The following is a 54,452-nucleotide window of genomic DNA, read 5'->3' as shown; positions in this document are numbered from 1 at the left end:
CGCAAGCTGCCAGGCGTCTTGCGAACTCGGGTGGGCTATACCGGAGGCGATGTGCCCAACGCCACCTATCGCAACCACGGCACCCACGCCGAAGGGATCGAAATCTGGTTTGACCCATCGCTAATCAGTTACCGCGACCTGCTGGAATTTTTCTTCCAGATTCACGACCCGACCACGGTGAATCGACAAGGCAACGACCGAGGCATGAGCTATCGTTCCGCGATTTACCACGTCGATGAAGCCCAAAGAGCAACCGCCCTGGATACAATCGCAGACGTGAATGCCAGCGGCTTGTGGCCGGGAAAAGTCGTAACCGAAGTCGAACCCGTCGGCGATTTCTGGGAGGCCGAACCCGAGCATCAGGATTATCTTGAGCGTATCCCGAACGGATATACCTGCCACTTCCCGCGCCAGGACTGGGTTCTTCCCAAACGTGCCAGCGCCGCAGAATAATGCACCACCTGCCCGGCCCCTCTGAACGAGTCAGAGGGGCTAGCCCGCCGCAACCCGCGGTCGCCCGCTCGCCTCGACCGTGATCATTGCTTCGACAAACACATCATTGGCCTCGACCCGCGCGGTTTTGATGTCGCGATCCACGATCACCCGGATATCTTCTGCACCGGCTTCGCGCACCGCGCCTTCAGCTTCCGACCTCAGAACATTTTCCAGCAAAGCCAGCGCATCTTCTGATGCGGAAAAATCCTTGGGCCCGCCCTCGAGATGTACACGATACCGCCCTTCGGCAGGACTTGTCACCGTGCCCGTTCGCCGTAAGGTCAACCGCCCCACGACAGCGCCAATCGCATTGGCTACGCCCGCATGTTCCGGCAGTATCATCCGGCAGTGAAGCCGTTCACCAACCGCCGGGTAATAGCTGGGGGCAGATGCCCCAAGTCCCACAACATCAACGTTCAGGGCTGCGGTCAGCGACAACAAACCGCGATGCTGCGCCAATCCGCGCTGTGTCAGGATATGCCGCGCCAGCTCCTGCGGCGAATGCCCGAAACTGTCTGGCTCCTCATCAAAAGCAGCCTCTAACAAGGTCAAACTGGTCTGTTCTGTCAACTGGTCCACGATCATCTGCGCCAGCGCTTCGGCGGAATTTGCCAACATATCTCCGGACCCGACCCGTTTGCGCGCGACCAGTTCAAGTGCCTTACGGGCGGCGTCCGCATCCCAGGCATCCACCCGCCCCAGTACATGGCTGGCATCCGACGGCGTCACGCCCGAGATCTGAATGATCCCGCGGTCCACCAACCGGGTCAATGCGCCGCTCTCCATTCGGGACCGAAGCAAGGAACCGATCGGCAGAACCTGATCTCCCAACCGCTCCAACAGGGCTTCTTCTCGCACATCTATACCGTCGTCACGTATTCCCGGCACGCGACGGGCAAAGCGCGTATCGTGCTCACCCACCGTCGTGGCCCGCAATTGCTCGTCCAGAACGGCATGGACGATCTCGGGCGCTTCCGAGGCGATCAGGGACACCGGAAGAACGCGGCGCGGCCCCAGAAAAACACCGCCCTGCAACCCCTCGGTCACGACATGCACCTGACTGTCACCTCCAAGGCCATGGGTGCGCATCGCAACTGCCTCGACCATTGTGCGGAACCCGCCCACCTGTGCCCCGGCCGAGTCTATCGCGGGCTTACCGTCACGGATCAACGCCACGTCAGTTGTCGTGCCGCCAATATCCGACACCAACGCATTCTCTGCGCCGGTCAACCAGCGCGCGCCTACAATTGACGCGGCTGGTCCGCTCAGGATCGTTTCAATGGGGCGTTCACGCGCCTGTTCAGCACTCATCAACGCCCCATCACCGCGCACGACCATCATCGGGGCCATTATCCCCAACTCGCGCAGCTGGTCCTGCGCACGCCCGATCAAACGATCGATCATCCCGATCAGCCGCGCATTCAACACGGCCGTCACGGCGCGTTTCGGCCCATTCAGCTTTGCCGACAAGTGATGCGAACATGTTACCGGAGCCCCGGTTCTTTCCGTAACGATCCGTGCGGCTTCCAGTTCATGCGCGGGATTACGGGTGGCAAACTGAGCGGCTATGGCAAAGCCAGAAATCCCTTTATGAGAGTCTAAAAACTGCTCCAGCGCGGCAACGTCCAATGGCGCAGCTTCGCTGCCAGAATGAGAATGCCCACCAGACATAACCAGGGACGGGTCCCCTTTTAACGCGTCCTTCAAACCGTGCTTTTCAAGGTCGCTGTCTTTGAATCCGATATAGATCAACGCAACGCGCCCGCCCTGCCCTTCGACCAAGGCATTAGTCGCCAATGTTGTGGACAAAGACGCCATTGAAATCTGATCCGGCGCAACTTTCGCCTGCTCCAGAACGGCAGAAATCGCCTTGCCCACACCAATTGCCAAATCCGCGCGTGTGGTCAGGGACTTGGCCGAGGCTATGACCTCTTTTTCATCCCGGATCAGTACCGCATCGGTATAGGTTCCACCCGTATCCACCCCCAAAGCCAGCGCCATCGGGTTCTCCTTACTGTTCGCTGCAGATTGGTGTAGCGATTGGGGCCGACACGTCCAGCCTGTTTGCGGCAATTATGAAAGTTGTTCCACCGCCCAGCGCGCTGCGTCTGCCACGGTTTCATCCGGGTCATCTGTCAAACTCTGGGCCGCAGCCCTCAGTTTCGACTGCCCCGAGTTTCCAATGGCATAAAGCACGTTGCGCACAAACCGGTCGCGCCCAATCCGTTTGATGGGTGAGCCAGAGAACTTCGCTCGGAACGAGGTATCATCAAGTGCCACCAGCTCTTCCAACGCAGGCGCTGCCAGATCTTCACGCGCGGCATAGCGTATGTCACTTGCGGCAACCGCAAACTTGTTCCACGGGCAAGCTGCCAGGCAATCATCACAGCCGTAGATTCGATTGCCCAGCTTTCCGCGAAGTTCAGGCTCTACAGGGCCTTTATGTTCGATGGTCAGATAGGAGATGCACCGCCGTGCATCCAATTGATACGGGCCTGGAAAGGCGTCCGTGGGGCAGCTGTCCAAACAGGCCCGACAAGACCCGCAGCGATCAATCTCAGCAGAATCAGCGGGTATATCCAATGTTGAAAAAACAGACCCTATAAAGGCCCAATTACCCCATTCCCGACTGACAAGATTTGTGTGTTTCCCCTGCCAGCCCAACCCGGCGGCCTGCCCCAAGGCTTTCTCTGGCACGGGTGCAGTGTCAACAAACACCTTAACCTCGCCGCCCGCCTCGGCAATCAGCCACCGCGCCAGACGCTTCAGTCGCTTTTTGACCAGATCATGATAGTCTTTGTTCTGCGCATAGACAGAAATCGCCCCGTGGCCGCGTTGCTTCAAGACGTCTGTCGGGTCATGTTCCGGCGTGTAACTCTCGGCCAGCATGATCACTGATCGCGCCTCGGGCCAAAGGGCTGCAGGATCACCGCGCCAATGCGTTCGTTCGGCCATCCATCCCATCTGCCCATGATACCCGGCACCCAGGTACGCGGCCAAACGCTCGGGAACTTCTGGAACATCCCACGGGCGGCAGACACGGCACGCAACAAACCCTTCTTCAAGGGCCTGTTGTACCAGCTTTTCCTTCAAATCAGATCCGCTCTTCATCTGGCCAAAAATATCCTCGGGGGGAATCGCGCATCTGCGCGATGGGGGGCAGACAGCCCCCCTAGCGCACCCTATCAGAAATCCAGATCAGCGTAATGGGGCGGCGGCCGGAAACCCGGCACCTGATCCGCCAGAATAGAGCGAAACGCAGGGCGTGATTTGATTTTCGCATACCAATCCTTGACCACCTGACTGCGGTTCCAATCCACGTCCGAGATATAGTCCAGCGAAGACAGATGCGCCGCTGCTGCGAAATCAGCCAATGTCATCTGGTCACCGGCCAACCACCGGCGGTGATCCAGCAGCCATGCCATATAATCCAGGTGGTACTTGATGGCCTTGGCACCCTGTTTGACGTTCTTGCTGTCCGGATAGCCCTGACCCGTCACTTTTTTGTTTACCCGTTCGTACAGCAGCTTCGACGTCACCTCATGGTGGAATTTGTCGTCAAACCAACCAACAAGGCGCCGCACTTCGTATCGGGCTTCGGGGCTTTTTGGCATCAATGGCGGTTCGGGACGGGTTTCTTCGATGTATTCGCAGATCGCTGCGCTTTCCGACATCATTTGTCCGTCCAGACGCAATACTGGTACTTTACCCGCGGGGTTACGGCGCAAAAAGTCGGGGTCCTGTTCCCAGTATCGCTCTTCGACAAGCTCAACCTCGATCTTCTTTTCCGCCAGAGACAGCCGAACCTTGCGGCAATATGGAGAGAGGGGAACATGAAACAGACGCGCCATGGGCTTCCAATCGAACCAGTGAGTACCCGACAGATTTAGCCTTGGCAGGCGACGGGTTTCAATCCTCGAAACAATCTGCGCGACCATCTGCGCGGATGGTGGCCGCCCCATCCAGAATAGATGCCGCCCGCCTGCGCGTTTGCGCCGTCGGGTCAGTGACCGATCTGTTGCGCGGTGACGGCAGAATGGCGGCAATCCGCGCCGCCTGAACTGGGGTCAGTTTTGAGGCGCTGGTGTTGAAATACCGTTGCGCGGCAGCCTCGACCCCAAAAACACCATTCCCGGTTTCGGCAACGTTCAGATAGACCTCGAGAATTCGCTGCTTGCTCCAGAAAATCTCGACCACAGGTGTGATCGAAGTTTCCAACGCCTTGCGTATCCAACTGCGCCCTTGCCAAAGAAATACGTTCTTCACAACTTGCTGTGTAATCGTCGAGGCGCCGCGATTCCCGCCATCCTCAAGCGCATCGCGAATGGCCTCTACGTCAAATCCCCAGTGCAGGCAGAAATTTGCATCCTCTGCTGCCACGACCGAACGCGCCATGATCGGAGCCATGTCCTCGATCGGCACCCATTCGCGCTCAACCTTTCCCAAACGGCGCCATTCCGACCAGATCGTATGGGTTACGGGTGGGTTCACAACCGAATACAACAGGATTATCGCAAGCAAAGCTCCGGCAATTGCCGCAACCGCACGAGTCAGCCAACGGCGAATCTGACGCACCGTAGGTGTTTTTCTGCTGGATGCCTTGTTTTTCTTACCGCTTGATTTGCGGGCTGCTTTCTTCGCCATGCCTCAGCTATACGACGCGCGGTCCGGGTTTGAAACGGCCTAAATCGCGAAAGCGCGCGCTTCGCGCGGGTGAACAACCGGTCGTGCGGTTTCTACCGACATCGGATCATGACCTGCCAGTTCAGGGAACAAGTGCAGGACCTCGCTCTGCGTTTCGCGGTCCGAGGCCGACAACGCGTGCCCCGGATAATAGCTTTCGCTTTTGGCGCCATTGGCGATGACGATCTCGTGCTGCTTGAACAAAAGGTGGAAATACTCCACCTCGCCGCCTTCCACCCGGGTCACCGTTTTTCCATTGACCAGAGCATGTGCCGGAATCAGCGCTTCAGCGTGCCCAGACAAGTACGAGGCCCGCCAGTCTTCAACCAGCATCCGATGCTGAGGCGAAACAAGCAGCGGACGATCCAGGTCGAACACTCCGGCCTCAAACCGGATCGGGGCCAGCTTTCCTTCGGCCGCCACCACTGTACGCCCAACCCAGATCAAAGGCTGGGGGCCATGATCCACGGTCGTGACCAGATCGCCGACTTCAAGATCTTCAACCGCACGTTCGCCTTCCGGGGTCGCTATCATGGTGCCCGGCGTGAAACAGGGCGGACCCAGATTGCCGACATTCAGCGGCCCCTGTGTGTTGACGAAGGTGGCTGAAACAAATGTTCCCGGCTGCAGGACCTGGCCGTCTGTCGGTGTGAAAACCCGAGATCCGTCAGCCAGATAAAACGTGGTGCCGGTATAGGTTACGTTCCCGACGCCCGCCACGTTGATGGTAACAGTGTCCCCTGGCCAGGAATTCGTGACGTCCTGACCGTTGACGGTGTCGCCGCTCGGTGCATCGATTTCGTTGTCATCGTCTGCATCGATCAAAGTGAAGCTGCTAACAGTGACTGCCGTTCCCGCAGGTGGCGGGTTTGCTGGATCGAAAGTATAAAACTGATCCTGATACGGTGTTGGCATCCGGTTGCCCCTGTTTGCTTATCATCTGGCGCCTAGATCGGCCCATGATTGTCGCCTGAGTGTGAAGAAAGATTGGCGATTTTCGGATAAACGGGCAAGACCTGCACTGAAACGTCGTTAACATACGAACCCCGCGTGGTGCAAATGACACGCGGGGCTTTTAGAGACAATAGGTTTCGGCTTATTCCGCCGGAACTGCTTTGGCTTCAACACTCAGCGGGTGGCTGAGCTTGTTCAGCATCTCCTTCGGGCAAACCTGCAGGAAGTTGCCTTTTTCCACTTCCCAGTGCTGAAGAATGTCAGTGGCCTTGCGGCTTTGCGATTCAGCAGCATGGCGCATGATGAGCGATTTCAACTGCTCTTCCCAGTGATCCACAGTGACCGGGCAAGTGACCAGCGTTTCCCTATTCATCAGCGCCTCAGCCTTGCCTTCGGGATCATACAGATAGGCCATGCCGCCTGTCATGCCCGCGCCAAAGTTGGCTCCGATCGTTCCAAGGATAACGGCGACACCGCCGGTCATGTATTCACACCCGTTGGAACCGCACCCCTCGACAACAACCTTGGCACCAGAGTTCCGGACCGCGAACCGTTCACCGGCGCGACCGGCCGCGAACAGATACCCGTCGGTGGCGCCATAGAGCACAGTATTGCCAATGATCGTGTTGTCATCTGCTTTCAGCGGGCTGACCTGCGGTGGACGCACGACGATCATACCGCCGGACAGGCCCTTACCGACATAGTCATTGGCATCGCCCGACACTTCCAGCTTCAGACCGGGGGCCGCAAAAGCTCCCAGCGATTGCCCGGCCGAGCCCTGCAGTTTCACATGCAGATGGTCGTCCTGAAAGGTGTTCCGCATCCCGAAATTCTGCACAATATGGCTGGACACTCGGGTTCCAACGGTCCGGTGTGTGTTCTGCACTGCATAAGACAGCTGCATCTTTTCACCATCCTTCAGGAACCGGGCCGCATCACGAACAATTTCGGCGTCCAGCGTATCCGGCACCGCGTTGCGCTCTTTGTCGCGGTTGTAGATGATGTTATGTGCCCCATCGACAGTGATCAGCAGCGGGTTCAGATCGAGATCATCCAGATGAGCGGACCCACGGCTGACCTGAGCCAGCAGATCGGCCCGACCGATGATTTCATCAATCGAACGCGCGCCGAGGCTGGCCAGCAGCTCGCGCACTTCCTGCGCGTAGAAGGTGATCAGATTGACGACCTTATCCGCATTGCCGGTGAATTTGGCGCGCAGGGATTCATCCTGCGTACACACGCCCACCGGACAGGTGTTCGACTGACACTGACGCACCATGATACAGCCCATGGCGATCAGCGCAGCGGTACCGATGCCGAATTCCTCGGCCCCCATCATCGCGGCCATGACAATGTCGCGCCCCGTGCGCAGGCCACCGTCGGTCCGCAGGGTGACGCGGTCGCGCAGGTTGTTCATCGCCAGAACCTGATGCGCCTCGGTCAGGCCCATCTCCCACGGCAGACCAGCGTATTTGATCGAGGTCGCAGGCGACGCGCCTGTACCGCCATTGTGACCCGAAATAAGGATAATATCCGCTTTCGCTTTGGCTACACCGGCAGCAATCGTGCCAACGCCCGAGGACGCTACCAGCTTGACCGTCACCTTGCAGCGCGGGTTGATCTGCTTCAGATCGTAGATCAGCTGCGCCAGATCCTCGATCGAATAGATATCGTGGTGCGGCGGCGGCGAGATCAGCGTCACGCCCTTGGTCGAATGGCGCAGGCGCGCGATCAGGTCGGTGACCTTCATACCTGGCAACTGACCACCTTCGCCGGGTTTTGCACCCTGAGCGACCTTGATCTCAAGCTCCTCACACTGGTTGAGGTATTCCGCAGTCACACCAAACCGACCTGAAGCCACCTGTTTGATCTTGGCCGAAGGGTTGTCGCCATTGGGTTCAGGCACGAAATGTGCCGGATCTTCGCCACCTTCGCCACTGTCGGATTTCGCACCGATCCGGTTCATCGCCACATTCAGTGTTTTATGCGCTTCTGGCGACAATGCACCCAGCGACATACCTGGCGTGACAAAGCGTTTGCGGATCGAGGTGATCGATTCCACCTCTTCGATCGGCACCGGCTTGCCCAGCGGTTTGAAATCCATCAGATCGCGCAGATGAATTGGCGGGTTCGACTGCATCTTGGCTGAATACTGTTTCCACAGCTCATACGAAGCCTTGTTGCAGGCCATCTGCATCATGTGCATCGAGGTCGCTTCCCACGCGTGGGTCTCACCTGACTTACGCGCCTTGTAGAAACCACCGATGGGCAGCACATCCAGACCGCTGTTCCAACCCTTGGCATGGATTTCTTCGGCCTTGGCCTGAATACCTTTGATACCTATGCCCGAGATACGGCTGGTCATTCCAGGGAAATACTCGGCCACCATGGCACGGCTGAGGCCAACGGCCTCAAAGTTCAGACCACCGCGATAAGACGAAATGACCGAGATGCCCATCTTGGCCATGATCTTCAGCAAGCCCTGATCGATCGCCTCGCGATAGCGCGCGACGTTTTCGGTCAGGCTTCCGTCCAGCAAACCGCGATCGATACGGTCAGCCAAAGAATCCTCGGCCAGATAGGCGTTCACCACAGTCGCGCCACAGCCGATCAGAACGGCAAAGTAATGCGGGTCTACACATTCAGCCGAACGGACGTTCAACGAACAGAAGGTCCGCAAACCCTGACGCGTCAAATGGGAATGCACAGCGCTGGTCGCGAGGATCATTGGCATCGCAATCCGATCCTCGCCCGACCGCATATCAGACAAGACGATATGCCCGGCACCAGATCGCACAGCTTCTTCGGATTCGGCTCTGATACGGGCCAAAGCCGCGCTCAATGCGCCTTGACCAGCCTCGAAGCTACAGTCGATTTCCGCCAGCGGCGCATCAAAGTTCTCAACCAGCTTGTCCCATTGCGCGTTGCCGACAAAGGGGCTTTCCAGAACCACGATCTCGGTCTGGCTGCTGTCTTCGTCCAGCACGTTCTTGAGGTTGGCAAACCGGGTTTTCAGCGACATCACGCGGTATTCACGCAGGCTGTCGATCGGCGGGTTGGTCACCTGGCTGAAGTTCTGACGGAAAAAATGGCTGAGTGGGCGGTATTGCTTTGACAGAACAGCCGAGGGCGTATCATCCCCCATGGATGCCAGGGCTTCCTTGCCGTCTTCCGCCATCGGAGCAAGGATTTGTTCCAGCTCTTCCACCGAGTATCCCGCAGCAATCTGGCGCTTGCGCAACTCGCCACCCGCAAAGATCGGAACTTCGCTCACACCCGCAAGCGTTTCGTCCAGATCGTTTATCTTGCCAACCCATTCGCCAAATGGCAGCGCGCGGGCCAGCTTGTTCTTGATCTGGGTATCGCGGTACAGCTTGCCCTTTTTCATGTCGACCGCCAGCATCTGACCCGGCCCCAACGCGCCTTTTTCGGTCACGGTAGCTTCGTTGATCGGCACCATTCCGGCCTCGGATCCTGCGATGACAAGGCCATCGCCAGTCACAACGTACCGCATGGGGCGCAACCCGTTCCGGTCCAGACCGGCGCAGACCCAGCGTCCATCGGTCATCGCCAGCGCGGCCGGGCCATCCCATGGCTCCATCACCGAGTTGCAGTAGGAATACATGTCGCGCCACGCTTGCGGCAGCTCGACCGCCTGCTTGGACCAGCTTTCCGGAACCAGCATGGTTTTTGCCATCGGGGCCGACCGCCCCGCGCGCACCAGAACCTCGAAAACCGAGTCTAATGCGGCAGAATCTGACGAACCACCTGCGATGATTGGCTTGATATCTTCAGCATAGTCACCAAAGGTTCCGCTGGCCATCCGGATCTCATGGCTTTTCATCCAGTTGACGTTGCCCTTGAGGGTGTTGATCTCGCCGTTGTGGGCCAGCATGCGGAATGGCTGCGCCAGCCACCATTGCGGAAACGTGTTGGTCGAATAACGCTGGTGGTAAATCGCGAATGCCGATTCAAAGCGTTCGTCCATGAGATCGGGATAGAATACAGCGACCTGTTCGGCCAGCATCATACCCTTGTAGATGATCGACCGGCAGGACAGCGACGCAAGATAAAGACCAGAGATACCCGACACCAAAGCCGCTTTTTCGATGCGGCGACGGATGACATAGAGCTCGCGCTCGAAAGTTTCTTCGTCCACACCCTTGGAGTTCGAGATCAGGATCTGCTCAATCTCGGGGCGGGTTGCGTTGGCCTTTTCCCCAAGGCAAGTCACATCGACCGGCACGTGTCGCCAGCCATAGATGTAGTAACCCATACGCAGAACTTCGCTTTCGACGATGGTCCGGCACCGCTCCTGCGCGCCGAAATCGGTGCGGGGCAGGAAAACCTGACCAACAGCAATCAGTTCATTCAGCTTGGGTTCATGACCCGTGCGGCGAACCTGATCATAGAAGAAGGGAACCGGAATCTGCACATGGATGCCTGCGCCATCGCCGGTCTTGCCATCCGCGTCCACGGCTCCACGATGCCAGATCGCTTTCAGGGCATCGATCCCGGCATCCACCACCTTGCGCGACCGTTTGCCATCCACGGACACAACGAGGCCTACACCGCACGAAGAATGCTCTTCTGCTTCGGAATAGAGACCATTTTCGGCCATCCACTTGCGTTTTGCTTCTTCTGCCCGCACCCAATCGGCATCATATTTGGTCATTGGCTGTCTCCTTCGTCAGAGGGGGAATACATGGCTTCGACCTCGGCTTTGGTCATTTGCCGACGTTCACCTGCGAACGCGTATCCCTCGGGCTTTTTGTCGATATAAAGTTCAAGTTTCAGCGGGTTACCTGCTGCATTTTCAAACAGGCCAGCCGCCATTTGTGTCTGTCCGTGCATCTCACCTGGCAGCGTGATCCGATACCAGAGCGAGGATCCGCAATCGCCGCAAAAAGCACGTTCTGCCCAGTCGGACGAGGTAAATGTCTTGACCGGGCCCAACGCGGCATAGCCTTCTTTCGCCTGAAAGGTCACCAGCATCGAACTGGTCCACCGACGGCATTGATCACAGTGACACGCGCCCAGAGCATCCCGCACAGGGGTGGCGGTGACTGTGACCGCACCACACATGCATTGGCCTTGAAGTTCCGACATTTCGAACCCTCCTGAAAACTGGGGTTATTCCGCCGCCACGGCAGTTTTGGCGTTGAACCGGTCGATGATCGCGTCAGCGCAGTCGCGCCCGTCACGGATCGCCCATACGACCAGTGAGGCACCGCGCACGATGTCCCCGATCGCGTACACACCATCCATTTCGGTTTCCCCGGTCTGGAATGCTGCCCTGACCGTTCCCCATCGGGTGACGGGCAAGTCAGGCTGCCCGAATAAGGCGGGCAGGTCTTCAGGCTCAAAACCCAATGCCTTGATCACCAGATCAGCGTCCTCGACATAATCCGCGCCTTCGATCACTTCGGGGGCCTGGCGACCAGATGCATCGGGCTGACCCAGACGCATCTTCTGCACCATCACGCCGGAAACCTTGTCGTCGCCCGTGAATCCCTTCGGTGCACTGAGCCATTCGAATACCACGCCTTCTTCCTCGGCGTTCTGTGTCTCGCGCTGCGAACCCGGCATGTTTGCCCGGTCACGACGGTACAGGCATTTGACCGATGTCGCGCCCTGACGGATCGACGTACGCACACAATCCATCGCGGTGTCACCACCACCGATCACGACAACCTTCTTGCCCTCGGCATTCAGCCGTCCGTTGTCGAAATCCTCAACAGTGTCACCAAAGCTTTTACGGTTTGATGCCGTCAGGAAATCGATTGCCTTCTCGATCCCGGCAAGACCACTGCCCGGCATGGACAGATCCCTCGACGTGTAAACGCCCGTTGCGATGATGATGGCGTCATGCTTTGCGTGAATTTCAGCGAATTTTGCGGCGTCCACGTCGCAGTTCAATACGAACTCGACACCGCCGTCCGCCAACAGGTCGTTGCGCCGCTGGACGATTTCTTTTTCCAGCTTGAAGCCCGGAATGCCATACATCAGCAGACCACCCGCACGGTCGTAGCGGTCATAGACCGTGACCTGAACACCGGCCCGACGCAGCATGTCCGCCGCGGCAAGACCACCCGGCCCGCCACCGATAATGCCGACGCTTTCACGGCGCTCTGTCGCAGGGACCACTGGCTTGACCCAGCCTTTGTCCCACGCCGTGTCGGTAATGTACTTTTCGATCGTGCCGATGGTGACCGTTCCGTGGCCTGATTGTTCGATCACGCAATTTCCTTCACACAAACGGTCCTGCGGGCAGATGCGGCCGCAAATCTCGGGGAAGGTGTTTGTCGCCTGGCTGGTTTCGTAAGCCTCTTCCAGCCGTCCCGTTGCAGTCAGCCGCAACCAGTCGGGAATGTTGTTATGCAGCGGGCAGTGCGATTGACAGTAGGGCACACCGCATTGACTGCAACGGCTGGCCTGTTCTGCTGCTTTCTCGGCGGCGAACTCGGCATAAATTTCGTTAAAGTCTTCTCTGCGGTCATTGGCGGCACGCTTTTCCGGCATGACGCGGTCGATCTGCACAAATTTCAGCATCGGTTGCTTGGCCACGGGTCAGACTCCATGAATTGGCTTGGTTGGATTTCTTTATGCGATGCGCAAACGGATGAAAAGTCATATATGCTGACCTATTGTGAGAATTTTCCACCCACTCACTCGAAATCTGTGAATTCTTAAAGGAATTTTAGGTACGATTCGGACCTATATGAAGACTTTCCTTTTCCCCACCACCCTTATAGCCATACACCACATAAAAAACGTGGCGGCAGCACGGCAGGGCAGATGAGTCTTTTCCACCTGATTCTCGTGGCAATCATTCAGGGAATAACTGAGTTTTTGCCCATTTCGTCTTCGGGTCACCTGATCCTGCTGCCGAACTTGTCGGGCCTTCAGGATCAGGGTCAGGCCATAGACATCGCGGTGCACGTGGGAACTCTTGGTGCGGTCGTTCTGTATTTCTGGGCGGATGTGAAGCAGGCTCTTGCCGGGGTGCCGCGCGCCCTGACCGGCCGGACAGATACACCGCAGGCCCGTTTGGCTCTGGGCCTCATCATTGCGACACTTCCAACCGTGATTGCAGGTCTAATTTTGCATCTGACCGGGTTAAGCGAGGCCATGCGTTCGATCGCTGTAATCGGGTGGACGATGCTGGGCTTTGGCCTGCTGCTCTATTGGATTGACCAGAAAGGCCCCCAAAAGAAAGAGGCGTCTGATTGGGATATTCGCGATGCTTTCGTCATGGGGCTGTGGCAGGTTCTTGCGCTGATCCCCGGAACATCGCGGTCCGGGATCACCATTACAGGGGCACGTCAACTGGGCTATACCAGAGAAGACGGCGCGCGGATTGCCATGCTGATGTCAATCCCAACCATTCTGGCCTCTGGCACACTGCTTGCACTGGATGTGATACGCGACGCTGATGCGCAACTGGCCCGGGATGGGGCCATTGCCGCGGCATTTGCTTTTGTCTCAGCACTATTGGCGCTTAGCCTTATGATGCGACTGCTGCGCAGTGTCAGCTTTACGCCCTATGTGATCTACCGCGTCATTCTGGGCGCGGCATTGTTGTTCATGGCCTACAGCTGATCAGATACGCAGGTTTTTCGCCGAGTTCTGAATGTCATCATACTGCCCCGATGGGCGAAACTTCCACAGATATTCCGGCAGCACCGATTCCAGAGTGGTCGGTGCAATGCCTAGGTCCGCAAAGGACTTGGCCCCGTCAGTTACCACGTTGTCATGACGCAGATTCCTGACCTGATCGCGGGTCAGAATGTTGTTCGAGAACAGCTGGAAGCTGACGAATTTCGCAATATCCAGCACGCCCGCCATAATCCGGGCAGCAAAGAACGGCAGACCGACAATGATGCGCCGCCGGTGGATCACTTCAAGCATCTGCTGCATCAGGGCGCGGAAGGTTTTCACTTCCGGTCCGCCAAGCTCGTACACGCCCGGCTCTGCCTGCCCCAGAATACCTTTGACCGCTGCCTGGGCCACGTCATCCACGTAAACGGGCTGGAATTTGGTCTCTGCACCAACCACCGGCAGAAACGGACCCATGCGGGTCATCCCGGCGAAACGGTTGAAGAACTGATCCTCGGTTCCGAAGATAACCGAGGGGCGCAGGATCATGGCATTGGGCATATGCTTCAAAACACCTGCTTCGCCTTGCGCTTTGGTTTGAGAGTACTCGCTGGCTGAACCTGCATCTACACCAATCGCCGAGATGTGAACCATCCGTTCGATACCCTGCTGTGCGGCCAGGCGCGCAATACGCTCGGCCCCTTCGGCCTGAACGGCATCAAACGCGTTCTTGCCCAGTTCATTCAGCACACCTACGCAGTTCACGACGACATCGGCGCTCTGCATCGCCAGCGCGACCGAGGCGTCATCGCGGATATTGCACAGCACAGGCTCAACCTGTCCCACGACGCCGTAGGGTTTCACGAACATGGCTTCGTTCGGGCGTCGTACAGCCACCCGCACACGCCACCCCTCACTCGCCATACGTCGCGCGATGTAGCGACCGACAAATCCCGATCCGCCATAAATCGTCACCAGTTTCGACATGAGAGGGCTCCTGCTGAGAAATTGCGCTCTAGAACTAACGCTCGCAGGCCAGCCAAACAAGGCACTAATTCGCCGCGCCGGTCATGAAATACTCAGGCCAAAATCTCAGTTCGAAAACCGAATTCAAAAAACTTTCAAAATTCATTCAGAATCCGGTTGACGCCCCCCGCCAGTCAGCTTAAACGCCGCTCCACGACACCTGCCCAGGTGGCGGAATTGGTAGACGCGCTAGCTTCAGGTGCTAGTGTCCGTATGGACGTGGAGGTTCGAGTCCTCTCCTGGGCACCATTACTTCCCCAAAAATATATAAATTCCAAGAACTTAGCGGAAATTTCAGACCTGTAAAGGTGACACAAGAGGTGACGCAATGCCTCTAATCATCTTTGAAGCAGAAGCGATTCTGATCATGGCTAGATACACTGAACAAAAGAACTCCAATGGTGTTTGGTAATTTCGTAGGCGTGTTCCCCAAGACGTTCGAAAGCACTACCCCAAGCTAAGCAAGCGAAACAAACTCAATTTTGCTCTCCAAACGAAAGACCCCAAGGAAGCGACTGTTCTGGCTCAGAGAAAAGCCACCGAACAAGATGGGTTCTGGAAAAGTGTCAGAAGGGCCGAAAGAGTATTTCAGGTTGATGGGAAAAGACCCAGAAAGCAGGCAGGAAATGGTCGCGCTCGAATAGTCTGCCTGACGTCAGACAGAGGTTGAAAATGCCCAGTCCGAGAACAAAAGGAGGCACCATCATGGCGATGGCGGCGGGATTATCGATAAGGGCGGATATTTCTTTGGTGGCAAATAGCGGCAACTTTCTTCTCCGTTGTTTTGCGACGGAAAAGTGTGCTCCTCAGCAACAGGTACTTTTGAGCACTGTCGTTGGAATGAATGCATACCCGGCAACATTGCTGATCGTTCAGACCTGAGTGGGTAACGCAGAGGTTCGAAATCTGGCAGGCGGTTGCCCGATCTCTTTCTTGAATGCGCGACTGAACGCTGCTTCCGAGGAATACCCACTCAGATCCGCGGCCTCGGCAACACTGACACCTTTCTCTACCAACGCGCTGCGGGCAATCTGCATACGCCATGCAGTCACATATTGCATCGGTGTGATCCCAAGCTTCTCGGAAAACCGCATTGCGAAACTTGTCCGAGACAATGCCGCCCTGTTGGCCAAAGAATCGACACTCCACTGCGCTGTCGGGTCATTGTGGAACGCCGTCAACGCGCGGGTAAGATGAACATCGGCGAAACCTGAGAGTTTTCCCCCTGTTCTGGCGGTATCTTCGATATGGCACCGGATAGCCTGCGCAAAAATCGCCTCTGACATCTTCAGCGCTATCAAATCACCTCCAAAACGGCCGAACCCTGCCTCGGACCCTATCACGCGCAACGTCGCTTCCAGCCAATCGCTGGCCTCGGCGCCATAATCCCGGATGACAATGCTTGGCGGCAATCGGTCAAGCAACAGATGTCTTGATCCTTCGGCTAGTGAAAAATGACCACAAATCAGTTGGTTCTCCATGTTGGGGTCGTTACCGCCATACACCAGAACACCCTTACCATCATAGCCGGACCTTTCCAGCACGTCATCCAGCGGCAAGGCGTCTTCCGGGCCCGAAACACGACAATTCAACGTATGCGCCGCCCCGTGTGGAACCAGGACAAGATCGCCTTTGGTAAGGCGTAGCGCCCGATCTTCTCCTGCGACGCGCACCACGCACTCACCGCGATGTACATAGTGGAACCGGGCCACGTTCTGAAACGCCGGCACCTGGATCCCCCAGGGCTGTTCGCTAAGGCTGGTGCGGAAATACAGTGTCCCCTTGAGCGACAGGCGGGTCAGAATATCACTTAGCAGATCAAGCATGATTGCCGATATTACCAAGAGTTCGATATCTGTCTACATGTTCGAACGATAGGGCATGTCTTCTGGACGGCAGGTAATTCAAAGACAAGGCAAACTGTACGCATATCAGGGCTTCAATCAACTTTGGAGATTCCAGATGAAAACCGCTTTCCTTTCTGCTGCTCTTGTCGTCGTCGGCTATGCTGCTGTTGCAGATGAGAACAAGATGAACGATCTTGAGATCGCGCATACAGCGTACACTGCCGGTGAAATCGACATCCGCTATGCGCATCTTGCTCTTGCTGTGTCCGACAATAACGACGTTCGGGATTTTGCAAACACAATGATCCGTGATCATGCGGCCGTGAACCAAGCTGCTGGGGCGTTGATCCAACAACTGAATGTAACGCCCCAGGACAACGCCCTTAGCCAGGCCCTGGTTAAAGGTTCGGTCGAGAAACGCGATGAGCTGAGCGGGCTGCGCGGCAAAGCCTTTGATTGCGCCTACGCTCAGAATGAGCTCGCCTATCATCAGATCGTGAACAAAACGGTTGAGGACGAGTTCATCCCCAACACCACCGTTGAGCCGCTCACCAACCTGCTGCAGGATGCTCTTGCCACATTCAAACAGCATGAAGGCCACGCCGAACAGATGGTGTCTGGGCTGGATTGCGGCTGATGGCTGTACTGTCACGCAGAAAGTTTGGTGCCGTACTGGGTGCGGCACCGCTTACTCTTCTGGCTGGCGCACAGGTTGCGTCCGCCGGGGCAACCAGCCATCAGGTTTCCATTCGCAAATTCAAGTTCGCGCCTGAGAAACTCGAAGTTTCGGTCGGTGATGAGGTGATCTGGACCAATCTGGACATCGCGCCTCACACCGCAACGGAACAAAAGATGCAAGACTGGGACACCGGACCGCTAGAGCGGAACGAAAAGGCAGCCGTGGTATTCGACAAACCCGGGGTTTATACCTATTTCTGCGTGTTTCACCCGCATATGAAGGGGACTATCATAGTGAAAGATTAATCAGCGGCTAAACGCGGGGAATTGAGCGTCGCCGTGTTTTGATTTCTTCATCAGAGTCACCTCATTCACCCGTAAAAAACCTACGTCCAAACGCCCCAATTATTCGGTGAGATTTCCACCCGGCGCGTTTGGTAATACGATTACAGCAACATCAGACCACACTCATCACTCAGCAATCAGACACCCGCAGACGCGTGCCAGGCAAATGAGTATTCCAATGGCTTTACACCCGGCGTGCCTGTTCAACCCGCGGCCGAAGAATACGAAAAGCACACCTGCAAGAACGAGGGAGTGTCAGAGGCAGAGTATACGCGCGAAGTTGTCGTGATATTCGGTGGCGGACCAATTCCATTCCTATGATCCTGCTGTTTTGTCACGTTTTCCTTTTGGATTGAAATAACGCGTCGCACCCGAAGAAATCGCACGCCATTATGCGCGGCGCCTTCAGATGCACTGGTTGGTCACCGCAGGGTTATTGTGTTGAATTCGGGCCTTCAGGATGCTTTCTGCTTTGGCCTTCTTAAGAGGATTACGGGTCTATTTCCCCACGATCAGCTGGTGGGTGCGGTCTCTCAAATCACAGATTTGAATCGATGTTTCTGGATGCGATTTTGGGAAAAACGACTAAAAGTTCACGGTTGTTTACTCCACCAGCTTGGAATGCGTTGCCGACTTTGGCCCCAAGATTGTGGCCGGAATTGGAGTAAATTTGGTTTATATCTGCGTTTATGCCTCAATTTTGGCGACGGAGAGCGGCCGCTATTCAACTTGTTGTTATATTGAAGAGAAATGTCGATCACAAAGGCGTTATTTTTCCGATTTCCGTTGCGGCACCCTTGGTACCTTACGCCCTGTTCAGTGATGTGAATTGTGGCACGGCTTTGAAATCCAAACCGTCCAAGGCATTTGCCAAGCGAATCCCTACGCCGCCCGCATTCCGAGGCGTGATTGTGTTCGCAATAGGGCCATTACGGTTCAGTCGCCGCTGTTACGACAGATGGGCCATGAATGCCTCGACCACACGCTCATACACATCGCGCTTGAAGGGCACGATTTCCGCGATCAGCTGGTCGGGCTCTTGCCATTTCCAACGGGTAAATTCCGGGTGATCAGTTTCAATGTTGATCTGATCGTCGGCGCCGGTGAAGCGCAGCAGGAACCATTTCTGTTCCTGCCCGCGATAGCGACCTTTCCAAATGTGGGGCACGATGTCATGGGGCAGGTCATAGGGCAGCCAGCCCTCGGTTTCGGCGATGATTTCGACCAGATCAGCCGTGACCCCGGTTTCCTCCCACAGCTCTCGCAGGGCTGCGTCGCGGGGATCTTCGCCCTTGTCCACACCGCCCTGCGGCATTTGCCAGGCGTCTTGTGGGCCGTCGTTTCGCATACCCACAAAAACCCTCCCCTCGGCATTCATCAGCATCAGCCCGACGCAGGGGCGATAGGGCAGTTTGGCGATTTCTTCGGGGGTCATGCGCGGCCTCATCGGGTTGTTCCGCCCACCTCTAGCAATCACCGGCGCCACAGCAAAGAGGGTGACGTGGGGTTTCGCGTGACAAAGTTGACGCGAACGTCAATCTAGCGGGCAAATTCTGGAGGGAGAGTTCCGCCATGACTGCGTACCCGAATATGCTGGCCCCGCTGGATCTGGGCTTTACTACGTTGAAGAACCGCGTGCTGATGGGCTCGATGCATACGGGGCTTGAGGAAACCGGCGACTGGAACCGGGTGGCCGAGTTCTATGCCGACCGGGCGCGGGGCGGCGTGGCACTGATGGTGACGGGTGGGATAGGTCCGAACCTTGAAGGCTCGGTCCTGCCGGGGGCCTCGATGATGGTGAGTGAAAAGGACGTGGCGCACCATTCCATCGTGACGCAGCGCGTACATGACGCAGGCGGCAAGATCGCGATGCAGATCCTGCACGCAGGTCGTTATGCCTATGGGCCGAAATGCGTGGCACCCAGCCCGGTGAAATCACCCATCTCTCCGTTCCCGCCCACTGAGCTGGATGAAGAGGGCATCGAGAAGCAGATCAGCGATATCGTCAACGCCGCCGTACTGGCGCAAAAGGCAGGTTATGACGGGGTCGAGGTCATGGGGTCGGAAGGGTACTTCCTGAACCAGTTCCTTGTGACCCATACCAACAAGCGCACCGACCGCTGGGGCGGGTCTTATGAGAACCGGATGCGTCTGCCGATCGAGGTGGTGCGCCGCACGCGCGAGGCGGTGGGCACCGATTTCATCATCATCTACCGGCTGTCGATGATCGATCTGGTACCCAACGGATCGACCCATGACGAGGTGGTGCAACTGGCGCAGGAGATCGAAAAAGCCGGGGCCACGATCATCAACACCGGCATTGGCTGGCACGAGGCGCGGATCCCTACCATCGCCACCAGCGTGCCGCGCGCGGCCTTTGCCTGGGTGACCAAGAAGCTGATGGGCAAGGTGGGGATACCGGTGATCACATCGAACCGGATCAACACCCCCGAGGTGGCCGAAGAGGTTCTTTCGACCGGCTGCGCCGACATGGTCTCGCTGGCCCGCCCGATGCTGGCGGATGCAGATTTCGTGGCCAAGGCGATTGAGGGTGAGGCCGCAAAGATCGCGCCTTGCATTGCCTGCAATCAGGCCTGTCTGGATCACACGTTCAGCGGCAAGCTGACCTCGTGCCTCGTGAACCCGCGCGCCTGTCATGAGACGGAGCTGGTGATTGAACCGGCCAAAACGCGGAAATCCATCGCCATTGTGGGGGCAGGTCCTGCCGGTCTGTCGACCGCAATGATCGCGGCCCAGCGCGGCCACGATGTTACCCTGTTCGACCGCGCTGATGAGGTCGGCGGGCAGCTGAACATGGCCAAGCAGGTGCCGGGGAAAGAAGAATTCTGGGGTCTTGTCGACTGGTACCGCACCATGATGGATGAACTGGGCGTGAAAGTGGAACTGAACCGCGAGGTAGGCGCAGATGACCTGACCGGCTTTGACGAGGTGGTCATCGCCACCGGTGTCAGCCCGCGTGATCCGCAGATACCGGGGCAGGATCGGGACAACGTGCTGAGTTACATCGACGTGCTGCGCGGCAAGGCCGAGGTTGGCAAGTCTGCTGCCGTGATCGGGGCCGGTGGCATCGGCTTTGATGTGTCCGAGTTCCTGCTGGAAGAGGGCCACAGCGCCACGACCGACCTGCCGCTGTGGATGAAGGAATGGGGCGTGACGGACCCGGCTGAGCACCGTGCAGGGTTGGCGCCCGAGGGGCCGCAACCCAGCGCGCCCGCACGTCAGGTCACCCTGTTGCAGCGCAAGAAACAGGCGCATGGCAAGGGTTTGGGCAAAACCACTGGCTGGATTCACCGGGCAACGCTGAAGATGAAGAACGTCAATTTCGTGGGTGGCGTGAATTATGAACGCATCGACGATGACGGCCTGCATGTCAGCTTTGGCGAAGAGCGCGCAGACCCGACGGTGATCGCGGCCGATACCATTGTGTTATGTGCCGGTCAGGTGTCCGAACGGTCACTGGCGGACGCGCTGATCGAGCGGGGCATCACCCCCCATGTGATCGGGGGTGCGGATGTCGCCGCCGAGCTGGACGCCAAGCGCGCGATCAATCAGGGCACGCGGCTGGCGGCGAAGTTCTGATCGCCCCGGTTTAGCGTTTCCTAGTCGGACAGCGCGAGTTTTGCACCCAGTGCGCCAAAGGCCGTTGCAAAACTCCGCCTGATCCACTTCATCACCGTTGGACGGCGGATCACATAGTCACGGGCCAGTGCTGCGCAGCCCCCGTATCCGACGAAGACAACAAAGGTCATGGCCATAAAGGCCAGGGCCAGCTGGATCAGCGCACCCCCTGCGTTCGCCGTGTCGGCTGGCAGGAACTGCGGCAGAAACGCCAGAAAGAACAGCGACAGCTTAGGGTTCAGCACGTTGATGAGCGTTCCCGTGATGGCAATCTTGAAACTGCTTTTCGCGGTCTTGTCGGCGGTGACATCCAAGGCGCCGCCACTCCTGAGGATGCCCCACGCCATGTAGAAAAGGTAAATGACACCAAGGTATTTCACGAGCTGAAACGCCACGGCACTGGTGTGCAGCAATGCGGCAAGCCCGACGATACTGGCCACGGCAGCGGGAACGATTCCCACTGTGCATCCGACCGCGGCGGCAACGCTGGCCCGGAAACCGCGGCCAAGGCCAACGGCCAGTGTGTAGATGACACCGGTGCCTGGCAGCAGCACGACGATCATGGATGTGATGAAGAATTCCAGTGACATTCAAACCCCCTGCAAATGCGCGCAGGGTCGCGAACATCCGCGAAGATGTAAATAGCGATCGGTCCGGGAACAGGGGTTGCGGCCCGGTGTCGCCGCTGGGCGGGGTGGTGAAACTTCGCTTTGAAAAGGGTTTTCGGGGTACCGTGTCCCCGGCCAAAACACCGGGACAGGGCAACGACGATGAAACCGGATTTCCTGACCCCCTCTGTCGTCACAAAAATGCCATTCTAAGATGAACAGAAACGTATGATTGCGTGGAAAACGCAGTATCGCAGGCGTCGGGGCCGGTTTGGAAACCACTGTTTCTGCGTTTCTCATACGCAAACGATCCGATTCAAATCCCTGATATTATCCCATGTATGCCCCGATTCCGCCCAGATTCAGAGCGATAGTCGGGTTGGAAATCAAGATCTGGGGAACGAGAATGGACCGACTGACCGAAATGGAAGCCTTCGCCAACGTGGTGGACCAGGGTGGCTTCACCGATGCGGCCAAGAAGATGGGCATCTCCAAATCGGCCGTGTCCAAACACGTCTCGAGCCTCGAAGCGCGTCTGGGAGCCCGGCTGCTGAACCGCACCACGCGCCGGGTGTCGCCGACAGAAATCGGCCTGGCCTATTATGACCGCGCGCGTCGCGTTCTGAATGATGCGGGTGAAGCGGATTCGCTGGTCACATCGATGCAATCGGCCCCGTCCGGACTGCTGCGCATCAGCGTAGCCACGGATTTCGGTGTCAATCACCTGTCGCCTGTCCTGTCCGATTTCCTGGCCGTCTACCCCGACATCACCGTGAACATGGTGCTGAACAACCGCTATGTCGAACTGATTTCCGAAGGATTTGATGTGGCCGTGCGCATCGGTGAGCTGGAAGACAGCACGTTGCGCGCCCGCAAGCTGACCGAAACGGTCAAACGCATGGTCGCCGCGCCCAGCTATATCGAACGGTTCGGGCGCCCGCAGAAGATCGACGATCTGAACGAACACAAGTTGCTGCACTATTCCAGCCAGTCGTCAGGCAATGTCTGGAAACTGACCGCACCGTCTGGCGAGAAGCGTCAGGTGCGCACCGCGGGTTGGCTGAGCGTGAATGACGGCCAGTCGCTGCTGAACGCGGCCATCTCGGGGCTGGGGATCGCGTATCTGCCCAGCTATCTTTATGCCGAAGCGTTGAAATCGGGGCGGGTTGTCGATGCCATGCCGTCCCTGCCGGACGAGGTACAGGGCATTTACGCCGTTTATCCGCCCGGCCGCTTCACACAACCCAAAGTACGGGCCTTCATCGATTTTCTGGTCGACGCATTCGAAGACAAAAGCCCGATGGATTGGTAGTTTCTCCCTGAAGACCAACCTTTGGCCCGCATGTCAAAGTGCGGGCCTTTTTTTATGAACCGATCACCGTCAGGCCGATGGATCGCGCGGAAGAGCGTAGGCTTTCCATCAATACGTTCTGGCCCGGCGGCGGCGTTTCGGCATTGCGCGCCAGCAATGCGATATCGCGATTGGCATTGGGAATGGACAGCGGGCGCAGCCGTACTTCGTCGCGGTAAATGCCCTGTCTGCGGGCAAACAGATCCGGCAGTACCGCAACCCCAACCCCCGAGGCCGCCATCAAGACAATGGAATCAAGCGTTGTGCCTTCATATTCATCCGAAACCACGCCACCGCATTCGGCTGCCAGCGCATAGACGATGCGCGACAGGCGGTGGCTTTGGTCAAGGGTCAGGAACAGCCGGTTCTGCAAGTCGGCCGCTCTGACGCCCTGTGGGTCCTGCGCCAGAACGTCGTCAACGGCCACCGCAACCCAGAGGGGTTCGTTGAACAAGCGGTGCTGAACGGTATTGGGGTGATCCTCGGGCGTTGACAGGATCAGATCAAACCGACCGGATTTCAGACCCTGTTCCAGATCGCGGGTGTTTTCCTCGCGCACGACAATGCGCAACCCCGGGCGCAGGCGGTGCACCTCTTTGATGGCTTGCGGCAGCAGGTACGGCCCGATCGAAGGCAAAACGCCCAGTCGCAACCTTCCTCCGACAGGCATATCGTTGGTCATGGCGTGGCGCAGGTCCTTGACCTCGGCAAGGATCTTTTGCGCGCGCGAGATGAACTCTTCCCCCTTTGTCGTCACCTGAATTCCGCCGCGGTTGCGGTCAAAGATCCGAACGCCAAGCTCTTGTTCTACGGTCGCAATTTGCGCTGACAGGCTGGGTTGGCTGACATTCAGCACCTCGGCGGCCAAACTGAACCGCCCGAGGCGGCTGACCGTGACGATGTATTCCAATTGGCGCAAGGTTGGACGCATTTCATAGCCTGAAACTATGTTAAACTTAAAAAGATAGTATTTGGCGAAATCAATTTTGCAAGGCACCTAGCCCTGAAACGAGGGATCAGGAGACAAGTATGCCCGGAGTGATCGAGACGCTGTCCAGCAATCTGCTGGTGCCCACCATTTTGTTTTTTGCCCTAGGGCTTCTGGCGGCTTTTGTGCGCAGTGATTTGTCTATCCCGGCGGGCGCGGCCAAGTTCATGTCGCTTTACCTGCTGCTGGCCATCGGGTTCAAAGGCGGTGCCAGCCTGGCCGCGCATGGCATCCACCTGCAACTGTTCCTGACCCTGCTGGGCGGCGTGGCCCTGTCCTTTACCATCCCCTTCGTGGCCTTTGCCCTGCTGAGGGTTATGACACGGCTGGATGCGTTGAATGCAGCGGCGGTCGCAGGGCATTACGGCTCGATTTCGATTGTCACCTTTGTCACCGCCACCAGCCTGTTGGATCTGGTAGGTCTTGCCCATGACGGGTTCATGGTGGCGGTTGCGGCAGCGATGGAGGTGCCGGCCATTCTGTCGGCGCTGTGGCTGGCGCACAAGACCAGCGGCAATGGCGTCAAGGATGACAAGCTGTGGCGTGATCTGCTGGCCAATGGATCGATTGTGCTGCTGACCGGGGCGTTCCTGATCGGAGCCATAACCGGGGGTGAAGGCATGCAGATGATCGCGCCTTTCATCGTAACGCCTTTCACTGGCATCCTGTGCCTGTTCCTGCTGGATATGGGGCTTTCGGCTGGGCGCAGCCTGATCAGCAATCGCGACAAACTGTCGGTTGGCCTGTTCGCCTTTGGCGTATTGATGCCCCTGATCGGCGCGCTGATGGCCTGGGCCGTCGGTGCGGTGATCGGATTGCCGCAAGGCAGCCTGTTCCTATTCATGGTGCTGTCGGCCTCGGCGTCTTATATCGCGGTTCCGGCCGCCATGAAAATCGCACTGCCAAAGGCCGAGGCCGGGATTTATCTGACCCTGTCGCTGGGGGTGTCCTTTCCGTTCAACATCACGGTCGGACTGCCGCTCTACCTGTGGTGGGTCAGTTGACGAGCAAGACCGCCTCGACCCGGCGGTTCAGCTCGCGCCCTTCGGGGGTTGCGTTCGAGGTGAGCGGGGACAGATAGCCGACGCCCTGCGCCTCGATCCGGTCGGCGGCCACACCATGCGCATCAATCAGACGGGTGCGGACCGACTCGGCCCGGCTTTTGCTGACCGCGATATTGGCCTGCAACGCGCCGGTGTCATCGGTGTGCCCCACCAGCGCTAGGCGCATCTTGGGGTTTTCGGCCAGATACCCGGCCAGCAGGGTCAGAGAGGCGTATGTCCCTTCGCCCAACGCAACCTCACCGGTTGGGAAATGCAGATCGTCCAGTATCACGTGACCCGATGTTGCCAGCGCCTCAATCAGCCCGCCCGACCCCTCGACTGCCTGTTCGATCACGACCGGAACAGGGTCCGGTGCATTCTGGGGTGTGACGCGGATCATCTGGACATACCCGTCCGGGGGGTTGCGGCTGACCAACAGGCTGAGGGCAACAGGCCCCTTGGTGGCCGACAGGAAACGGTAATCCTGAATGGCGACATACATGTCCGGGGTCGGAACGACCTCGGTGCCAAAGCGGAAATCGAAGCCGCCACAGGCGCGGGCATCACATTCGAACAGAATCTTGTAGCCCTGCGCCTCGATCTGGTCGCGCAGCGGGGTCAGAAGCTGAAGGGTTGTGCTTGAGCCCGCCTGAAGCCGCCACGTGTAGCGTTCAACCCGGCCTTCGAGGGTGTCAGCAGGCACCGCGCCATTCGCATAAGGCCCCGTTGGCAGGTCATAGCTGTCCAGCGGCGAGGTACGGTCGCTGATCTGGCGGGCGCTGGCTGGCAGGGTCAGGTCCTGCGCCAGAACCGGCCCCGCCAGCAGCGTGGCGATAAGGGCGGCTGATCGGATCATCGAAACTGCGCGTGATACTCGGGGTTGGGTACCATTGCCGTGGCACTGGCCACCCGGTTGGACATGTTGAAGAACCCGGCAACATTGGCGATGTCCCAGATGTCGCGGTCGGAAAAGCCTGCGTCGCGCAGGTTCTGGCGGTCGGGCTCTTCGATCTCGGCGCTGGCGGTTGTCATTTTGGCGGCAAAGTCCAGCATTGCGCGCTGCCGGGGCTCGATCGGGGCAACGCGGTAGTTCATCACCAGCATCTCGCCCAGTTGCGGGTTGCCCGAAAGCTGCCGGACCGCCGCACCATGCGCGACCAGACAGTAGAAGCACTTGTTGATCGACGACACGACTACGGCAATCATCTCGCGCTCCAGCTTGGACAGGCCGCTGTTGGCCAGCATCAGATCGTTATACATCGCCGTGAACGTGTTCAGCTTGTCGATATCGAAGGCGTTTGCCTTAAGCACATTCGGCACCATGCCCAGCTTTTCGACACAGATATCAAAATATTTCTGCGTTTCCGGCGGCAGCGGATCGACCATGGGCAGGTTCAGCGCGGTGGGCATGTCTTTCTGTGTCATGGCGACCCCTTTTGTTCAGACAAGGTGACGGTAATGGTATTCACTGGCGATCTCCATCCCGAGGGCGCAATAGAGACCATTGGCACCTTCATTGGCCTTGGTGCAGATCACACTGAAGGTTTGAGCGCCGTTGTCACCTGCCCAAATCGCCGCGGCGCGCATGGTCCACTGACCCAGCCCCTGACGGCGGTGCGCGGGCAGGATTTCAAGCGCATGCAGCATCGCGACATCGCCATGCATCGCCACGAAGGCTGCGCCGCTGGGTTGGTCGTTGTGGCGCAGCAGCAGACCGGTTTTGGGACCCTTCGCGCGCTCCATCACCGCCAGACGTTCGGGCCCGATCCCACCAGCTGCCCAGATTTCGCGCATGATTTCAAGCGGCTCCCAGACCGAAAACACCATGACCGGAGGGATCGGCTGATCGGTGAGGTGAGAGACGGGGCACGTATAGATGTTGACCGGATCAAGGATGTCATATCCCCGTTGCGCCAGCTTTGCATCCAGCGCCTCATCCCCCGGGCGCAGGCAGAAGATGGATTTCTGCCCCATGGCCTGCATCGCGGCCTCGGCCGCGTCGATATCTGCATCGCTGGCCCGGGCCAGCGCATTGGCCGCAGAAACACGCGAGCCGCCGCCCTGCCCTTCGCGCAGCTGAAACGGCCCCAGCCTGCGATACCGCGCGGCAGGCCATGTGCCGTCGACGATGTCCGCCCAGTCGCCTCTCAAAGCGCAAGCTCTTTCGCCAGACGGGTCATGGCCGCGTCAATCCGACTGCCATCGGTGCCGCGTACCACCACGTTGGCCCCAAAGGCCCCGTTGATCTGAAACGGATAGCAACCGATGGACAGATCGCTGAAATCCTCGGCCAGCGCGGACAGGTTTGCGGCGATATCGCCTTCGCCCCGGTCCACGCGCAGGGTTTGCGACAACAAGGGGCTGCCACCGGTCAGTGTGGGCAGGACGCTGGCGACCATGGCCTGAAACACCAGCGGTACCCCGGCCATCACATGCACGTTCTTCAGGGTGAAACCCGGCGCCGTCGAGACCGGATTGTCGATCAATGTCGCGCCATCCGGGATACGCGCCATGCGCAGGCGGGCAGCGTTCAGTTCCAGCCCGGATTTGTCGTAATGCGCCTGCAACAGCGCGCGCGCGTCGCCGCGAATGTCAATCGGGGTATCGAAGGCGCGCGCAATGCAATCGGCGGTGATATCGTCATGGGTCGGGCCAATGCCGCCGCTGGTAAAGACCGTGTCGTGGCTGTCAGACAGCGCTTTGACTGCCGCTTCGATGGCGGGGGCGTCATCGCTGACGATGCGGACCTCTTTGAGATCGATGCCGTGTTTTGCCAGTTCCTGCGCCAGAAAATGCATGTTTGCATCGCGGGTGCGGCCCGACAGGATTTCGTCCCCGATCACCAGCATTGCTGCGGTTGGATTGGCCATGGCGCGGACTCCTCTTGATCGTCTTCAGGGGCAGGTATAGGCCGTGAGACATGCGTTTTGAAACCCCTCTTGTCCCCGCCCGTCTGATCCGTCGCTACAAACGCTTTCTGGCCGATTGCCGTTTGGAAGACGGGCACGAGGTGACCGCCCATTGCGCCAATCCGGGATCCATGATGGGGCTGGCCGAACCGGGCCAGTTGATCTGGCTTGAGCCCAGTGACGACCCAAAGAAAAAGCTGAAATTCGGCTGGCGGCTGGTGGATCACGAAAACGGGCATTTCACCGGGGTTGACACATCCGTCCCGAACCGGGCATTGCGGGCGGCGCTTGCGGCGCGCGAGATCCCCGAGCTGGCAGCCTATGACACCGTCCGGCCCGAGGTGAAATACGGGCAAAACAGCCGTATCGATTTCCTGCTGAGCGGCCCCGGCCTGCCAGATGCCTATATCGAGGTCAAAAGCGTGACGCTGTCCCGCCAGCCCGGTCTGGCCGAGTTCCCCGACAGCGTCACCGCCCGCGGCACCAAACATCTGGGCGATCTGGCACAGATGGCGGCGCAGGGGCACCGGGCGATCATGCTGTACCTGGTGCAACGCACCGATTGCGACCGGTTCGCGCTGGCCGCGGATATCGACCCGGCCTATGCGGCGGCGTTTGAGGTCGCGCAGGCGCAAGGGGTAGAGCGGATGATTTGCGGGACGCGGATTGCGCCGGATGGGGTTTGGGTTGACGTCAGTACCTTTCCAGTAATCAACCAGCATGACCCTGGCCTGTTGACGTAGCCCAAAATGCGCGCGATTGACTAAGGAGCACTGATTGAGACTGTTTGGCGCGCGTCTAAGACGCAGCAACCGCTTGTGCCATGAGTTTCAAATGCCTCATATCTGTACCGCAGCACCCTCCTATCACTGAAATTGACGGGTTGTTATGCACGACGTCCGCAATCTCTTGCCCAAGCACATGGGGGTCACCTTCGTCCAATTCCTCGGCCTCATCCAGTTCCGCATGAGAGCAACTTGATGCGTTTGCGACAACGCCTCTTAGTCTTGGATGGCGATTTAGCGCACCGGAAAAGTGGGTCGGATGGGCACAATTGACCATGAAGAACTGCGCAGCCGCATCCGTGGCGACATCGATTTGATCCAGCGCGTCTACAAGCTTTGTTCCATCAGCCAGACACCCGTCGGTTTCAACTACCAATGACATCACTATCGGTAGTCCAAAATCCTGCGCAGCCAGAATGCAGCCCGCTGCTTCGCTAGGTCTGTTGAACGTATAAGCTGTCACCAAGTCGACGCTGGTTTGTTTCAAAACGGCAAGCTGCGCACTGTGATACTGACGGGCATCATCGATCGACATGGCCGGAACGTCCGCATAGGGATCGTGGCGTGGGCCGACGCAGGCGGAAACCAAAACGTCATCTCGACCAGCGCTCTGACGCACGTCTTCCATTAACGCGACAGCATCCCGGTTTATTTCATCCAGTTGTTCGGCATCGTAACCCAGAGGAGCAGCCCGATCAGCATTGGCCATCCAAGTCGGTGCATCAAGTATGCAACCCACCTCCATCTCGCCCGCCAACTGAACAAGCGCGTGCATCTGACCTGCAAGGACAGAACGGGTTTCTGGGTTCTCTAGCAATGGAAATGAGGCAAATCCCGGCAAATCTATGCCGTGGTTAAAGATCAGATCCGTGCCAGTTCCGGCAAAAACCAAATACTTCTTGTCTGTCTCGTGCGGGAGCTGTCGTGGCACTTCAGTGCGCTCCTTAGTTGTTGGAGTTCATCGCAACAATAACAGGGCAGAGGCTGTCTGTGAAATTTGCTGTGTAAACTGAACAAACACCAAACCGTTATGCGTCAACGCAATGGTCGATGGGTCAAACCGGATTTGAAACCTAACTGCAGTTCAAGTTCTTGAACTCTCGTGGTTCTGCCCCATGTGCCGCCTGATACACTGCGCCCTCTGGTACTTTCTGCACAAGCAGCGTAAAAGAAGTGCCGCGCGTAACAATTGGAGCTTTGCGTCGATGAAAGAGCATCGTGGCCGCCTGACCAAGGACGGTATCCGCATCTATGAACAGGGTGATTTTGCCGGGATGCACGCGGCGGGCGCTCTGGCGGCGCGGATATTGGATGATATCGCCGCGCATGTCTTTCCCGGTCAGACCACGGGTGCGCTTGACGGGCTGATCACGCAGATGGTCGAGGATGCGGGCGCGACCTCGGCCACGATCGGCTATAAGGGGTATGAACACGCCAGCTGCATCAGTGTGAACCATGTGGTCTGCCACGGTATTCCCGGTGACAAGAAGCTGAAGGATGGCGATATCCTGAACATCGATGTGACCGTCATCGTGGATGGCTGGTTCGGTGACACCTCGCGCATGTATGTGGCGGGCAAGCTGCCGCGCAAGGCCGAGCGTCTGATCCAGGTAACCCATGACGCACTGTTCAAGGGCATCGAGATGGTCAAGCCGGGCAACACGTTCGGCGATATCGGCCATGCCATTCAGGCCTATGTCGAAGCGCACCGGATGAGTGTTGTTCGCGACTTTTGCGGGCACGGTCTGGGCCGCGTGTTCCACGCGCCGCCGAATGTGCTGCATTATGGCCGCCCCGGCACAGGCGCGGTTCTTGAGGAAGGCATGTTCTTTACCATCGAGCCGATGGTCAATCTGGGCCGCCCCGAAACCAAGACACTGGCCGATGACTGGACCGCCGTGACCCGCGACAAGTCGCTGTCGGCACAGTTCGAGCATTCGGTGGGCGTAACGGCGGATGGGGTCGATATCTTTACCCTGTCACCGGGCGGCAAATTTCACCCGACCTATTCGTCCTGATCGGCGGCCTGTTCGCGCAGGAGTTTCAGCAGCATCGTCTCAGCCCCCCAAGGGGTAACCGCATCGTGGATGAACACCGGCGCGCGCAGGGGCTTGGGGTCAGGTTTCGCCATGACCTCGGCGTCGCGGGAGACTGTCCAGACAAAGGGTGTCAGAGCATGATCCATGGCTGCACCCTAGCACAGTTGGGGGTCAGAGTCCCAACAGCGGGTGCGCCTGTGACATATCCGTGATCACCTCGGCCCCAAGATCGGCCAGCCTGTCACCACCGCCATGCGGCGCGTAGGCCAGACAGCGCATATTGGCCCGGATTGCGGCTGTAACGCCATTGTGGCTGTCTTCGATGACCACCGGGGCCTGTGCGCCAAAATTCTCGGCCGCCAGTTGGAACATCTTTGGATCAGGCTTGCCGGTGCCAAGCACATGGGCCGAGAACATCACATCTTTGAACCGGTCCCAAAGCCCATTCTGGCCCAGCGTGATCTGCATCTTGTCCGGGCTGCCGTTTGAGGCCACGCAACAGGGGATGCCCCGCTGATCCAGCGCCGCAAGCAGGTCCTCGACACCCGGCACCAAAGGCACACCGGCGCGCAGGCGGTCGTAGGTTTCGGCATAGACCTGATCAATCCAGTCTTCGGGCAGATCAGCGCCCATTCCACGCGCCTTGTCGCGCACCCCGACCATGGTTCCGCCCACAAACAGGGACATGCATTCGGGCAAGGTCAGGTGCAGGCCATAGCCCGCCAGATTGTCCGCCAGCACCTGGTTCGAGATCACCTCGCTGTCGACCAGAACGCCATCGCAATCGAAAATGACCAGATCATGCACTTTGATCACCGTTCCGCATCAATGAAATATACGTGTCGCCATATTTGCGGCTTTCGTGCAACGTGAACCCGGCCGGAGCCTGCATCCGTGAGTTTTCTTCCCAAACCAGCAGCGCATCATCCGCGATCCAGCCATTGGACAGCGCGGCAATGGCTTTCTGACCCATGGCCTTGCCATAGGGCGGGTCCAGAAAGATCAGATCGTAGGGTGCGCCCGGATTTTCGCCCAACCGGGTTGCATCCCGGCGGATCAGGTCGGTGCGCCCGGCACTGCGGGTCAGGTCGATATTCTTGCGGATCAAACCCTGCGCCACGCGCCCGTCATCGACGAAGGTGACATGCGCCGCGCCGCGTGACAGTGCTTCGAGCCCGAGCGCCCCGGTGCCAGCAAACAGGTCCAACACGCGCAGGCCGTCGAAATCGATCTGATGGACCAGCACGTTGAACAGGCTTTCGCGCACCCGGTCGGTGGTCGGGCGCAGATGTGCGCCCGCATCGCCCTTGCCGATGGGGGTCAGGGCGCGACCGCGGAACTCTCCGGCGATGATCCTCATGCCTTGAGCAGCGGTTTAAGGTCTGCATCCGGGTCAGCCACGACGGCCGGGTCTGCCGTTTTTCCCATCTCGATCAGGCGCTTGCCAACCATATAGGCGCGCGGATCGTTCATCGCGTCGACCGCAATCAGCTTGTCACCGTTGTAATACCAGAAGGATACGGTCTGCCCTTCGCCCTGCCGCGTCACCACGCGGTCATATCCGGTGTTCAGGCCCGCGATCTGAAGCTTGACGTCGTATTGATCCGACCAGAACCACGGGGTTGCCACATAATCCTTGGCCGCGCCCAGCATGTTCTGGGCCACGATCTCGGCCTGATCAATGGCGTTGGGGACGCTTTCCAGACGGATGCGGCCTTCGCCATGCGGAAAAGAGGCGCAATCGCCAGCCGCCCAGATCGACGGGTCGGACGTGCGGCCATGGGCGTCGGTCCTGATGCCGTTATCCAGTTCCAGCCCGGCCATCTCGGCCAGCTGGGTCGCGGGTGCAATGCCGACGCCAACCACTACAAAATCAACGTCCAACTTTGTGCCGTCGGTCAGAACCGCGCCGGTGACCTTGCCGTTTTCGCCGATCAGACGATCCAGCCCGACACCCTCGCGGATGTCAGCGCCGTATGCACTGTGCAACGCGCGGAAATAATCGCTGGTCTCGGGCGCTGCGACCCGTTGCAGGATACGGTCGGCCATTTCAATCAGAGTGACCTTGACGCCGCGCTTGGCGCAGACAGCGGCAGCTTCGAGCCCGATATACCCGCCGCCCACGATCAGCGCGCGGGCGCCTTCGGTCACTTTGGGCTCCATCTCGTCGATATGGGCCAGATCGCGCACCACATGCACACCGTCCAGATCGCCACCAATCGCGGCAGGCAGGCGGCGCGGGTCCGATCCGGTGGTCAGCGCCAGTTCGTCGTAAGAGATAACCTCATCCCCCAGCGTGACCGTTTTGGCCTTGGGGTCGATACCGGTGACGCGCTGACCCAGACGCAGGGTGATGTTGTTTTCCGTATAAAAACTTTCAGGCCGCAGGAACAGACGCTCAAGCTCCATCTCGCCCAGCAGATAGGCTTTGGACAGGGGCGGGCGCTGATAAGGCAGATGCGGCTCGGCCCCGATCAGAGTGATTTCACCCTCAAACCCGTCCTTACGCAGACGGGCCACCAAAGACGCGCCTGCCTGCCCCGCGCCGATCACGACAATATGGCTCATGCTTTGCCTACCCCGCAGTTTTCAAGTGGTCACCGTGTTCAGACCACCTATATTGCGGCTAAGCCCAATTCTGCAAATCCAAACGACAGGAGCTGAATAATGATTTCAACAGGAGATACCCTGCCCGAAGCAACGCTGATCCAGATGGGTGCGAACGGGCCGGAAGAGGTGCGGATTTCAGACAAGACCAAAGGCCGCAAAGTGGTGATCTTTGCCGTGCCGGGGGCCTATACCGGCACCTGCACGACCGCCCATGTGCCCAGTTTCATCCGTACAAAGAAACAGTTTGACGCCAAGGGCGTGGACGAGATCCTGTGCCTTTCGGTCAATGATCCGTTTGTGATGCAGGCGTGGGGGCAATCCACGGGCGCGACCGAGGCAGGGCTGACCATGGTATCGGACGCGGCGGCAGAGTTCACCAAGGCCATCGGCATGGATTTCGACGCGCCGCCCGTGGGGCTTTTTGCGCGATCCAAGCGATATGCAATGCTGGTCGAGGATGGCAAAGTCACGGTGCTGAATATGGAAGAAAACCCCGGCGCCTGCGAAATTTCCGCCGGAGAAGGCCTGCTGGATGTGATCTGATTTTGATCGGCCCCGGTCCGACCGGGGCCTTTCGCCGCCAATTTAACTTGAAGCACCGCCCCAGAGCGCGAATACTTGGCGTATTCATACGGGGAGTTTTTTCATGAAACTTAACGCGTTCTTCCTATTACTGTCCGGCGCGGCCCTTTTGGCGGCCTGCGGACCGGCCCCAACCCCGCAACAGCAAGCCGCACGCCAGCACGAAATCGCCTGTCTGGGCGGAACGTTGGGCGGGGCGCTGATCGGGGGCGCCATCGGCAACCAGTTTGGTGGCGGATCGGGCAAGACGATCCTGACCGCGGCGGGCGCTGCCGCCGGCGGCATCGAAGGTCAGAGATTCGCGTGCTGAGGAGGTCGATATGAAACAGTTAAGCCTGGTGATATTCATGGTGGCTTTGGCCGGTTCGGGTCACGCCGAAAGCGTGGCTGAGCTGCACGAAAACGAGTTGAGGGCCATCGACGCCAACAATGACGGGTTCCTGTCCAAAGACGAGTTCGATGCTTTCTCGGATTACGCCTTTCAAACGATGGACGAAGACAGGAACGGCACTCTGGGTCAGGCCGAGGCCAAACCGTTCATGGACATCAAACTGTTCCGCAACGCTGACCGAAACGGCGACAACGTAATCTCAAGACCTGAATTTGACACCCAGATGGGTGAGGATTTCCTGTCTGCCGATCAGGACGGGAATGGTCAGCTTGATTAATGGCAGGAGCATGAGATGAACAAATGGCTCGGTTTGACAGCGCTGGCGCTGGTTGCGGCCTGTGACGTGCCGCAGGCCCCGTTGGTGACAGGCCCGGACGGACAGGCCCGCATTCAGATCAACCTGTCTGGCCTGACCTGCTATGAAACCAAGTGTCTGGATATCAACCCGGCCGCGCGCAGTGTGCGCCAGATCGGAAACAAGACCACGGGTATTCCAAGGGCGATTGACGTCAGCGACGGCACTGTCACGCCTGCCGAGTTCCGGCAGATGGGCACTGCCGCATCGCTGGCTGGCGGTGAAGGGTCAGGCCGCAACGACCGCTAGCACAGACTGTCCATCTTGCGGGCCAGTTTGGCATCCAGCGAGGACAGGCCGCCCACATCATGGGTCGACAAGACAACCTCGACCGTGCGGTAGACATTGAACCATTCGGGGTGATGGTTCCACTTCTCGGCCCAGATTGCCACCTGTGTCATCCAGCCGAAGGCATGGACAAAATTGTCGAAAATGAAAGTCTTGGTGATCGCATCGCGGCCTTCAACCATGGTCCAACCGTTTTTGAACAGCGGATCCAGCAGCGGGCCACGGGTTTCGGTCGACAAGAGTTCGGTCATTGCTGTTCCTCCGGGTTCGATTTCCTGAACGGGCCGTAATCCGTCAGAATCTCGATCTCTTCTTCCACTGCGTGGCCTTCGGCGTCCAGATATTTCTTGACCGCATCAGCAAAACCCGGATCGCCGACCCAATGCAAGCTATGCGTGCGTGTTGGCAGGTACCCTCGCGCCAGCTTATGTTCGCCCTGTGCGCCTGCCTCGACCCGGGCCAGACCGTGAGCAATGGCAAAGTCGATTGCCCTATAATAGCACAGTTCGAAATGCAGGCAGGGATGATGTTCGATGCAGCCCCAATAGCGCCCAAAAAGGGTTTCCCGGCCGATAAAGTTCAACGCACCCGCAATGGGAAAGCCATTCCGTTCTGCCATCACAAGGGCCATGTCATCTGCCATTGTGTCCTGTGCAATATCAAAGAACTTCCGCGTCAGGTAGGGTGAGCCCCATTTGCGCGATCCGGTGTCCTGGTAGAACCGCCAGAACGCGTCCCAGTGTTCGGGGCGCAGCTGGTCACCGGTCAGAGTGCGGATCTCACCGCCAAAACCACAGGCCTGCGCGCGTTCTTTCCGGATAGTTTTGCGCTTGCGCGACGACAGCGCGCTCAGGAAGTCGTCGAAATCCGCATAGTTATCGTTCAGCCAGTGAAACTGCTGCGATCGGCGCAGCATCAGGCCCATCTGTTCGCCAGCAAGGGCTTCGTCTTCGGTACAGAAGGTCGCGTGAAGGGACGAGACCCGGTTGTCAGCTGCAAGCTGCACCGCCCCCTGAACCAGCGCCGACATACCGATCCGTTCATAGCCCGGACGCACCAGAAACCGCCGCCCGGTTGCCGGGGTGAACGGCACCGCGATTTGCAGTTTGGGGTAATACCGCCCGCCCGCGCTTTCATAGGCATGGGCCCAGCTGTGATCGAAGATGTATTCGCCCTGGCTGTGCGACTTGGCATACATCGGGGCCGCCGCGATCAGCATCCCGTCATGATAGGCCGTCAGGTATTGCGGCTGCCAGCCGGTGCCACGCCCTACCGAGCCGCTGTCTTCCAGCGCCAGCAAAAAGCGATGTGTGGTAAAGGCATCAAGCGGCCGCCCGCCATCGGCAGCTTCGGGGCAGGCGCAGGCATCCCACTCTGCCGCTGCAATCTGCGACAGAGCGCCCAGTACCTGAACCTCGATCTGTGCCTGATCCATATGTCCTCCGCGCCTGTCTTTTATCTGTGACCGCACGGAGGGGGTTCAAGTCGAATGCGCAGCCAAAAAGCCTTCGAAGGTCACATTGTCGGCAACCTTGCGGGCTTCTGCCTCCTGTTCGGGCGACCGGATTGTCCAACACAGGATCGGCACGCCCCGCGCCTTGAGTTCCGCCACGCGGGGGCGCGACAGGTCTGCGGCTTCGTGGCTGATGAAACTGGCGCCGACACGGTCGAAATCCGGGATATCGCGCAAGTGATCGCAGACGCTTTGCGGCAAAAGCTCGACACTGGGCTCATACGCGCAGGTCGTGATCCCGCGCGGCAGATGCGGGGCCAGCCGCGCCAGTTCAGCGACCGAGTTGGGATTGAAGGACATCAGGGCCACCGGGCCTTTGTAGCCCTGCAACGCGCGTACGGTGTCGCGTTCAAGCGCGCCCACCTTCGTGCCCATCGCCCCGTCCTGATCCTTTAATTCGATCAGCAACGGCACCCGGCCCGCGACAATTTCCAGCACATCATCCAGTGTCGGAATGCCGTCATCCCCATGCAGAAGCGGCGTGCCAGAGGCGGCCAGTGCCGTGACCTGCTGAATGGGGCCCGACTGCCCGGTCAGACGGGTCATGTCATAATCGTGAAAGACCATTGCCTGGTCGTCCGATGTCAGTTGAAGATCGATCTCGATCCCGTAGCCAGCTTCAATCGCGGCACGAATGGCCGCCCGGCTGTTTTCCGGGCGGTTCTTGGTAATGTCGTGCAGCGCCCGATGCGCAATCGGGGCCTGCAAAAACACATCTGGTAGGGGCGGCGTCATTCGATTTCGAAAATGCCTTCGATCTCGACCGCGACACCCAGCGGAAGCGACGCCGCGCTGACGGCGGAACGCGAATGGCGACCGGCATCGCCCAGCACCTCGACCAGAAAATCGGACGCGCCGTTGATCACCTGCGGCTGTGCCGTGAATTCAGCGGTCGAGTTCACGAATCCGGTCAGCTTGATCACGCGGACCAGCTTTTCGATATCGCCGCCGCAAGCCGCCTTGACCTGTGCCAGCAGGTTGATCGCGCAGACACGCGCCGCCGCAGCCCCGGCTTCGACATCCAAGTCATCGCCCAGTTTTCCGGTGATCAGCTTATCAGTCTTCGAGATCTGGCCAGATACATAAAGGATGTTGCCGACACGCACAAAAGGCACATAGTTGGCCGCAGGCGCGGGCGCGTCTTCCAGCGTTACACCGAGGCTTTCCAGTTTTGCAGCGATGCTCATTGCGAGGGTCCTTCCCTAATTTCAACTCAGCGGGACGCTAACCGGGAAGCACGGATTGGGAAAGACGGAAACCGGCAAATTTCGGCCTTCCTGCGATCTGAGCGTATCTTTACTGAAAACTCACTGTTGATCGACGGTCACTTTACCCCACCGTGATGAACAGGTTACACGCAAGGTGTTTCATTTAAGACCTGAAACGACTATGTGACTGCAACTTGTGCCACCCCGGCACGTGGATTTTGGTGGATTATTGATTGAATGTCCGGCGGGCGCATGTGCCGGGCCATTTAGGAGAAACAAAGATCGTGTCGAGCAGATTTCGCCTGAAACACCTTGTTTTACTGTCGGTCATGGCCCTTGTGTCCGCTTGCGCAACAACGCCGCCAGAGGGTGCCTTGCGCAGCGACGTGTTTGATCCGTACGAAAATGCGAACCGGGGAATTCACAAGTTCAATCTGGGTGTTGACCGGTTCCTGTTCCGTCCGGCCTCGAAAGGGTATGTCAAAATCGTTCCTGACCCGATGGTCACCAGTTTCAGCACTTTTGCCGAAAACATCTCGCTGCCCGGTCAGGCAGTTGACTACCTGCTTCAGGGCAATCCAAAACAGATGGGCAATGCTCTGCTGCGCTTTGTGATCAACATGACCGTCGGCGGCTTTGGCTTGTCCTCGCCCGCTGATGAGCTGAACCTGCCACCCGTTGACACTGATTTCGGTGAGACCTTGCATGTCTGGGGGGTTGGCGAAGGCGCTTATGTCGAGCTACCGTTCTATGGCCCGTCGACCCAAAGGGATGCGATCGGGGTTGTGGTCAACCTGTTCTCGAATCCGATCAATTTCAGCCCGACCCGCCCCGCCGACAATCTTGGCGTCTACGCCGAAATTGTGCGGCGCATGGGGGATCGGGGTCGGTTCTCGGATACTGTCGATTCCATTCTTTACGAAAGTGCCGACAGCTATGCGCAGGCTCGCCTGATCTATCTGCAAAACCGCCGCTTCGAACTGGCAAGAGATGACGAAGACGCCTATCTGGACTTGTATTCTGACCCCTATGCCGAAACCGGGACGGACCCGGTCAGGGACCCCTATCTTGACCCCTATGAGGACCCCTATGCTGAATAACGCGTTGAACCGTCGCCATTTTATCGCAGCCGGGCTTGCGCTGGCAGTGCTGCCCGTACCTGCCTTTGCCCAGACCGAGGCCGCCGCCAAGGCGCTTGTGACCAACGTGGTTTCCGACATCAACCGGGTGATCGAGTCGGGTAAATCCGAAAAAGCGATGCTGCGCGATTTCGAAAAGATCTTTGTTCAATATGCTGATGTGCCGATCATGGCGCGCTATGCGTTGGGTGCGGACGCCCGCACAGCCAGCCCGACCCAGCTGAAACAGTTCACCGCTGCATTTCAGGGCTATATCTCGCGTAAATACGGTCGCCGTTTTCGTGAATTTATCGGCGGTGAGGTCGATGTTCGCAATGCCCGCAAGATCAAAGCCGGGTACGAGGTTCGCACGTTGGTCAAGCTGCGCGGATCAGCCCCGTTCGACGTAACGTTCCTTGTTTCCGACAAATCAGGTCGGGACAAGTTCTACAACATGTTCATCGAAGGCGTGAATCTGTTGCTGACCGAGCGAACCGAAATCGGCGCGATGCTGGACGCCCGCAAAGGCAATCTGAATCAACTGATCTCGGACCTGAAAAAGACGGGTTAAGCCGTTTCCGGCACAAAAGTGTGCCGGACAGCTCGTGTTTTTGGAAGTTCAAGAGGGTCGGGTCTGCCTGACCCTTTCTCGTGATGCGCGTGCCTGACAGATTTACGGCATGTAGCTGCGAACCAACGCGCCTGCGATCAAAGCCCACCCGTCAGCGATTACGAAAAACGCCAGCTTGAACGGCAAAGACACGATGGCAGGTGGCACCATCATCATGCCCATCGACATCAATACCGCTGCAACCACAAGATCAATGATCAGAAAGGGCAGGAAGATCAGGAACCCGATCTGAAAGGCGCGCGCGATCTCGGACAGCATGAAAGAGGGCATCAACACCGATAACGGGGCCTGAGCTGACAGCTCGATCGCGTCACCGCCGGGGCGCAGGGCCGCCATTGCATAAAACGTATCTGAATCCAGCCGGTTCGCCATGAAGGTGCGAAACGGCTCTAACGCGCGTTCCAGCGCGGGCTCGACCGCCATGGTTTCTTCCATCATCGGGCGTATTCCCGCGGTCCAGGCCTCGGTGAACACAGGGTCCATGATGAAATAAGTCAGAAACAGCGCAAGACTGACCAAAAGCATATTCGGCGGTGATTGCTGAAGGCCAACACCCTGCCGCAGGATCGACAGCACGGTGATCAGAAACGGGAAACAGGTGATCATGATCGCCAGACCCGGAGCAACGCTGAGCACCGTGATCAACAGGATCAGCTGGATGGTGCGGGCCGAGATCGAACCGCCTTCGCCCAGCGACAGGGTCACATCCTGAGCCGCCGCCATCGACGGCAGGGACACCACTACAGCCAGACCCAGCCAGATCACATAGCGCATCAGCCGATTCCGTTTTGCAGATCCGCAATCTCGGTCAGGCGCACGGCCAGCTGCCCCGCCTGATCGCCCTCCATCTCCTCAAGCACCCCGCGCGCCACCAGCTGATCCCCGACATACAGGTCGACCGGGTCTTCGATCCGCTTGTCCAGAGTCAGAACCGCGTTTTCACCCATGTTCAGCAAATCCCGGATCAACGGGCGGGCGCGACCTACCGAAACGGTCACTTCAATCGGAACAGTTTCGAAGGGATTGGGTTTTTCGGTTTTCGGGAACTGGGTGTCATTCATTGGACAAAGCCTTTCTTGCCTCAAAGACGTATGCGTCAAATGCCTGTGCAATGGTGGACAGCAGGGTCGCGCAATCAATCTCGCGCCGGCTTGTGCCGACCTGCAATCGCGCCTGTCCGGGGGCCAGGCCAGGGTCTTCGATGACGCGCGGTGCGGAGTGCAGGGTCTGCGGCAGCAGGGATTGCACCGCTTGCGCGCACCCTTCCGGCACCATGATCTGCATCGGTTGTTCGATTTCCGTGCGCGCCATTTCGCAAAGCTGTTCGACGATCCGGGCGGCCAACCCGCGTTCGACCATGTCAGGCAATACGGTCTGAACCAGGCTTTCGAACATCGGTTCCAGAGACAATGTCATCCGGGTAAGCGCCTCGTGATAGGTGAAGGACATATCCTCGAGCGATCCCGCCAGTTCGGCCGAAACGCGGTCGCGGTTCTGTTCCTGCGCCTGCGCGGCGTCTTCCCAACCGGCGCCGTACCCGTTTTCGAACGCGGCAAGGCGTTGTTCCTCCAGCGTTTCCTCGTCCAGGTAAAGAACGGCTTCGGCGCTGGTCCGAGTGGTGAAATCCTCAAGCAGATGAGCGATGGACATCACACGCGCTCCTCACCTTCTTCAAGCCAGCTGCGCAGGATCTCGACCGTTTCTTCCTGCTTGTCGCCGATCATTGCGCGCAACCGATCAACCGGATCCCCGATGGCACTGACCCCAAGCACGGGAACGGCCCCTTGTTGGGGCAGCGGCGTGAACTCTGCCGTTCCGTCCGCCGCGATTTCACCGGTCAGGACCGACGGGGCCGGTGCCCCTCCCTCCGCGGCCGGCAACAGCGCCGGGACCATCGCGGGTTTCATCAGGATTGGACGGATCACGAACAACGCCAGCACCAGTGACACCAGCGCCAGCGCTGCCATCTGAATCAGTGACATGGCGTCCAGATGGATGTTTTGCCAAAGCGAAGAGGAAACCAGCGTGCCTTGCGGCGTGACCACTGGTAAATCCAATGATTTCAGCGTGATGACGTCCCCGCGCGCGGCGTCAAATCCCACAGCCGAGGCCACCAGTTCCTCAAGTGCGTCGAGTTCTGTTTGCGGCAGCGGCGTGAAGGATTCAGCGCCCGAGGCATCCACCGCCCGCGTTCCGTTGACCAGAACGGCAACCGTCAGGCGTTTGATCGCACCGGGGGCGGTGTGCACCTCCAGCTCGGTTTCGGAAACCTCGTAATTCACCCTCTCACGTGTCTGGGTCGCGGTCGAATTCGATTCGTCCCCCCCCGCGCCATCGCCGTCGGGCAGGTTTGAGGCCACGGTGACATCGGCTGACTGGTTGCGCGCGCTGTCGGAGCGTTCCTCGACATCTGTACTGATCGCCACCCTGCCCTTGGGGTCAAAGCGCCGCTCACGCAGGGATTCCGTCCTGGTTTCGGTATCGACGCTGACCTCGACAACGGCATTCCCCGTACCAACGCGTGCTTCGACCAGACGCAGAACCCGTTCCCGCAACTGCCGGGCTTTGTCATCTGCCGTATCGGCGGCCACGGCGGTGTCCTGCCCGCCAATCACGGACCCGTTCGAATCGATCACAGTCACGCTTTCAGGCGACAGACCACTAACGGCCGAGGCGACAAGAAACCGGATAGCCTTGGCCTGATCGCCGGTGATCTCGCCCCCCGAGGGCACCAGATAGACCGAAGCCGTCGGTGCGACGCTGCGCTGAAACGGATTGGCAGAGCCATTGGCGATATGAACGCGGGCCTGGCTGACATGCGGGCTGCCCACGATTGTACGCGCCAGTTCACCCTCTTTCGCGCGCCAGTAGGCGGCATCAAACATCTGGGAAGTGGTGCCGAAACCGTTCAGAGAATCAAGCAGTTCGTAGCCCTTGGTGCCGTTGGCAGGCAGACCTTCGCTGGCCAAAGTCATCCGCAGCTCGTCCCGCTGTGCGCCCGAAACGTAAATTGATCCGCCCCGAATCTCGTAGGCCACGACACGCTGATCCAGCGCACGCACGATATCCCCGGCGGCCCCGCTTTCCAGACCCGCGTAAAGCAGGGTCATCGAAGGCGCTGTCGCAAGGCGCGACATTCCGAGGATCCCGAGAAACACCAGTACAACCGCACCGGCAACGACGATTTGTTTACGCCTGTCCAAACTTGCCCAGACAGTTCCGATCTGCTGCACGCTCACCTCCGACTCGCCGACATTCTGCCCGGCGCATCCTCTGTTTGGACGATTGCCCTTAACAATCGGTTAGTCCCTGCGAGGTTATGACAGGACAGATCACAGGAATGAGGACGTCATGACCGACGCAACGGCTGAACAGGCGGAAGCCCCGGAAAAGAAGGGGAAAAAAGGAATGATCGTCGGGGTGATTCTGGCCATCGCCGGTGCCGCCGGTGGGTATTTCCTGACCTCGTCCGGGCTGCTGCCGCTGGGGAACAAGGCCGAGAAGGCGGAAAGCCATGACTTGGAAAAGGAAGAACCGGCCAAGGCATTGGCGGATGTTGCCTTTCTCGATTTGCCGCCGGTGATCGTTTCGGTGAATTCCGGCGGCGCGCGGCATCTGAAGTTTCACGCACAGCTTGAGGTTAACGCCCCGTACATGACTGACGTGGAAAAAATGCGACCGCGAATCATGGATGTCCTGAACGGGTATCTGCGGGCCGTCGAATTAATGGATCTTGAGGATTCACTGGCGTTGATGCGCATCCGGGGCCACCTGCTACGCCGCATCGAGATTGTCGTTGGCGAAGGTCGCGTGCGCGACGTGCTGGTGATGGAATTTGTTCTGAACTAGGAGGCGAAATTGGAGCTGATTGCGGATATTTTGCTGGTCGCCGGCGCCATGGGTGCGGGTCTGTATTGTTTTGTGCTGTCGCGCCGTCTCAAGCGTTTTGCCGATCTTGAAAAAGGCGTCGGCGGCGCGGTGGCGGTGCTGTCGACCCAGGCGGAAGAGTTGCGGAAATCACTGGATGATGCGCGCAACGCCTCTGATCAGTCAGGCGACCAGCTTAAGGCGCTGACGGGGCGCGCCGAAACGGTGGCACAGCGGCTGGAACTCATGATGGCGTCAATGCACGACGTCGTGCCCGAAAAAGACGCTGATCCCCAACCCGAGGCAGAGGTTTCAGAGACAAGTACCATCACCGAAGTTCCGGAGAGCGTGAAGCACGAAGGCAAACCCGAGCCGCAGGCCAGCGAAGCCGCTGCGCCCCAAGAACAGGCACGCGCACCTGAGGGGCTGATGTTCTTCCGGCATGACCGCAAGCAAGGCGAGGCGCAGGCATGAGCCGCCCGCGGATCAACACTCCCAACGCGCGGCCCCGCGGAGGGGTGCTTGCCGTGATCTCATTGCTGATGATCGGCTCGGCCGCTATCCGCATCGGACTGGAAGCCGGACCCGCCTTTGCCAAACCAGCCAAACCTGAGGCGGAACACGATGAACCCGTCCCGTCCGACACCCGTGACATGCAGGTTTTGCTGACAGAGCTTTTGCGCCGGGAAGAGCGTGTCAAACAAAAGGAAGACATGCTGCGCGAGCGGGAAAACGCTCTGGAAATCGCGGGTCAGGCTATCGAGATGCGCATGGCCGCGCTTGAGGAGGCCGAGGAGTCGTTGCGCACCACTCTGGCGCTGGCGGACAGGGCGGCGGAAAACGACCTGACGCGCCTGACCGATGTCTATCAGAACATGAAGCCGAAAGACGCGGCTGCGCTGTTCGAAACCATGGACCCGACCTTTGCCGCCGGGTTTCTGTCACGCATGTCACCGGATGCGGCAGCCGGGGTTCTGGCGGGGCTCAGCCCCGAAGCGGCCTATACGATCAGCGTTGTCATGGCGGGCCGAAACGCCTCGGCCCCTCAGGAATAGTCGCCCGTGTTCCCCGCAGTTGCAACACACATAGCCGGAGATCTCAGATGATTGGAATAGTTGGAATTGTCGTCATTTTCGTGATGGTCTTCGGCGGCTATCTGGCCGCTGGCGGCAAGATGACCATCATTCTAAAGTCGCTTCCGTTTGAGATGATGATGATCGGTGGTGCCGCGGTTGGTGCCTTTTTGATCAGCAACGACATCGGCGGCGTGAAACACACGATCAAGGACATGGGGAAGGTCTTTAAAGGCCCGAAATGGAAGCCCGAGGATTACCGCGACCTGTTGTGCCTGCTGTTTTCCCTCATCCGCATTGCCCGCGCCAATCCGGTAGAGGTGGAACAGCATATCGAAGACCCCGGCAGCTCGGACCTGTTTTCGTCCTACCCCAGAATTCAGGCCGACAAGGAAGCGGTTGATCTGATTTGCGACACGATGCGGTCCGCGGCGATGAATTACGACGATCCGCATCAGGTCGAAGAGGTTCTTGAGAAACGGATGGAAGCGAATTTCCACCATGCCCTGCATTCGAGCCACGCCTTGCAAACCGTGGCCGACGGCCTGCCCGCGCTTGGAATTGTCGCCGCCGTTCTGGGGGTAATCAAGACAATGGGGTCCATTGATCAGCCACCGGAAGTTCTGGGAAAACTGATCGGCGGCGCCCTTGTGGGTACGTTTCTGGGTGTCTTTCTGGCCTACGGTCTGGTTGGTCCCTTTGCGGCCAAGCTGAAATCCGTTGTCGAGGAAGACAACCACTTCTATCAGTTGATCAAGGAAGTTTTGGTTGCAAACTTGCACAACCACAATGCTGCTATGTGCATTGAGGTCGGACGCCAGAACACACCAACGCATAACCGCCCTGATTTCTCTGAGCTTGAGGATGCGTTGAAAGAGCTCAAACGGGCCGCGGCATGAGGCAAACCGCGATACTGGTTGCAGCATTGATCACACTTGCAACGGCCGCAACCTCTGAAGAGGTGACTGTGCGGTCCGGTGAACATGACGGCTACACCCGGCTGGTTTTCACCGTTCCACCGGATACGGGCTGGGTTCTGAGCCAACGCAAGAACGGCGCCAAGCTGGCAATTGACCTGAAGGGTGTCACATTTCGGACGGGTTCGGTGTTCGGGCGGTTGACATCAGATCGGCTGGCCGCGCTGTCGCAAGCGCAACCCGGTGGCGCGCTTGAGCTGGAATTCGGGTGCGACTGCACGGCGTCGGCGTTCCTGTTTCGAAACTCGATGATCGTTCTGGACATTGCGCCAGCAATAGCCCTGCCCCCCTTGCTTGCGGAAATCCCTCCGCCGACTCGAAAAAAACCGGCAGCGCCGAAAGCTTCTCCCGCGGAACACAAGCTTCTTTCCCAGCTGGACCTGCCGCTTCTGACCGGGAAGACGCACGGGATCAGGGATCAGTTGTCGACCCGTCTGGTGCAAGGGGCGGACCGTGAGCTGCTGGACCTGAATCTGGCACCTGTCGGACCGCGCCGTTCTGCCTCGTCCGAGGCCGTGACACCGTTACCCGGATTGACGTCGAACATACGCGTGACCTCGGTTCTGGATGATCTGCAGGAAATTCTGAACTCTGGTTTGCAGCAGATCGATAACAACCCGGTTTGTATCTCAACGGCTGAACTGGGCTTCACGACATGGTCCGGGACGCGCCCGTTTCCAGAGCAGGTGTCCGTCCTGCGCACCGCCCTGTACAAAGAGTTCGACCGTCTTGACGCGGAAAGCGCGCTGAAATTGGCAAAGCTCTATGCCTATAACGGCTTTGGGGCCGAGGCGCTGAAGGTTTTGCAGTTATTGACCCCCCCATCGGATGAGATTGACCGTGTTAAAGGGATTGCACGGCTGGTGGATGAGCGGCCAGCACAGGTTTCAAATCCATTCAGGGGCCAGCAACGGTGCAACAGCGACATCGCACTTTGGGCCGTGCTATCTGAGGGAAAGTTGGCACCTGATGCACATCTTGAAGCCATCGAACACAGCTTTGCAAAGCTGCCAGAGCATCTTCGCCGCCACCTTGGCACGCGGCTTTCGGATATCCTGACAGACGCGCAGGAACTGGAGGCCGCGCGAAGGATCATGCGTTCGGTCGACCGGATTGAGCAGAACCCGTCCCCGAACGCCACGCTGGCCCGTGCTGGCGTCGCCGAAGCCGAAGGCGACAGCGCCCTTGAAGAGGCGCTGTTGACCGAGGTCACGACCTCGGCCGTGGCCAAGAGCGAAGCGCCTTTGGCTTTGGCGCGGCTGGTGGAAAAGCGGTGGTCCGACCGCAAGACTGTGTCTTCAAGGGAACTTGAACTGGCCGCGTCTTACGCGATCGAGTTCCGGCGATCTGAACTGGGCCCGATGATGAACCGCACCCATGCGATTGCCCTGGGTCTGAGCCAGGATTTCGACAGCGCATTCGATGTGATCCAGTCTTTGCCAGACGGTTCGGACAGCAACAGCGCTTTCAACCGTCACCTGCAATTGCTGGCAGAGCGATCAGACGACCTTACCTTTTTGCGCCAGGTCACATTGGTGCAGCAGTCGGGCCGGGCGGCGGTGCTATCCACGGATACCGCGATTGCACTGGCCGAACGCCTGGCCGTGCTTGGCTTTGCCGATCAGGCCGTTGCGCTGGCAAACAGGCCTGAAGATCAGGCCCGGCGGTCAGAGCGTGCCCGTCTGCGCGCCCGTGCGGCGTTGTTGTCGGACCGCCCGCAACAGGCCATGCTTGAGCTGGCCAATGATACCTCGGACGAGGCGCTCGTCCTGCAGGCGCAGGCGTTGGACAAGGTGCAGGACTATGCGGCGGTGGCCGAACTCATGCAGAACCGCGGGCAACAGGAAGAAGCAAACCGATACCTATGGCTGGCCGGGTTACCGGAGGAAAGGATTGGGCCCTCTGACGGAAAGTACGCAAGCCTCAACCAAACCTCCGAGGCCCTTTTGGCCCCGCCGGTTCGCGTGTCAGGCAAGCCGTTGGCGGATGCGGGAAGCCTGCTGGAGGACAGTCTGGCAACGCGGCAGAGGATCGTCGAAATGCTGAACACGGTCAGGGTGGAGTGAGGTTTCCCAGCCAACCGGTCCAGTTGCCCGGATCGTTGCAGGCGGGACGGGGCGCGGTTCACGGTTCTGGTGGATCAAAAATCAGCGGTGTCAGGTCTGCATACCGCGCGCTTTTGTCCGGCCAACTAAGTATCACTTGACGGATGCGGTCGGCACGATCTTGTCCAAGCACGGGGGCCGCAAACTGCGTATACTTGGCGATGACATCGTCCCGTGACATGGGGGCCTCGGGGCCGCCGCGGGCATGAATATCACCGGATTTCAGAACACGGCCATCCGTTGCCGTGATCGTGACGTCTGCCCAGCGCCCTTCGGGAAACCGGACGCTGTGGTGTTCGCTTTCCGCGACCGTGATGCGGGACATCAGATTGGCAACCGCAGGATCAGACAGGCCAGCCCCTGAGATATGTTCAACGCCGATGCGCCCGTAAACGGCCTGAACTGCCACGGCAAATGGCAGCGAGTACTGCGCTTGCGAGGTTGTTTCGGGCAGCCCCGCAAAAAGGCAGGCCGCCTGATGAAAGCTGTTGATATGCAACGCTTCGATCTGCGCGCTGGTCAGGTCATGCGCGATCATGACAGCGCGCACGCCATCAATCGCGGCATGGGCCCAGCGACAGATCGGATAGGGTTTCACGTATTGATGTTCGACCTGCCAAAAGGTGCCCAGATCATTCCAGTAGGGTGTGACCTCTTCCGCCTCGATGGTGATGGCGGGCGCACCGGTAAAGCCGCGTTCGGCCAGAACAGCGGCGGACAGCCCCACCATCGCGCCCCAACCCGACCCGTCATGCAGCATTGTGGGGTTGGCAATCTCGCGCATCATCTGGCTGCGTGGACCGTGATATTCGGCAATTCCCATCGCCTGCCGCATCTGGTCGACAGAAAATCCGCGCAGGCGCGCCGCCATCGCAACCACGCCAAGCGCGTTCCAGGCACCGGATGTGTGGTAATCGCTGACACTTGCGTGCAGCGACAGGCCCGCGCGCCCGGCCACCTCGTACCCGGCAACGACCGCCGCCAAAGCCTCGGGTCCGGTCAGATTCGGGCAATGTTCGGCCAGTGCGGCCAGCGCTGGCAACACGACCACCCCGATATGGCCCTTGGTGGGGTTATATCCGTCGTGACCGTCCAGATTGTCGGTTTGCGTGGCGGCAGCATAGGCAGCACCCGCCATGCTGACGGTGCGGCCATCGAACAACATCCGTGCGCCATATGCAGGATCGGTACTGGCATAAAGCAATGCCGCCGTGTCCCGCGCGATCACGCCTGCCTGCATCGGGCCGGATGCGATCAGGATCCCCATCGTGTCGAGCATCATCAGCGCCGCAGCCTCTAGTGCGCTTTCAGGCATGTCCGAGGCCGCGCGGGTCAGCGTGAAATCGGCAACCCTGGAAAATGTATTTGTCTGCGGGTTATGCGTCATGAGAGCTCTCCTGTCGGGCGGGGCCGGTACAGGAAAGTCAGCCACAGGTAAGGGCGGGCTTGTACTCTGTTCCCGACGCCAAATGTCGGGAACAGAGGAAAACGAACGAAGAAAAGACCCTAGTAAGGGGCTTCGACGTCATTCATGGAAACGTAGACTGTTTTCATTTCCGAAAAATGGTTGATCGCCAGCTTCGAGTTCTCACGTCCGACACCCGACATCTTCGATCCCCCAAACGGGGCTTCGACCGGGGCAAGGTTATAGGTGTTGATATAACAGGTTCCCGCCTCGAACCCGGCCACAACACGGTGCGCGCGGGTCAGGTCATTGGTGAACACGCCTGCGGCCAGACCAAATTCGGTGTTATTGGCACGGGCCATGACCTCGGATTCCGTGTCGAAATCCAGCACCGACATGACGGGGCCAAAGATTTCCTCGCGCGCGATGGTCATGTCATCGGTCACATCAGCAAAAACGGTTGGCTGCATGTAGAAACCGCCGCCTTCGATCCGGTTGCCGCCAAAGACCAGCCTTGCGCCCTCGGCCCTGGCTTTGTCGACGTAGCTCAGCGCGATGTTCAACTGGTTTTCGCTGACCATCGGACCAAAGCTGACGTCCTCGTCCATCGGATCGCCGATTTTGGCGTTGGCCAGACGTTCGGACAGGCGTTTCAGGAAGGCATCCTTGATCCCTTTTTGCACAAAGACGCGGGTACCGTTGGAACAGACCTGGCCCGATGAATAGAAGTTGCCAAGGATCGCGCCGGACACCGCGTTTTCGATGTCGGCATCGTCAAAGACGATCATCGGAGATTTGCCGCCCAGTTCCATGGTCACGTGCTTCATACCGTCAGCCGCCGCGGCATAAACCTTGCGGCCTGTCGGCACCGATCCGGTCAGCGAGACCTTGGCCACACGCGGATCGGTGACCAGCGCGGCGCCTACCTCGCCATAGCCCTGAATCACGTTGTAGACACCCTTGGGCGCACCGGCCTCAACCAGAATCTCGGCCACTTTCAAAGCCGAAAGGGGCGTCGTTTCCGAGGGCTTGAAAACCATAGCGTTGCCGCAGGCCAGCGCCGGGGCACCTTTCCAGCAGGCAATCTGCGTGGGATAGTTCCACGCCCCGATGCCGACGCAAACGCCCAGCGCCTGACGGATGGTGTAGACGAAATCGCCACCGCCCAGCGGAATATGCTCGCCGGTCAGAGAGGCGGCCAACCCGCCGAAATACTCCAGCGCGTCCGCACCCGATGTGGCGTCTGCCACCGTAGTTTCCTGAATCGGTTTGCCGGTGTCATGGGTTTCCAGAACCGACAGGTCGTAGTTGCGGTCGCGCATAATGTCGGCCGCGCGGCGCAGAATGCGGCCGCGTTCTGTTCCGGTCAGTGCGGCCCAAGCTGCCTGAGCGGTTTTCGCGCTGTTCAGAGCCTTTTCTACAATCGCCGGTGTCGCCGAATGCAGACGGGCAATCACCTCGCCGGTAGCGGGGTAGATCACGTCAATGGCCGCGCCATCGGTATCCTCGACATAGGTGCCGTCGATGAAATGGCTGGCCTTGGGCTGAAACTTCATACCGTGTCCTTTTCGCTCGACCCCGTCCGGGCGGGGCATTTGGTCATTTTGAATCGGCCCTAATGGTTATTGACTGGCCAGTCAATAAAATCATCCAAGCGGCAAGGTCACGCCTGCCACCGCGCACAAATCTTGCAATTCTTTGGTTAATGTTCTATATATGTTCCACATAGTCAGAGGACAAACCGATGACCCAGCACATGCGCCACGCGGCCCTGAACGGGCCAAACAATGACTACCACCTGCTTCCGGTAACAGACCGGCAGATGCGATATGCGCGCGCCATTGCCGAGAAATCAGCGCTTGAGATCCCGGTCGAAGTTCAACGTGACAGGCGATTGTTGTCCGACTGGATTTCGGCCCACAAATCATGTGGCACCTCGCAATTCGACAATTACCCGACGGGCAAGCAGGTGGCGTTCGCTGAACGGATTTCACGCAGCAAGCGTCGCCCGATCCCGTCCGAGTGTTTTCGAGACAAGAAAATGATGTCCCGCTGGATTGACCACAACAGATAACCCTTATTTAGGGTCTTCTGGCGCATGATTGCGGGTATATAGCGCAACCGCAGCCGCAACAAACATTCCCAGCAGAATGTAACCGGTCACAGCCTCGGACACGGCAAGCCCGCGGCACAGGCCGGTCGGGGACATGTCGCCATACCCGACCGTGGTGAAGGTGACATATGAGAAATACAGGACATCCCCCGGACCCTGCGCCCCGACCACACAATTATCGTTGTACCCAAAAGCTCCGTAGACGGCGGCGAACAGGAACGGGACGACCTGGATGAATGACACACCCATCAGGAACAAAAGCCGTCGCGGCGATGTAACCTGGGTCATGTAATACCAGGATTGCGACACCAGCCAGATCAGCAGGCCAACCGACGCGATTGTTCCGATCATGTCACCCGCAGCGGTTTCGTTAAGACGCGATAGCCCGAACCAGGCAAGAAAACTTGTCAGAACCAGCCCCAATGCAGCAATCAGGGTCGATTTCCATTCTTCCAGAGTTGTGGGTTTGCGGTGCATGAACGCCCTCTCAGCCTAGTCTGACGGTGATCATCCGACCTAAAGCAAGGGCCTGCAACCCGCTTTCAGTCCTGCCGCAAATGCGGCTCGCCCCGCTTGCGCGCAAGCACTATCTGCTTTTGCCGTTCACGAAAGCGCATCTTGTCAGCCTCGGAGGTCTCGTCGATGCATTGGTGACAGGACACGCCATGTTCATATTCGGGGCGTTTCATATCCTCGGGCAGGATCGGGCGACGGCAGCCATGGCACAGCTTGTGCGGCCCTTCAACAAGGCCGTGGCCAACTGAGACGCGGTTGTCGAACACAAAGCAGTCACCCTGCCACGAGCTGTCTTCGGATGGCATCTCTTCAAGATAACGCAGGATGCCACCTTTGAGGTGATAGACATCCTCGACCCCCTGCCCCAACAGGTAATTGGTGGATTTCTCGCACCGGATGCCGCCGGTGCAGAACATGGCAACGCGCTTGTTGTGAAAGCGATCTTTGTTCGCCTCCCACCAGGCCGGAAATTCGCGGAAACTGGCTGTTTCAGGGTCTATTGCACCTTCAAACGTGCCGATCGCCACTTCGTAGTCATTGCGGGTGTCGATCACCACGACATCGTCCGAACGGATCAGATCGTTCCAGTCCTGCGGGTCGACATAGTTGCCGACACGGGCGCGCGGATCGACATCCGGCTGACCCATGGTCACGATCTCTTTCTTCAGCCGCACCTTCATCTTGCCGAAAGGCGGATGGTCCGAGGTCGCCTCTTTCCACTCCAGATCCGAGCAACCGGGCAAGGCTCGGATATGTGCCAATACCGCATCGATTCCGGCGCGTGGACCTGCGATGGTGCCGTTGACACCTTCCTGCGCCAGCAACAACGTCCCGGTGACAGACTGCGCGCGGCACAGGTCAAGCAACGGTTCGCGCAGTGTGACGGGGTCTGGGAATCGGGTAAAGTGATAGAGGGCAGCGATCGTGTACATATGCGCGATCTACCCCCGCAAACCCGGAGTCGCAAGGGATTGCATTGACGCCCCGGCCCCGGCCCCCTACCGATAAGGCAGTTATACGGAGGCCGCCATGACCCATGCCCTGCTTGTCATCGATGTCCAGAACGATTTCTGCCCCGGCGGTGCCTTGGCGGTGGCCGGAGGAGACGAAATCGTCGCGTCTATCAATACCATGATGGAGGAGTTCGACGCCGTGATCCTGACGCAGGACTGGCATCCGGCGGGGCATTCTTCCTTTGCCAGCTCGCACAAAGGCAAAAACCCGTTCGAGCTGATCGACATGCCTTATGGCCCGCAGGTGCTGTGGCCGGACCATTGCGTTCAGGGCTCAAACGGTGCTGCGTTTCACCCCGAGTTGCGCACCGATGGCGATTTGATCCTGCGCAAGGGGTTTCGCAGTGGCATCGACAGTTATTCCGCGTTCTTCGAAAATGACCATCAGACGCCAACAGGCCTGAAAGGCTATCTTGAGACCCGAGGCATCACCCGTTTGACACTGGTTGGATTGGCGACCGATTTCTGCGTTCACTATTCGGCTGTAGACGCTGCCCGGTTGGGCATTGATGTCACAGTCCGGATGGATGCCTGCCGCGCGATTGACATGGACGGATCACTGGCTGCCGCCGAGCAGGCCATGCGCGACGCCGGTGTTACGCTGGCCTAAGGTGTCGCCCCGGCAGCTGCCAGCAGTTTGATCGTCACAAACAAAACAACGGCCAGCCCAAACGCCAGCCCGATACGCCCCGAAATAGAACGCCGACGGTCCGAAACGGGTTGCTGTTGCTGTGGCGGCTGTTTGCGCACCTGACGCGTACGCACGATCCCGGCCATGGGCTGCGCCATCCGAATGTAATGCAGAAAATCCCACAGGTTGAATTCGCCGCAATACTCCCCCTGAACGCCGCGCGATTTTATGTTCTCAAACAGAGAACGCAGAATCCTGACCCGGTCCACCTGATCTTCGGCCGGAAACACACCGGGCACGATGCCGCTGTTCCGCGACTCGAGGCTGAACCCGGCATCCAGGAAAATCTTGCGGATTTTCGGCGATGTTCCCCGTAGCGCATCTGCTGTTCTGATGTCGCGAAACACCGCACACACCTGGCGTTCCACATCAGAGTCTGACCCCAGCTTCTCCGGGTCAATTTCGTTCAGTGCTACATTAACAATATCAAAATCGTACTCGAGACCCATTCACAAACTCAGTTTCGTCTTTCCATCCCCTTCTCTCACTAACCGGCGAAAACAATGCACAATATGCCCGTATTGTGACGTCATGCTGGCATTGTCACCAAATCAGCGACTCTTGCCATTCCCGTTGTCGATTGATCTAACTACGGAAATCGCAGGAGTTCCCCATGGTCGACATCGCGACCCGCGTCTACAATCATAAATGGAAGATTGACCCGATTGTCCGGTCTTTAATCGACACAGACTTCTACAAACTGCTGATGTGCCAGTCAGTGTTTCGAAACAAGCCCCAAACAAATGTGGTGTTTTCCCTGATCAACCGGTCGAATCACGTGCCTTTGGCCCGTTTGATCGATGAAGGCGAGCTGCGGGAACAGCTGGATCATATCCGTTCGCTTAGTCTCAGCCGGGGGGAAAGCACCTGGCTGCGGGGCAACATGTTCTATGGAAAACGCCAGATGTTCCGTTCCGATTTCATGGAATGGTTCGAGAATATGCGCCTGCCGCCCTACCACCTTGAACGCAAAGGCGATCAGTATGAACTGACCTTCGAAGGCAAAT

General features: G+C 58.6%; 59 protein-coding genes and 1 tRNA gene (2 of these 60 only partly in view). 24 read left to right on the top strand and 36 right to left on the bottom strand.

All coding sequences use genetic code 11. From position 1 onward, the window contains the following. Positions 1-453 carry the 3' portion of a peptide-methionine (S)-S-oxide reductase MsrA gene (gene msrA, locus ACR0ES_RS12840; protein ID WP_209598908.1) on the top strand. The gene continues 60 nt to the left of window position 1, outside the view, so 453 of the gene's 513 nt are visible here — the last part of the coding sequence; its start codon lies beyond the left edge, outside the window; its stop codon occupies positions 451-453. A 39-nt stretch (positions 454-492) separates the two neighbouring features. On the opposite strand, the gene ACR0ES_RS12835 is transcribed toward msrA, so the two are convergent. The 8 genes from ACR0ES_RS12835 to ACR0ES_RS12800 all read right to left on the bottom strand — a co-directional run bounded on the left by ACR0ES_RS12835 (position 493) and on the right by ACR0ES_RS12800 (position 12,699). Then, positions 493-2,496, bottom strand: coding sequence for a hydantoinase/oxoprolinase family protein (locus ACR0ES_RS12835; RefSeq protein WP_480773105.1), 2,004 nt, complete (start codon positions 2,494-2,496; stop codon positions 493-495). A gap of 72 nt (positions 2,497-2,568) precedes the next feature. Further along, on the bottom strand, positions 2,569-3,606 hold the full coding sequence (gene queG / locus ACR0ES_RS12830; RefSeq protein ID WP_480870899.1) for a tRNA epoxyqueuosine(34) reductase QueG: 1,038 nt from the start codon (positions 3,604-3,606) through the stop codon (positions 2,569-2,571). Between the two features lie 74 nt (positions 3,607-3,680). Beyond that, entirely contained in the window at positions 3,681-4,346 is a 666-nt protein-coding gene (gene fzlA / locus ACR0ES_RS12825) for an FtsZ-binding protein FzlA (protein ID WP_267363152.1), read from the bottom strand. Between the two features lie 58 nt (positions 4,347-4,404). After that, on the bottom strand, positions 4,405-5,139 hold the full coding sequence (gene mtgA, locus ACR0ES_RS12820; protein WP_480560690.1) for a monofunctional biosynthetic peptidoglycan transglycosylase: 735 nt from the start codon (positions 5,137-5,139) through the stop codon (positions 4,405-4,407). A 39-nt stretch (positions 5,140-5,178) separates the two neighbouring features. Next, the gene (locus ACR0ES_RS12815; RefSeq protein ID WP_480487081.1) at positions 5,179-6,093 is read right to left on the bottom strand and encodes a Hint domain-containing protein; all 915 of its coding nucleotides are present in this window, start codon (positions 6,091-6,093) and stop codon (positions 5,179-5,181) included. Between the two features lie 181 nt (positions 6,094-6,274). Beyond that, positions 6,275-10,807 carry a glutamate synthase large subunit gene (gene gltB / locus ACR0ES_RS12810; RefSeq protein WP_480487079.1) on the bottom strand — a complete coding sequence of 1,511 codons (4,533 nt, stop codon included), beginning with the start codon at positions 10,805-10,807 and terminating at the stop codon, positions 6,275-6,277. Further along, positions 10,804-11,241 carry a GFA family protein gene (locus ACR0ES_RS12805; protein ID WP_480870897.1) on the bottom strand — a complete coding sequence of 146 codons (438 nt, stop codon included), beginning with the start codon at positions 11,239-11,241 and terminating at the stop codon, positions 10,804-10,806. The genes gltB and ACR0ES_RS12805 overlap by 4 nt, the downstream gene beginning before the upstream one ends. A 24-nt stretch (positions 11,242-11,265) precedes the next feature. Further along, positions 11,266-12,699, bottom strand: coding sequence for an NAD(P)-dependent oxidoreductase (locus ACR0ES_RS12800; protein WP_480870895.1), 1,434 nt, complete (start codon positions 12,697-12,699; stop codon positions 11,266-11,268). 231 nt (positions 12,700-12,930) lie between these two features. Between ACR0ES_RS12800 and ACR0ES_RS12795 the strand changes: the two genes are divergently transcribed. Beyond that, positions 12,931-13,734 (top strand): undecaprenyl-diphosphate phosphatase, encoded by an 804-nt coding sequence (locus ACR0ES_RS12795; RefSeq protein ID WP_480487073.1) that lies wholly within the window; start codon positions 12,931-12,933, stop codon positions 13,732-13,734. On the opposite strand, the gene ACR0ES_RS12790 is transcribed toward ACR0ES_RS12795, so the two are convergent. After that, entirely contained in the window at positions 13,735-14,718 is a 984-nt protein-coding gene (locus ACR0ES_RS12790) for a complex I NDUFA9 subunit family protein (protein WP_480870893.1), read from the bottom strand. It lies immediately after the preceding gene. 201 nt (positions 14,719-14,919) lie between these two features. Between ACR0ES_RS12790 and ACR0ES_RS12785 the strand changes: the two genes are divergently transcribed. Next, positions 14,920-15,006: transfer RNA gene (locus ACR0ES_RS12785), tRNA-Leu, on the top strand. 317 nt (positions 15,007-15,323) lie between these two features. On the opposite strand, the gene ACR0ES_RS12780 is transcribed toward ACR0ES_RS12785, so the two are convergent. Then, positions 15,324-15,524 carry a hypothetical protein gene (locus tag ACR0ES_RS12780; protein ID WP_480773101.1) on the bottom strand — a complete coding sequence of 67 codons (201 nt, stop codon included), beginning with the start codon at positions 15,522-15,524 and terminating at the stop codon, positions 15,324-15,326. Between the two features lie 105 nt (positions 15,525-15,629). Beyond that, positions 15,630-16,583: an AraC family transcriptional regulator gene (locus ACR0ES_RS12775; protein ID WP_480773100.1), complete on the bottom strand. Its 954-nt coding sequence runs from the start codon at positions 16,581-16,583 to the stop codon at positions 15,630-15,632. A gap of 136 nt (positions 16,584-16,719) precedes the next feature. Between ACR0ES_RS12775 and ACR0ES_RS12770 the strand changes: the two genes are divergently transcribed. Beyond that, on the top strand, positions 16,720-17,241 hold the full coding sequence (locus ACR0ES_RS12770; protein ID WP_480556396.1) for a DUF4142 domain-containing protein: 522 nt from the start codon (positions 16,720-16,722) through the stop codon (positions 17,239-17,241). Then, a complete protein-coding gene (locus tag ACR0ES_RS12765; RefSeq protein WP_480487070.1) occupies positions 17,241-17,588 on the top strand; it encodes a cupredoxin domain-containing protein in 348 nt (115 codons plus the stop codon). Before ACR0ES_RS12770 ends, ACR0ES_RS12765 begins: the two co-directional genes overlap by 1 nt. A gap of 988 nt (positions 17,589-18,576) precedes the next feature. Here ACR0ES_RS12765 and ACR0ES_RS12760 read toward each other — a convergent pair. Then, positions 18,577-19,062 (bottom strand): RNA pyrophosphohydrolase, encoded by a 486-nt coding sequence (locus ACR0ES_RS12760; protein WP_480773098.1) that lies wholly within the window; start codon positions 19,060-19,062, stop codon positions 18,577-18,579. A gap of 137 nt (positions 19,063-19,199) precedes the next feature. Here ACR0ES_RS12760 and ACR0ES_RS12755 point away from each other — a divergent pair, with 137 nt between their 5' ends. Next, a complete protein-coding gene (locus ACR0ES_RS12755; protein ID WP_480773097.1) occupies positions 19,200-21,227 on the top strand; it encodes an FAD-dependent oxidoreductase in 2,028 nt (675 codons plus the stop codon). Between the two features lie 20 nt (positions 21,228-21,247). Here the strand turns inward: ACR0ES_RS12755 and ACR0ES_RS12750 are convergent, their stop codons facing one another. After that, the gene (locus ACR0ES_RS12750) at positions 21,248-21,856 is read right to left on the bottom strand and encodes a LysE family translocator (protein ID WP_480484578.1); all 609 of its coding nucleotides are present in this window, start codon (positions 21,854-21,856) and stop codon (positions 21,248-21,250) included. 424 nt (positions 21,857-22,280) lie between these two features. Between ACR0ES_RS12750 and ACR0ES_RS12745 the strand changes: the two genes are divergently transcribed. Then, positions 22,281-23,186, top strand: a complete 906-nt coding sequence (locus ACR0ES_RS12745) for a LysR family transcriptional regulator (RefSeq protein ID WP_209505110.1) — start codon at positions 22,281-22,283, stop codon at positions 23,184-23,186. Between the two features lie 52 nt (positions 23,187-23,238). On the opposite strand, the gene ACR0ES_RS12740 is transcribed toward ACR0ES_RS12745, so the two are convergent. Beyond that, positions 23,239-24,156 (bottom strand): LysR family transcriptional regulator, encoded by a 918-nt coding sequence (locus ACR0ES_RS12740; protein ID WP_480484577.1) that lies wholly within the window; start codon positions 24,154-24,156, stop codon positions 23,239-23,241. 98 nt (positions 24,157-24,254) lie between these two features. On the opposite strand from ACR0ES_RS12740, the gene ACR0ES_RS12735 reads away from it, so the two are divergent. Beyond that, a complete protein-coding gene (locus ACR0ES_RS12735; RefSeq protein WP_480487060.1) occupies positions 24,255-25,217 on the top strand; it encodes a sodium-dependent bicarbonate transport family permease in 963 nt (320 codons plus the stop codon). Here ACR0ES_RS12735 and ACR0ES_RS12730 read toward each other — a convergent pair. Genes ACR0ES_RS12730 through ACR0ES_RS12715 form a run of 4 tightly spaced genes read right to left on the bottom strand, consistent with a single transcriptional unit; the run spans position 25,210 to position 28,126 of the window. Next, positions 25,210-26,112 carry an OmpA family protein gene (locus ACR0ES_RS12730; RefSeq protein WP_480487058.1) on the bottom strand — a complete coding sequence of 301 codons (903 nt, stop codon included), beginning with the start codon at positions 26,110-26,112 and terminating at the stop codon, positions 25,210-25,212. The genes ACR0ES_RS12735 and ACR0ES_RS12730 overlap by 8 nt on opposite strands. After that, positions 26,109-26,681, bottom strand: a complete 573-nt coding sequence (locus ACR0ES_RS12725) for a peroxidase-related enzyme (RefSeq protein ID WP_267365930.1) — start codon at positions 26,679-26,681, stop codon at positions 26,109-26,111. The genes ACR0ES_RS12730 and ACR0ES_RS12725 overlap by 4 nt, the downstream gene beginning before the upstream one ends. Before the next feature lie 15 nt (positions 26,682-26,696). Further along, positions 26,697-27,407 carry a GNAT family N-acetyltransferase gene (locus ACR0ES_RS12720; RefSeq protein ID WP_480547226.1) on the bottom strand — a complete coding sequence of 237 codons (711 nt, stop codon included), beginning with the start codon at positions 27,405-27,407 and terminating at the stop codon, positions 26,697-26,699. After that, on the bottom strand, positions 27,404-28,126 hold the full coding sequence (locus ACR0ES_RS12715; protein ID WP_480870891.1) for a competence/damage-inducible protein A: 723 nt from the start codon (positions 28,124-28,126) through the stop codon (positions 27,404-27,406). The genes ACR0ES_RS12720 and ACR0ES_RS12715 overlap by 4 nt, the downstream gene beginning before the upstream one ends. Positions 28,127-28,176: 50 nt before the next feature. On the opposite strand from ACR0ES_RS12715, the gene sfsA reads away from it, so the two are divergent. Further along, positions 28,177-28,908, top strand: a complete 732-nt coding sequence (gene sfsA, locus ACR0ES_RS12710) for a DNA/RNA nuclease SfsA (RefSeq protein ID WP_480870889.1) — start codon at positions 28,177-28,179, stop codon at positions 28,906-28,908. A 55-nt stretch (positions 28,909-28,963) separates the two neighbouring features. Here sfsA and ACR0ES_RS12705 read toward each other — a convergent pair whose 3' ends face one another. Further along, complete coding sequence (locus ACR0ES_RS12705; protein WP_480773094.1) at positions 28,964-29,881, bottom strand: homocysteine S-methyltransferase family protein; 918 nt, start codon at positions 29,879-29,881, stop codon at positions 28,964-28,966. Between the two features lie 274 nt (positions 29,882-30,155). Between ACR0ES_RS12705 and map the strand changes: the two genes are divergently transcribed. Then, positions 30,156-30,968: a type I methionyl aminopeptidase gene (map, locus tag ACR0ES_RS12700; RefSeq protein WP_480773093.1), complete on the top strand. Its 813-nt coding sequence runs from the start codon at positions 30,156-30,158 to the stop codon at positions 30,966-30,968. Here the strand turns inward: map and ACR0ES_RS12695 are convergent. From ACR0ES_RS12695 to ACR0ES_RS12680, 4 genes are read right to left on the bottom strand one after another with little or no spacing between them, the layout of a single operon-like run. Next, positions 30,956-31,135 carry a hypothetical protein gene (locus ACR0ES_RS12695; protein ID WP_267364635.1) on the bottom strand — a complete coding sequence of 60 codons (180 nt, stop codon included), beginning with the start codon at positions 31,133-31,135 and terminating at the stop codon, positions 30,956-30,958. The genes map and ACR0ES_RS12695 overlap by 13 nt on opposite strands. A 25-nt stretch (positions 31,136-31,160) precedes the next feature. Continuing rightward, the gene (locus ACR0ES_RS12690; RefSeq protein WP_480773115.1) at positions 31,161-31,796 is read right to left on the bottom strand and encodes an HAD family hydrolase; all 636 of its coding nucleotides are present in this window, start codon (positions 31,794-31,796) and stop codon (positions 31,161-31,163) included. After that, the gene (rsmD, locus tag ACR0ES_RS12685) at positions 31,789-32,349 is read right to left on the bottom strand and encodes a 16S rRNA (guanine(966)-N(2))-methyltransferase RsmD (RefSeq protein ID WP_480773092.1); all 561 of its coding nucleotides are present in this window, start codon (positions 32,347-32,349) and stop codon (positions 31,789-31,791) included. Before rsmD ends, ACR0ES_RS12690 begins: the two co-directional genes overlap by 8 nt. Beyond that, a complete protein-coding gene (locus ACR0ES_RS12680) occupies positions 32,346-33,557 on the bottom strand; it encodes an NAD(P)/FAD-dependent oxidoreductase (RefSeq protein ID WP_480773091.1) in 1,212 nt (403 codons plus the stop codon). The genes rsmD and ACR0ES_RS12680 overlap by 4 nt, the downstream gene beginning before the upstream one ends. Before the next feature lie 99 nt (positions 33,558-33,656). On the opposite strand from ACR0ES_RS12680, the gene ACR0ES_RS12675 reads away from it, so the two are divergent. The 4 genes from ACR0ES_RS12675 to ACR0ES_RS12660 all read left to right on the top strand — a co-directional run bounded on the left by ACR0ES_RS12675 (position 33,657) and on the right by ACR0ES_RS12660 (position 35,176). Continuing rightward, complete coding sequence (locus ACR0ES_RS12675; protein ID WP_209598443.1) at positions 33,657-34,142, top strand: peroxiredoxin; 486 nt, start codon at positions 33,657-33,659, stop codon at positions 34,140-34,142. Between the two features lie 103 nt (positions 34,143-34,245). Continuing rightward, the gene (locus tag ACR0ES_RS12670) at positions 34,246-34,491 is read left to right on the top strand and encodes a glycine zipper 2TM domain-containing protein (RefSeq protein WP_480773090.1); all 246 of its coding nucleotides are present in this window, start codon (positions 34,246-34,248) and stop codon (positions 34,489-34,491) included. A 10-nt stretch (positions 34,492-34,501) separates the two neighbouring features. Then, positions 34,502-34,849 (top strand): EF-hand domain-containing protein, encoded by a 348-nt coding sequence (locus ACR0ES_RS12665; protein ID WP_267364627.1) that lies wholly within the window; start codon positions 34,502-34,504, stop codon positions 34,847-34,849. Between the two features lie 15 nt (positions 34,850-34,864). After that, on the top strand, positions 34,865-35,176 hold the full coding sequence (locus ACR0ES_RS12660; RefSeq protein ID WP_480538291.1) for a hypothetical protein: 312 nt from the start codon (positions 34,865-34,867) through the stop codon (positions 35,174-35,176). On the opposite strand, the gene ACR0ES_RS12655 is transcribed toward ACR0ES_RS12660, so the two are convergent. The 4 genes from ACR0ES_RS12655 to ACR0ES_RS12640 are packed head-to-tail and all read right to left on the bottom strand — an operon-like array spanning position 35,173 to position 37,915. Then, entirely contained in the window at positions 35,173-35,466 is a 294-nt protein-coding gene (locus tag ACR0ES_RS12655; protein WP_209505128.1) for a 4a-hydroxytetrahydrobiopterin dehydratase, read from the bottom strand. The two genes, ACR0ES_RS12660 and ACR0ES_RS12655, sit on opposite strands and share 4 nt — an antisense overlap. Then, positions 35,463-36,650 (bottom strand): GNAT family N-acetyltransferase, encoded by a 1,188-nt coding sequence (locus ACR0ES_RS12650; RefSeq protein WP_480870887.1) that lies wholly within the window; start codon positions 36,648-36,650, stop codon positions 35,463-35,465. The genes ACR0ES_RS12655 and ACR0ES_RS12650 overlap by 4 nt, the downstream gene beginning before the upstream one ends. A gap of 45 nt (positions 36,651-36,695) precedes the next feature. After that, positions 36,696-37,463, bottom strand: coding sequence for a glycerophosphodiester phosphodiesterase family protein (locus ACR0ES_RS12645; RefSeq protein WP_480773088.1), 768 nt, complete (start codon positions 37,461-37,463; stop codon positions 36,696-36,698). Next, positions 37,460-37,915 carry a RidA family protein gene (locus tag ACR0ES_RS12640; RefSeq protein ID WP_480474299.1) on the bottom strand — a complete coding sequence of 152 codons (456 nt, stop codon included), beginning with the start codon at positions 37,913-37,915 and terminating at the stop codon, positions 37,460-37,462. The genes ACR0ES_RS12645 and ACR0ES_RS12640 overlap by 4 nt, the downstream gene beginning before the upstream one ends. A gap of 350 nt (positions 37,916-38,265) precedes the next feature. On the opposite strand from ACR0ES_RS12640, the gene ACR0ES_RS12635 reads away from it, so the two are divergent. Next, complete coding sequence (locus ACR0ES_RS12635; protein WP_480476848.1) at positions 38,266-39,036, top strand: MlaA family lipoprotein; 771 nt, start codon at positions 38,266-38,268, stop codon at positions 39,034-39,036. Beyond that, entirely contained in the window at positions 39,026-39,625 is a 600-nt protein-coding gene (locus ACR0ES_RS12630) for an MlaC/ttg2D family ABC transporter substrate-binding protein (RefSeq protein WP_480554371.1), read from the top strand. Before ACR0ES_RS12635 ends, ACR0ES_RS12630 begins: the two co-directional genes overlap by 11 nt. A 102-nt stretch (positions 39,626-39,727) precedes the next feature. Here the strand turns inward: ACR0ES_RS12630 and fliP are convergent, their stop codons facing one another. Genes fliP through fliF form a run of 4 tightly spaced genes read right to left on the bottom strand, consistent with a single transcriptional unit; the run spans position 39,728 to position 42,918 of the window. Then, complete coding sequence (gene fliP, locus ACR0ES_RS12625) at positions 39,728-40,459, bottom strand: flagellar type III secretion system pore protein FliP (protein ID WP_480474301.1); 732 nt, start codon at positions 40,457-40,459, stop codon at positions 39,728-39,730. Then, positions 40,459-40,746, bottom strand: a complete 288-nt coding sequence (locus ACR0ES_RS12620) for a FliM/FliN family flagellar motor C-terminal domain-containing protein (protein WP_267364617.1) — start codon at positions 40,744-40,746, stop codon at positions 40,459-40,461. The genes fliP and ACR0ES_RS12620 overlap by 1 nt, the downstream gene beginning before the upstream one ends. Beyond that, a complete protein-coding gene (locus ACR0ES_RS12615) occupies positions 40,739-41,335 on the bottom strand; it encodes a FliH/SctL family protein (RefSeq protein ID WP_480518033.1) in 597 nt (198 codons plus the stop codon). Before ACR0ES_RS12615 ends, ACR0ES_RS12620 begins: the two co-directional genes overlap by 8 nt. Beyond that, positions 41,335-42,918 carry a flagellar basal-body MS-ring/collar protein FliF gene (fliF, locus tag ACR0ES_RS12610; RefSeq protein ID WP_480870885.1) on the bottom strand — a complete coding sequence of 528 codons (1,584 nt, stop codon included), beginning with the start codon at positions 42,916-42,918 and terminating at the stop codon, positions 41,335-41,337. Before fliF ends, ACR0ES_RS12615 begins: the two co-directional genes overlap by 1 nt. Positions 42,919-43,036: 118 nt before the next feature. Here fliF and ACR0ES_RS12605 point away from each other — a divergent pair, with 118 nt between their 5' ends. The 5 genes from ACR0ES_RS12605 to ACR0ES_RS12585 are packed head-to-tail and all read left to right on the top strand — an operon-like array spanning position 43,037 to position 47,668. Continuing rightward, complete coding sequence (locus ACR0ES_RS12605) at positions 43,037-43,534, top strand: flagellar basal body-associated FliL family protein (protein WP_480870884.1); 498 nt, start codon at positions 43,037-43,039, stop codon at positions 43,532-43,534. 9 nt (positions 43,535-43,543) lie between these two features. Continuing rightward, positions 43,544-44,026, top strand: a complete 483-nt coding sequence (locus tag ACR0ES_RS12600) for a hypothetical protein (protein ID WP_480538299.1) — start codon at positions 43,544-43,546, stop codon at positions 44,024-44,026. Further along, positions 44,023-44,607 carry a MotE family protein gene (locus ACR0ES_RS12595; protein ID WP_480484556.1) on the top strand — a complete coding sequence of 195 codons (585 nt, stop codon included), beginning with the start codon at positions 44,023-44,025 and terminating at the stop codon, positions 44,605-44,607. The genes ACR0ES_RS12600 and ACR0ES_RS12595 overlap by 4 nt, the downstream gene beginning before the upstream one ends. Before the next feature lie 47 nt (positions 44,608-44,654). Then, a complete protein-coding gene (gene motA, locus ACR0ES_RS12590) occupies positions 44,655-45,524 on the top strand; it encodes a flagellar motor stator protein MotA (RefSeq protein ID WP_480484555.1) in 870 nt (289 codons plus the stop codon). Then, positions 45,521-47,668, top strand: coding sequence for a hypothetical protein (locus ACR0ES_RS12585; RefSeq protein ID WP_480773084.1), 2,148 nt, complete (start codon positions 45,521-45,523; stop codon positions 47,666-47,668). The genes motA and ACR0ES_RS12585 overlap by 4 nt, the downstream gene beginning before the upstream one ends. A gap of 58 nt (positions 47,669-47,726) precedes the next feature. Here the strand turns inward: ACR0ES_RS12585 and ACR0ES_RS12580 are convergent, their stop codons facing one another. Both ACR0ES_RS12580 and betB read right to left on the bottom strand, forming a co-directional pair. Continuing rightward, the gene (locus tag ACR0ES_RS12580) at positions 47,727-49,094 is read right to left on the bottom strand and encodes an MmgE/PrpD family protein (protein WP_480870882.1); all 1,368 of its coding nucleotides are present in this window, start codon (positions 49,092-49,094) and stop codon (positions 47,727-47,729) included. Between the two features lie 119 nt (positions 49,095-49,213). Continuing rightward, positions 49,214-50,668 (bottom strand): betaine-aldehyde dehydrogenase, encoded by a 1,455-nt coding sequence (gene betB, locus ACR0ES_RS12575; protein WP_480870880.1) that lies wholly within the window; start codon positions 50,666-50,668, stop codon positions 49,214-49,216. Positions 50,669-50,856: 188 nt separating this feature from the next. Between betB and ACR0ES_RS12570 the strand changes: the two genes are divergently transcribed. Beyond that, entirely contained in the window at positions 50,857-51,186 is a 330-nt protein-coding gene (locus tag ACR0ES_RS12570; RefSeq protein ID WP_480518051.1) for a hypothetical protein, read from the top strand. 3 nt (positions 51,187-51,189) lie between these two features. Here ACR0ES_RS12570 and ACR0ES_RS12565 read toward each other — a convergent pair whose 3' ends face one another. Both ACR0ES_RS12565 and trhO read right to left on the bottom strand, forming a co-directional pair. Next, entirely contained in the window at positions 51,190-51,702 is a 513-nt protein-coding gene (locus tag ACR0ES_RS12565) for a potassium channel family protein (protein WP_209505145.1), read from the bottom strand. 65 nt (positions 51,703-51,767) lie between these two features. Beyond that, the gene (trhO, locus tag ACR0ES_RS12560) at positions 51,768-52,673 is read right to left on the bottom strand and encodes an oxygen-dependent tRNA uridine(34) hydroxylase TrhO (RefSeq protein ID WP_480870878.1); all 906 of its coding nucleotides are present in this window, start codon (positions 52,671-52,673) and stop codon (positions 51,768-51,770) included. A 97-nt stretch (positions 52,674-52,770) separates the two neighbouring features. On the opposite strand from trhO, the gene pncA reads away from it, so the two are divergent. Then, positions 52,771-53,364: a bifunctional nicotinamidase/pyrazinamidase gene (gene pncA, locus ACR0ES_RS12555; protein WP_480559277.1), complete on the top strand. Its 594-nt coding sequence runs from the start codon at positions 52,771-52,773 to the stop codon at positions 53,362-53,364. On the opposite strand, the gene ACR0ES_RS12550 is transcribed toward pncA, so the two are convergent. Next, positions 53,361-53,894, bottom strand: coding sequence for a hypothetical protein (locus ACR0ES_RS12550; RefSeq protein ID WP_480559275.1), 534 nt, complete (start codon positions 53,892-53,894; stop codon positions 53,361-53,363). The two genes, pncA and ACR0ES_RS12550, sit on opposite strands and share 4 nt — an antisense overlap. Before the next feature lie 164 nt (positions 53,895-54,058). Between ACR0ES_RS12550 and pncB the strand changes: the two genes are divergently transcribed. Next, a protein-coding gene (pncB, locus tag ACR0ES_RS12545) for a nicotinate phosphoribosyltransferase (RefSeq protein ID WP_480870877.1) crosses the window boundary here: on the top strand, positions 54,059-54,452 show its 5' portion. It continues 899 nt past the right edge of the window; only the first 394 of its 1,293 coding nucleotides appear in the window; its start codon is at positions 54,059-54,061; its stop codon lies beyond the right edge, outside the window.

The sequence above is a fragment of the Ruegeria sp. N7 genome, from assembly GCF_056531345.1.
This window is presented reverse-complemented; position numbering and strand designations above follow the sequence as displayed.

Excerpts from the sequence above, each read along its gene's own strand:
- motA (WP_480484555.1), top strand. The coding sequence starts at position 44,655 with ATGATTGGAATAGTTGGAATTGTCGTCATTTTCGTGATGGTCTTCGGC.
- ACR0ES_RS12750 (WP_480484578.1), bottom strand. The coding sequence starts at position 21,856 with ATGTCACTGGAATTCTTCATCACATCCATGATCGTCGTGCTGCTGCCA.
- ACR0ES_RS12715 (WP_480870891.1), bottom strand. The coding sequence starts at position 28,126 with ATGGCCAATCCAACCGCAGCAATGCTGGTGATCGGGGACGAAATCCTG.
- ACR0ES_RS12615 (WP_480518033.1), bottom strand. The coding sequence starts at position 41,335 with ATGTCCATCGCTCATCTGCTTGAGGATTTCACCACTCGGACCAGCGCC.
- ACR0ES_RS12570 (WP_480518051.1), top strand. The coding sequence starts at position 50,857 with ATGACCCAGCACATGCGCCACGCGGCCCTGAACGGGCCAAACAATGAC.
- ACR0ES_RS12695 (WP_267364635.1), bottom strand. The coding sequence starts at position 31,135 with ATGGATCATGCTCTGACACCCTTTGTCTGGACAGTCTCCCGCGACGCC.
- ACR0ES_RS12645 (WP_480773088.1), bottom strand. The coding sequence starts at position 37,463 with ATGACGCCGCCCCTACCAGATGTGTTTTTGCAGGCCCCGATTGCGCAT.
- ACR0ES_RS12770 (WP_480556396.1), top strand. The coding sequence starts at position 16,720 with ATGAAAACCGCTTTCCTTTCTGCTGCTCTTGTCGTCGTCGGCTATGCT.
- ACR0ES_RS12740 (WP_480484577.1), bottom strand. The coding sequence starts at position 24,156 with ATGCGTCCAACCTTGCGCCAATTGGAATACATCGTCACGGTCAGCCGC.
- ACR0ES_RS12585 (WP_480773084.1), top strand. The coding sequence starts at position 45,521 with ATGAGGCAAACCGCGATACTGGTTGCAGCATTGATCACACTTGCAACG.
- ACR0ES_RS12620 (WP_267364617.1), bottom strand. The coding sequence starts at position 40,746 with ATGAATGACACCCAGTTCCCGAAAACCGAAAAACCCAATCCCTTCGAA.
- ACR0ES_RS12745 (WP_209505110.1), top strand. The coding sequence starts at position 22,281 with ATGGACCGACTGACCGAAATGGAAGCCTTCGCCAACGTGGTGGACCAG.
- ACR0ES_RS12630 (WP_480554371.1), top strand. The coding sequence starts at position 39,026 with ATGCTGAATAACGCGTTGAACCGTCGCCATTTTATCGCAGCCGGGCTT.
- ACR0ES_RS12640 (WP_480474299.1), bottom strand. The coding sequence starts at position 37,915 with ATGAGCATCGCTGCAAAACTGGAAAGCCTCGGTGTAACGCTGGAAGAC.
- ACR0ES_RS12790 (WP_480870893.1), bottom strand. The coding sequence starts at position 14,718 with ATGTCGAAACTGGTGACGATTTATGGCGGATCGGGATTTGTCGGTCGC.
- ACR0ES_RS12650 (WP_480870887.1), bottom strand. The coding sequence starts at position 36,650 with ATGGATCAGGCACAGATCGAGGTTCAGGTACTGGGCGCTCTGTCGCAG.
- rsmD (WP_480773092.1), bottom strand. The coding sequence starts at position 32,349 with ATGAGGATCATCGCCGGAGAGTTCCGCGGTCGCGCCCTGACCCCCATC.
- ACR0ES_RS12805 (WP_480870897.1), bottom strand. The coding sequence starts at position 11,241 with ATGTCGGAACTTCAAGGCCAATGCATGTGTGGTGCGGTCACAGTCACC.
- ACR0ES_RS12835 (WP_480773105.1), bottom strand. The coding sequence starts at position 2,496 with ATGGCGCTGGCTTTGGGGGTGGATACGGGTGGAACCTATACCGATGCG.
- fliP (WP_480474301.1), bottom strand. The coding sequence starts at position 40,459 with ATGCGCTATGTGATCTGGCTGGGTCTGGCTGTAGTGGTGTCCCTGCCG.
- mtgA (WP_480560690.1), bottom strand. The coding sequence starts at position 5,139 with ATGGCGAAGAAAGCAGCCCGCAAATCAAGCGGTAAGAAAAACAAGGCA.
- ACR0ES_RS12795 (WP_480487073.1), top strand. The coding sequence starts at position 12,931 with ATGAGTCTTTTCCACCTGATTCTCGTGGCAATCATTCAGGGAATAACT.
- ACR0ES_RS12660 (WP_480538291.1), top strand. The coding sequence starts at position 34,865 with ATGAACAAATGGCTCGGTTTGACAGCGCTGGCGCTGGTTGCGGCCTGT.
- trhO (WP_480870878.1), bottom strand. The coding sequence starts at position 52,673 with ATGTACACGATCGCTGCCCTCTATCACTTTACCCGATTCCCAGACCCC.
- ACR0ES_RS12655 (WP_209505128.1), bottom strand. The coding sequence starts at position 35,466 with ATGACCGAACTCTTGTCGACCGAAACCCGTGGCCCGCTGCTGGATCCG.
- ACR0ES_RS12675 (WP_209598443.1), top strand. The coding sequence starts at position 33,657 with ATGATTTCAACAGGAGATACCCTGCCCGAAGCAACGCTGATCCAGATG.
- ACR0ES_RS12635 (WP_480476848.1), top strand. The coding sequence starts at position 38,266 with ATGGCCCTTGTGTCCGCTTGCGCAACAACGCCGCCAGAGGGTGCCTTG.
- ACR0ES_RS12550 (WP_480559275.1), bottom strand. The coding sequence starts at position 53,894 with ATGGGTCTCGAGTACGATTTTGATATTGTTAATGTAGCACTGAACGAA.
- fzlA (WP_267363152.1), bottom strand. The coding sequence starts at position 4,346 with ATGGCGCGTCTGTTTCATGTTCCCCTCTCTCCATATTGCCGCAAGGTT.
- sfsA (WP_480870889.1), top strand. The coding sequence starts at position 28,177 with ATGCGTTTTGAAACCCCTCTTGTCCCCGCCCGTCTGATCCGTCGCTAC.
- ACR0ES_RS12730 (WP_480487058.1), bottom strand. The coding sequence starts at position 26,112 with ATGATCCGATCAGCCGCCCTTATCGCCACGCTGCTGGCGGGGCCGGTT.
- ACR0ES_RS12680 (WP_480773091.1), bottom strand. The coding sequence starts at position 33,557 with ATGAGCCATATTGTCGTGATCGGCGCGGGGCAGGCAGGCGCGTCTTTG.
- ACR0ES_RS12580 (WP_480870882.1), bottom strand. The coding sequence starts at position 49,094 with ATGACGCATAACCCGCAGACAAATACATTTTCCAGGGTTGCCGATTTC.
- gltB (WP_480487079.1), bottom strand. The coding sequence starts at position 10,807 with ATGACCAAATATGATGCCGATTGGGTGCGGGCAGAAGAAGCAAAACGC.
- queG (WP_480870899.1), bottom strand. The coding sequence starts at position 3,606 with ATGAAGAGCGGATCTGATTTGAAGGAAAAGCTGGTACAACAGGCCCTT.
- ACR0ES_RS12605 (WP_480870884.1), top strand. The coding sequence starts at position 43,037 with ATGACCGACGCAACGGCTGAACAGGCGGAAGCCCCGGAAAAGAAGGGG.
- ACR0ES_RS12815 (WP_480487081.1), bottom strand. The coding sequence starts at position 6,093 with ATGCCAACACCGTATCAGGATCAGTTTTATACTTTCGATCCAGCAAAC.
- ACR0ES_RS12760 (WP_480773098.1), bottom strand. The coding sequence starts at position 19,062 with ATGACCCCCGAAGAAATCGCCAAACTGCCCTATCGCCCCTGCGTCGGG.
- ACR0ES_RS12665 (WP_267364627.1), top strand. The coding sequence starts at position 34,502 with ATGAAACAGTTAAGCCTGGTGATATTCATGGTGGCTTTGGCCGGTTCG.
- ACR0ES_RS12755 (WP_480773097.1), top strand. The coding sequence starts at position 19,200 with ATGACTGCGTACCCGAATATGCTGGCCCCGCTGGATCTGGGCTTTACT.
- ACR0ES_RS12595 (WP_480484556.1), top strand. The coding sequence starts at position 44,023 with ATGAGCCGCCCGCGGATCAACACTCCCAACGCGCGGCCCCGCGGAGGG.
- ACR0ES_RS12765 (WP_480487070.1), top strand. The coding sequence starts at position 17,241 with ATGGCTGTACTGTCACGCAGAAAGTTTGGTGCCGTACTGGGTGCGGCA.
- ACR0ES_RS12565 (WP_209505145.1), bottom strand. The coding sequence starts at position 51,702 with ATGCACCGCAAACCCACAACTCTGGAAGAATGGAAATCGACCCTGATT.
- betB (WP_480870880.1), bottom strand. The coding sequence starts at position 50,668 with ATGAAGTTTCAGCCCAAGGCCAGCCATTTCATCGACGGCACCTATGTC.
- ACR0ES_RS12775 (WP_480773100.1), bottom strand. The coding sequence starts at position 16,583 with ATGCTTGATCTGCTAAGTGATATTCTGACCCGCCTGTCGCTCAAGGGG.
- ACR0ES_RS12670 (WP_480773090.1), top strand. The coding sequence starts at position 34,246 with ATGAAACTTAACGCGTTCTTCCTATTACTGTCCGGCGCGGCCCTTTTG.
- ACR0ES_RS12735 (WP_480487060.1), top strand. The coding sequence starts at position 24,255 with ATGCCCGGAGTGATCGAGACGCTGTCCAGCAATCTGCTGGTGCCCACC.
- pncA (WP_480559277.1), top strand. The coding sequence starts at position 52,771 with ATGACCCATGCCCTGCTTGTCATCGATGTCCAGAACGATTTCTGCCCC.
- ACR0ES_RS12725 (WP_267365930.1), bottom strand. The coding sequence starts at position 26,681 with ATGACACAGAAAGACATGCCCACCGCGCTGAACCTGCCCATGGTCGAT.
- map (WP_480773093.1), top strand. The coding sequence starts at position 30,156 with ATGAAAGAGCATCGTGGCCGCCTGACCAAGGACGGTATCCGCATCTAT.